Source organism: Enterobacter sp. 120016, from assembly GCF_018383635.1.
GTDB lineage: Bacteria > Pseudomonadota > Gammaproteobacteria > Enterobacterales > Enterobacteriaceae > Enterobacter > Enterobacter asburiae_D.
In genome coordinates this window covers 1-57,671 of the sequence record NZ_JAHAWC010000015.1, presented here as the reverse complement: position 1 = coordinate 57,671, position 57,671 = coordinate 1, and the positions used below count along the sequence as shown (strand labels likewise).

The 57,671-nt window shown below is 50.2% G+C and carries 54 protein-coding genes and 1 tRNA gene (1 of these 55 running past the window's edge); 21 read left to right on the top strand and 34 right to left on the bottom strand.

Features of this window, described 5'->3' with window-relative positions; translation table 11 throughout:
* On the top strand, window positions 1-307 hold the 3' portion of the coding sequence (locus KIF87_RS18435) for a diguanylate cyclase (protein WP_213330013.1). It extends 1,478 nt beyond the left edge of the window; only the last 307 of its 1,785 coding nucleotides appear in the window; the start codon falls outside the window, past its left edge; it ends in the stop codon at window positions 305-307.
* 12 nt (window positions 308-319) lie between these two features.
* Here the strand turns inward: KIF87_RS18435 and KIF87_RS18430 are convergent, their stop codons facing one another.
* Both KIF87_RS18430 and KIF87_RS18425 read right to left on the bottom strand, forming a co-directional pair.
* Window positions 320-724, bottom strand: coding sequence for a helix-turn-helix domain-containing protein (locus KIF87_RS18430; RefSeq protein ID WP_029739732.1), 405 nt, complete (start codon window positions 722-724; stop codon window positions 320-322).
* A gap of 124 nt (window positions 725-848) precedes the next feature.
* Window positions 849-1,493, bottom strand: a complete 645-nt coding sequence (locus KIF87_RS18425) for a TetR/AcrR family transcriptional regulator (RefSeq protein ID WP_213330011.1) — start codon at window positions 1,491-1,493, stop codon at window positions 849-851.
* 179 nt (window positions 1,494-1,672) lie between these two features.
* Between KIF87_RS18425 and KIF87_RS18420 the strand changes: the two genes are divergently transcribed.
* From KIF87_RS18420 to catA, 7 genes are all read left to right on the top strand, one after another.
* Entirely contained in the window at window positions 1,673-3,169 is a 1,497-nt protein-coding gene (locus tag KIF87_RS18420) for an efflux transporter outer membrane subunit (protein ID WP_213330009.1), read from the top strand.
* A 49-nt stretch (window positions 3,170-3,218) separates the two neighbouring features.
* On the top strand, window positions 3,219-4,361 hold the full coding sequence (locus KIF87_RS18415; RefSeq protein ID WP_213330007.1) for an HlyD family secretion protein: 1,143 nt from the start codon (window positions 3,219-3,221) through the stop codon (window positions 4,359-4,361).
* A 13-nt stretch (window positions 4,362-4,374) separates the two neighbouring features.
* Complete coding sequence (locus KIF87_RS18410; RefSeq protein ID WP_249665962.1) at window positions 4,375-5,919, top strand: DHA2 family efflux MFS transporter permease subunit; 1,545 nt, start codon at window positions 4,375-4,377, stop codon at window positions 5,917-5,919.
* Window positions 5,920-5,968: 49 nt separating this feature from the next.
* Complete coding sequence (locus KIF87_RS18405) at window positions 5,969-6,265, top strand: hypothetical protein (protein ID WP_213330005.1); 297 nt, start codon at window positions 5,969-5,971, stop codon at window positions 6,263-6,265.
* A gap of 699 nt (window positions 6,266-6,964) precedes the next feature.
* Window positions 6,965-7,459: a putative pterin-binding protein gene (locus KIF87_RS18400; RefSeq protein WP_213330003.1), complete on the top strand. Its 495-nt coding sequence runs from the start codon at window positions 6,965-6,967 to the stop codon at window positions 7,457-7,459.
* A gap of 17 nt (window positions 7,460-7,476) precedes the next feature.
* Window positions 7,477-9,408, top strand: a complete 1,932-nt coding sequence (locus tag KIF87_RS18395) for a putative bifunctional diguanylate cyclase/phosphodiesterase (protein WP_213330001.1) — start codon at window positions 7,477-7,479, stop codon at window positions 9,406-9,408.
* Between the two features lie 63 nt (window positions 9,409-9,471).
* Window positions 9,472-10,149, top strand: a complete 678-nt coding sequence (gene catA / locus KIF87_RS18390; protein WP_213330000.1) for a type A chloramphenicol O-acetyltransferase — start codon at window positions 9,472-9,474, stop codon at window positions 10,147-10,149.
* A gap of 247 nt (window positions 10,150-10,396) precedes the next feature.
* Here catA and KIF87_RS18385 read toward each other — a convergent pair whose 3' ends face one another.
* The 7 genes from KIF87_RS18385 to KIF87_RS18355 all read right to left on the bottom strand — a co-directional run bounded on the left by KIF87_RS18385 (window position 10,397) and on the right by KIF87_RS18355 (window position 15,801).
* Window positions 10,397-10,765 carry a TA system toxin CbtA family protein gene (locus KIF87_RS18385; RefSeq protein ID WP_025800135.1) on the bottom strand — a complete coding sequence of 123 codons (369 nt, stop codon included), beginning with the start codon at window positions 10,763-10,765 and terminating at the stop codon, window positions 10,397-10,399.
* 20 nt (window positions 10,766-10,785) lie between these two features.
* Window positions 10,786-11,112 (bottom strand): type IV toxin-antitoxin system YeeU family antitoxin, encoded by a 327-nt coding sequence (locus KIF87_RS18380; protein ID WP_213329998.1) that lies wholly within the window; start codon window positions 11,110-11,112, stop codon window positions 10,786-10,788.
* A 12-nt stretch (window positions 11,113-11,124) separates the two neighbouring features.
* Entirely contained in the window at window positions 11,125-11,595 is a 471-nt protein-coding gene (gene radC / locus KIF87_RS18375) for a RadC family protein (RefSeq protein ID WP_213329996.1), read from the bottom strand.
* Between the two features lie 70 nt (window positions 11,596-11,665).
* A complete protein-coding gene (locus tag KIF87_RS18370) occupies window positions 11,666-12,487 on the bottom strand; it encodes a DUF932 domain-containing protein (protein ID WP_213329994.1) in 822 nt (273 codons plus the stop codon).
* 606 nt (window positions 12,488-13,093) lie between these two features.
* Window positions 13,094-13,933: a hypothetical protein gene (locus KIF87_RS18365; protein WP_213329992.1), complete on the bottom strand. Its 840-nt coding sequence runs from the start codon at window positions 13,931-13,933 to the stop codon at window positions 13,094-13,096.
* A 113-nt stretch (window positions 13,934-14,046) separates the two neighbouring features.
* Window positions 14,047-14,481: a hypothetical protein gene (locus KIF87_RS18360; protein WP_213329990.1), complete on the bottom strand. Its 435-nt coding sequence runs from the start codon at window positions 14,479-14,481 to the stop codon at window positions 14,047-14,049.
* A gap of 357 nt (window positions 14,482-14,838) precedes the next feature.
* The gene (locus KIF87_RS18355) at window positions 14,839-15,801 is read right to left on the bottom strand and encodes a hypothetical protein (RefSeq protein WP_213329988.1); all 963 of its coding nucleotides are present in this window, start codon (window positions 15,799-15,801) and stop codon (window positions 14,839-14,841) included.
* 458 nt (window positions 15,802-16,259) lie between these two features.
* Here KIF87_RS18355 and KIF87_RS18350 point away from each other — a divergent pair, with 458 nt between their 5' ends.
* The 7 genes from KIF87_RS18350 (at window position 16,260) to arsA (KIF87_RS18320) (ending at window position 22,274) form a co-directional block, all read left to right on the top strand.
* Entirely contained in the window at window positions 16,260-16,463 is a 204-nt protein-coding gene (locus tag KIF87_RS18350) for a helix-turn-helix transcriptional regulator (RefSeq protein ID WP_213329986.1), read from the top strand.
* A gap of 349 nt (window positions 16,464-16,812) precedes the next feature.
* Entirely contained in the window at window positions 16,813-17,844 is a 1,032-nt protein-coding gene (locus KIF87_RS18345) for a YagK/YfjJ domain-containing protein (RefSeq protein WP_213329984.1), read from the top strand.
* 622 nt (window positions 17,845-18,466) lie between these two features.
* Complete coding sequence (locus KIF87_RS18340) at window positions 18,467-18,790, top strand: ArsR/SmtB family transcription factor (RefSeq protein WP_213329982.1); 324 nt, start codon at window positions 18,467-18,469, stop codon at window positions 18,788-18,790.
* Between the two features lies 1 nt (window position 18,791).
* On the top strand, window positions 18,792-19,505 hold the full coding sequence (gene arsH, locus KIF87_RS18335) for an arsenical resistance protein ArsH (protein ID WP_213329981.1): 714 nt from the start codon (window positions 18,792-18,794) through the stop codon (window positions 19,503-19,505).
* Window positions 19,506-19,513: 8 nt separating this feature from the next.
* Entirely contained in the window at window positions 19,514-20,053 is a 540-nt protein-coding gene (locus KIF87_RS18330; RefSeq protein WP_213329979.1) for a sigma-70 family RNA polymerase sigma factor, read from the top strand.
* Window positions 20,054-20,133: 80 nt separating this feature from the next.
* Entirely contained in the window at window positions 20,134-20,496 is a 363-nt protein-coding gene (locus tag KIF87_RS18325; RefSeq protein WP_213329977.1) for an arsenic metallochaperone ArsD family protein, read from the top strand.
* 20 nt (window positions 20,497-20,516) lie between these two features.
* Window positions 20,517-22,274, top strand: a complete 1,758-nt coding sequence (gene arsA, locus KIF87_RS18320) for an arsenical pump-driving ATPase (RefSeq protein WP_283771139.1) — start codon at window positions 20,517-20,519, stop codon at window positions 22,272-22,274.
* A 32-nt stretch (window positions 22,275-22,306) separates the two neighbouring features.
* Here the strand turns inward: arsA (KIF87_RS18320) and arsC are convergent, their stop codons facing one another.
* Genes arsC through arsR form a run of 5 tightly spaced genes read right to left on the bottom strand, consistent with a single transcriptional unit; the run spans window position 22,307 to window position 26,605 of the window.
* Window positions 22,307-22,732, bottom strand: coding sequence for a glutaredoxin-dependent arsenate reductase (gene arsC / locus KIF87_RS18315; RefSeq protein ID WP_213329973.1), 426 nt, complete (start codon window positions 22,730-22,732; stop codon window positions 22,307-22,309).
* A 12-nt stretch (window positions 22,733-22,744) separates the two neighbouring features.
* The gene (arsB, locus tag KIF87_RS18310) at window positions 22,745-24,034 is read right to left on the bottom strand and encodes an arsenite efflux transporter membrane subunit ArsB (RefSeq protein WP_174259807.1); all 1,290 of its coding nucleotides are present in this window, start codon (window positions 24,032-24,034) and stop codon (window positions 22,745-22,747) included.
* A gap of 47 nt (window positions 24,035-24,081) precedes the next feature.
* Complete coding sequence (arsA, locus tag KIF87_RS18305) at window positions 24,082-25,833, bottom strand: arsenite efflux transporter ATPase subunit ArsA (protein ID WP_174259808.1); 1,752 nt, start codon at window positions 25,831-25,833, stop codon at window positions 24,082-24,084.
* A 17-nt stretch (window positions 25,834-25,850) separates the two neighbouring features.
* Window positions 25,851-26,213: an arsenite efflux transporter metallochaperone ArsD gene (gene arsD, locus KIF87_RS18300; protein WP_174259809.1), complete on the bottom strand. Its 363-nt coding sequence runs from the start codon at window positions 26,211-26,213 to the stop codon at window positions 25,851-25,853.
* Window positions 26,214-26,260: 47 nt separating this feature from the next.
* The gene (arsR, locus tag KIF87_RS18295; RefSeq protein WP_174259810.1) at window positions 26,261-26,605 is read right to left on the bottom strand and encodes an As(III)-sensing metalloregulatory transcriptional repressor ArsR; all 345 of its coding nucleotides are present in this window, start codon (window positions 26,603-26,605) and stop codon (window positions 26,261-26,263) included.
* Between the two features lie 202 nt (window positions 26,606-26,807).
* On the opposite strand from arsR, the gene KIF87_RS18290 reads away from it, so the two are divergent.
* Window positions 26,808-29,516, top strand: a complete 2,709-nt coding sequence (locus KIF87_RS18290; RefSeq protein ID WP_174259811.1) for a TrlF family AAA-like ATPase — start codon at window positions 26,808-26,810, stop codon at window positions 29,514-29,516.
* Between the two features lie 281 nt (window positions 29,517-29,797).
* Here the strand turns inward: KIF87_RS18290 and KIF87_RS18285 are convergent, their stop codons facing one another.
* The 7 genes from KIF87_RS18285 to proB form a co-directional block, all read right to left on the bottom strand.
* Window positions 29,798-32,938 carry a DEAD/DEAH box helicase gene (locus tag KIF87_RS18285; protein WP_174259812.1) on the bottom strand — a complete coding sequence of 1,047 codons (3,141 nt, stop codon included), beginning with the start codon at window positions 32,936-32,938 and terminating at the stop codon, window positions 29,798-29,800.
* Window positions 32,935-33,744, bottom strand: a complete 810-nt coding sequence (locus KIF87_RS18280) for a Hachiman antiphage defense system protein HamA (protein ID WP_174259813.1) — start codon at window positions 33,742-33,744, stop codon at window positions 32,935-32,937. The genes KIF87_RS18285 and KIF87_RS18280 overlap by 4 nt, the downstream gene beginning before the upstream one ends.
* A gap of 319 nt (window positions 33,745-34,063) precedes the next feature.
* Entirely contained in the window at window positions 34,064-34,621 is a 558-nt protein-coding gene (locus KIF87_RS18275) for a hypothetical protein (RefSeq protein ID WP_071994603.1), read from the bottom strand.
* 303 nt (window positions 34,622-34,924) lie between these two features.
* Complete coding sequence (locus tag KIF87_RS18270; protein WP_174259814.1) at window positions 34,925-36,121, bottom strand: tyrosine-type recombinase/integrase; 1,197 nt, start codon at window positions 36,119-36,121, stop codon at window positions 34,925-34,927.
* 163 nt (window positions 36,122-36,284) lie between these two features.
* Window positions 36,285-36,360 (bottom strand) — tRNA-Thr (locus KIF87_RS18265).
* A 111-nt stretch (window positions 36,361-36,471) separates the two neighbouring features.
* Window positions 36,472-37,725, bottom strand: a complete 1,254-nt coding sequence (gene proA / locus KIF87_RS18260) for a glutamate-5-semialdehyde dehydrogenase (RefSeq protein ID WP_213329971.1) — start codon at window positions 37,723-37,725, stop codon at window positions 36,472-36,474.
* A gap of 11 nt (window positions 37,726-37,736) precedes the next feature.
* Window positions 37,737-38,840: a glutamate 5-kinase gene (proB, locus tag KIF87_RS18255; RefSeq protein WP_008501877.1), complete on the bottom strand. Its 1,104-nt coding sequence runs from the start codon at window positions 38,838-38,840 to the stop codon at window positions 37,737-37,739.
* 305 nt (window positions 38,841-39,145) lie between these two features.
* Between proB and phoE the strand changes: the two genes are divergently transcribed.
* The gene (phoE, locus tag KIF87_RS18250; protein WP_032646978.1) at window positions 39,146-40,198 is read left to right on the top strand and encodes a phosphoporin PhoE; all 1,053 of its coding nucleotides are present in this window, start codon (window positions 39,146-39,148) and stop codon (window positions 40,196-40,198) included.
* Window positions 40,199-40,356: 158 nt separating this feature from the next.
* Here phoE and crl read toward each other — a convergent pair whose 3' ends face one another.
* From crl to gpt, 3 genes are all read right to left on the bottom strand, one after another.
* On the bottom strand, window positions 40,357-40,758 hold the full coding sequence (crl, locus tag KIF87_RS18245; RefSeq protein ID WP_023334619.1) for a sigma factor-binding protein Crl: 402 nt from the start codon (window positions 40,756-40,758) through the stop codon (window positions 40,357-40,359).
* A 57-nt stretch (window positions 40,759-40,815) separates the two neighbouring features.
* Window positions 40,816-42,060: an esterase FrsA gene (frsA, locus tag KIF87_RS18240; protein WP_063145509.1), complete on the bottom strand. Its 1,245-nt coding sequence runs from the start codon at window positions 42,058-42,060 to the stop codon at window positions 40,816-40,818.
* Between the two features lie 104 nt (window positions 42,061-42,164).
* The gene (gene gpt / locus KIF87_RS18235; RefSeq protein WP_010427903.1) at window positions 42,165-42,623 is read right to left on the bottom strand and encodes a xanthine phosphoribosyltransferase; all 459 of its coding nucleotides are present in this window, start codon (window positions 42,621-42,623) and stop codon (window positions 42,165-42,167) included.
* Between the two features lie 260 nt (window positions 42,624-42,883).
* On the opposite strand from gpt, the gene pepD reads away from it, so the two are divergent.
* Window positions 42,884-44,341: a cytosol nonspecific dipeptidase gene (gene pepD / locus KIF87_RS18230; RefSeq protein ID WP_121425635.1), complete on the top strand. Its 1,458-nt coding sequence runs from the start codon at window positions 42,884-42,886 to the stop codon at window positions 44,339-44,341.
* A 55-nt stretch (window positions 44,342-44,396) separates the two neighbouring features.
* On the opposite strand, the gene dinB is transcribed toward pepD, so the two are convergent.
* From dinB to KIF87_RS18190, 8 genes are all read right to left on the bottom strand, one after another.
* Complete coding sequence (gene dinB, locus KIF87_RS18225; RefSeq protein WP_121425636.1) at window positions 44,397-45,455, bottom strand: DNA polymerase IV; 1,059 nt, start codon at window positions 45,453-45,455, stop codon at window positions 44,397-44,399.
* 108 nt (window positions 45,456-45,563) lie between these two features.
* Window positions 45,564-45,767, bottom strand: coding sequence for a (Na+)-NQR maturation NqrM (gene nqrM, locus KIF87_RS18220; RefSeq protein ID WP_213329969.1), 204 nt, complete (start codon window positions 45,765-45,767; stop codon window positions 45,564-45,566).
* The gene (nqrF, locus tag KIF87_RS18215) at window positions 45,767-46,990 is read right to left on the bottom strand and encodes an NADH:ubiquinone reductase (Na(+)-transporting) subunit F (protein ID WP_213329967.1); all 1,224 of its coding nucleotides are present in this window, start codon (window positions 46,988-46,990) and stop codon (window positions 45,767-45,769) included. Before nqrF ends, nqrM begins: the two co-directional genes overlap by 1 nt.
* Window positions 46,991-47,000: 10 nt before the next feature.
* Window positions 47,001-47,597 carry an NADH:ubiquinone reductase (Na(+)-transporting) subunit E gene (gene nqrE, locus KIF87_RS18210; RefSeq protein WP_023334613.1) on the bottom strand — a complete coding sequence of 199 codons (597 nt, stop codon included), beginning with the start codon at window positions 47,595-47,597 and terminating at the stop codon, window positions 47,001-47,003.
* 6 nt (window positions 47,598-47,603) lie between these two features.
* Entirely contained in the window at window positions 47,604-48,242 is a 639-nt protein-coding gene (locus tag KIF87_RS18205) for an NADH:ubiquinone reductase (Na(+)-transporting) subunit D (RefSeq protein WP_213329965.1), read from the bottom strand.
* Complete coding sequence (locus KIF87_RS18200) at window positions 48,235-49,029, bottom strand: Na(+)-translocating NADH-quinone reductase subunit C (RefSeq protein ID WP_213329963.1); 795 nt, start codon at window positions 49,027-49,029, stop codon at window positions 48,235-48,237. The genes KIF87_RS18205 and KIF87_RS18200 overlap by 8 nt, the downstream gene beginning before the upstream one ends.
* On the bottom strand, window positions 49,022-50,257 hold the full coding sequence (locus KIF87_RS18195; RefSeq protein WP_213329961.1) for an NADH:ubiquinone reductase (Na(+)-transporting) subunit B: 1,236 nt from the start codon (window positions 50,255-50,257) through the stop codon (window positions 49,022-49,024). Before KIF87_RS18195 ends, KIF87_RS18200 begins: the two co-directional genes overlap by 8 nt.
* Before the next feature lie 3 nt (window positions 50,258-50,260).
* Window positions 50,261-51,604 (bottom strand): Na(+)-translocating NADH-quinone reductase subunit A, encoded by a 1,344-nt coding sequence (locus KIF87_RS18190; protein ID WP_213329959.1) that lies wholly within the window; start codon window positions 51,602-51,604, stop codon window positions 50,261-50,263.
* 298 nt (window positions 51,605-51,902) lie between these two features.
* Between KIF87_RS18190 and dpaA the strand changes: the two genes are divergently transcribed.
* Window positions 51,903-52,643, top strand: coding sequence for a peptidoglycan meso-diaminopimelic acid protein amidase (gene dpaA / locus KIF87_RS18185; RefSeq protein WP_213329957.1), 741 nt, complete (start codon window positions 51,903-51,905; stop codon window positions 52,641-52,643).
* Here dpaA and KIF87_RS18180 read toward each other — a convergent pair.
* Window positions 52,614-53,381 carry a class II glutamine amidotransferase gene (locus tag KIF87_RS18180; RefSeq protein WP_010427885.1) on the bottom strand — a complete coding sequence of 256 codons (768 nt, stop codon included), beginning with the start codon at window positions 53,379-53,381 and terminating at the stop codon, window positions 52,614-52,616. The two genes, dpaA and KIF87_RS18180, sit on opposite strands and share 30 nt — an antisense overlap.
* A 46-nt stretch (window positions 53,382-53,427) precedes the next feature.
* On the bottom strand, window positions 53,428-54,006 hold the full coding sequence (gene lpcA, locus KIF87_RS18175; protein WP_010427884.1) for a D-sedoheptulose 7-phosphate isomerase: 579 nt from the start codon (window positions 54,004-54,006) through the stop codon (window positions 53,428-53,430).
* Window positions 54,007-54,245: 239 nt separating this feature from the next.
* Here lpcA and fadE point away from each other — a divergent pair, with 239 nt between their 5' ends.
* Window positions 54,246-56,690: an acyl-CoA dehydrogenase FadE gene (gene fadE, locus KIF87_RS18170; protein ID WP_213329955.1), complete on the top strand. Its 2,445-nt coding sequence runs from the start codon at window positions 54,246-54,248 to the stop codon at window positions 56,688-56,690.
* Between the two features lie 108 nt (window positions 56,691-56,798).
* Window positions 56,799-57,569: an amidohydrolase gene (locus KIF87_RS18165; RefSeq protein ID WP_213329954.1), complete on the top strand. Its 771-nt coding sequence runs from the start codon at window positions 56,799-56,801 to the stop codon at window positions 57,567-57,569.
* Window positions 57,570-57,671 lie beyond the last annotated feature (102 nt).

Below are 57,671 nucleotides of genomic sequence, written 5' to 3'. Positions count from 1 at the left end.
GCGGGCCGCCCATGACAACGGACTGGCATTCCGCTACGGGGGCGAGGAGTTTCTGGTGCTGCTTTCCGGTGCCGATGAAGCAGGCGCGTACGCCTGCGCCCAGAAGATTTACAACGGCGTGCATGAGCTGTCGCTTCGCTACGGGCTGACCGAGATTGGGCCGGTGGACGTGTCGATTGGCATTGCCAGCTACCCGCAACATGCCCAGACTGACAACCTGCTGCGCGCCGCGGATGTGGCCCTGTACCGGGCGAAAGAGCTGGGCCGCGCGCGGATTGTGAGTTTTGGGATGCTGGAGGCGGGTTAGCGGATTATCGCTTTACTCGCGCGTTACCTCAGTAATCAACATCGACAATCCATTCATGTAGTGACTTTTTTTAGCCTGCTCGCGGTATTTGGTTGGGGAGAGTCCATATTGATTCGAAAACGCTCTGCTGAACGTTGACGGCTCCTCGTAGCCTAACATCGTGAATATATCTGAAACCGAGAGCTGCGTATGTCTGAGCATATGCGCGGCTTTTTCAAGCTTCCGGCTTCGAATATAGAGACCTATACTTATGCCACACTCCTGGCGAAAGTTCCGCTGAATGTAAGCCAATGAATAACCGGATTTCCGTGCCACATCTAAAACGGTAATAGGCCGGTATAAATTCGAATCAATCCAGTGAGTAAGGGACTTAATTACAGCTTCACGATCTTTTAAGAGAGTAAACTTTATACACATAAGTATCCACGAAATTTTATTTACAAGAAGGCCGCTGGCAAAGTCATCCAATGACGATTGAAAATAAATATTTCCCAAAAGAAAATTCACCCTAATAATAGGGTGAAGGAACGCTTACTGTATTTTAGAAAGATGTCTTTGCAACATCCTCAATTTTTTCAGGACCATACAGTTTCATAAACGCATTAACGGAGGCCTGCGCTTTCATGACGATTTCACTTTCTTCAGGCTGATCCTTTCTTGCTTTTAAAAGCAAAGGCTCCAGTATGTCGGCCTGGAGAAGAGAGCGAAAATACTCAGCCGCCAGCACAGGATCATCTTTTCTTAAAATGTTTTGATTCATTAAATCGGTAAAAAGCGCCGAAACGTTTGAACGCAGTTTTTGCATTCGCGCATAATATAATTCTCCGATACCCGACCTTCCGGCCTCGGAAATCATTAATCTTTGCAGATCCACAATATCCGGAGAGCAAATATAACGTAAAAAGGCAACGGCAAATTGCTCGATAACCAGCTGTGGTGATTTTCTGAAAAGGCGCACCTGCCCTGCAGTTTCAATAGTCATGCTTTTTATATACTGTTCAGTTTCTGAAGACATGCATTCTACAAATAGCTCTTCTTTCGAAGAAAAGTGACTGTAAATTGTCGATTTTGAGCCACCAACAATCGCGTTAATCTCCGAGATAGACGTGGCATCAAATCCCTTTTGTCGAAACAGCCCGGATGCGACCTCCAGGATCTGTTGCCGTTTAAGCGCTCTTTTATCCATATGTTTCCTCGTTAGTTTAGGTGTCTGGCCGGAGCCAACACTTATTGTTCTCTGATTTCGGAATCACGTCTGGTAGTAGGGTTCGTAATCGTACTGACGAGTACATTTTCATTTGACGGCGCTCAGAAGTCAAGATATAAAGTGTACCGTACCGTACGGTACTGTATTTGGACTTCTCTATGAACAGCATGACGAGCGTACTGATGAAAGGTTTTCAGGAGACACTCCCGAGGTGTCGTATTTCCGGTTTAACCCGGTCCAGCATAGTGATGGGCTGTGTTGTCATTTCCGCCATCAGTATGAGCGGATGCGCCATAATCCCCGATCTTGGCACCCCACCGTCTATGAAGACGGTCTCACAACTTAAAAGCGATCAAAGCTTCCCTCATCAGAACGGCCAGTGGCCGAAAGATTACTGGTGGAAGAAATACGGTGACGAGCAGCTCAACGGGCTGATTGATGACGCGCTTAAAAATTCCCCCACGCTTAACATCGCCGAAGCTCGCGTGAAACAAGCGCAGGCGATGACGCAAAGTGCGAGCGGTTCGCTTTTCCCGGAGGTCACCGCAAACGCCAGCTTTATGCGGGACAAAATGAGTTACAACTATGTGACGCCTGAAAGCGCAACGCCTCAAAACTGGAACAGCTACGGGCGCACCACGCTTGATATGAGCTGGGAAATTGATTTTTGGGGTAAAAACCGCGCCGCGCTCGCGGCTGCAACGTCAGGTGAAATGGCGGCTGTAGCGGAAGAAGCACAAACAAGACTGGTGCTCTCTTCTTCTATTGTTACCGTTTACGCGGAGCTGGCGCATTTATACACCGTACGCGAAACGCTTAACGATACCCTCACTATACGAACCAGTACGCTCGCGTTGTTCCAGCAACGACATGACGCAGGGCTTGAAGATTTATCCAGCCTTCAACAGGTTGAGACGCGTCAACTCAACGCAAAAGCAAATCTGGTGGCAATAGATGAAGCTATTGCGATCAAAAAACATGAGCTCGCTGCGCTGATCGGTGATGGACCTGATAGATCGCTGGCGATAACCGCGCCTAAGGCAACGCTTTTAGCGCATGAGGAACTTCCTCCCAATATTGCGCTGGATCTGATTGGTCGACGTCCTGATATTGTCGCAGCACGTTTACGCGCAGAGGCTGCAGCAGAGCAAATCAAACAGAAAAAAGCCGGTTTTTACCCCAGCGTTAATCTGGTTGCCTTTGCCGGGTTCCAGTCACTGGGAATTAATAACCTTACCCGGAGTGGCTCAGCAATTGGTAGTTTTGGCCCGGCCATATCGCTGCCAATATTTAATACGCAAAAGCTACAGGGTGATTTGAAATACGCCAGCGGTGAATATGACATTGCGGTGCAGGTTTACAACGACACGTTAACGAATGCACTTCGGGAAGTGAGCGATGCGCTCACCAGCAGAACCTCACTGAAAGACGAGATGCTTTATTCTCAGGGTGCAGTCACGTCGGCAGAAAAAGCATATTCGCTCACCAAACAAAGATATGAAGGAAAGGTTGCTGACTATCTCGACGTCTTGTCCTCGGAAGATGAGCTGGTCGCGGCCCGCAGAAAATTGGCCGATGTAAATTCCCGTGCCTTTACGATTGACGTCGCATTAGCGCGTGCATTGGGCGGCGGATATACCTCGAGCAAACAGTGATTTTTTAACACCAGGTTAATAACTAAATAGTGGAAAGAAAGGAAATAAAATGAGTCATTCTGCAGCTATTGAAAATCAAAATATTGAATCATCCGATATCAAAAATAAAAAAAGAAAACGTTTATTCTCTTACCTTGCATTAAGCATCGCGCTGGCTGGCGCAGGCTCGTTCGTCTATTGGGAATTAGTGGGTTCCCGATATGTTGAAACCGATAACGCCTATACCGATGTTGAGTCCGCTCAGCTCTCTTCCGCGATCACCGGTACGGTCAGTGCCATCCTGGTCACGGATTCTCAGGTGGTAAAAAAAGGCGATGTTCTGATCCAGCTGGATCCTACTGACGCAGAGTTAGCCCTTAATCAGGCGGAAGCAAACCTGAACCTGTCCATCCGGCGGGTAAATGGATATAAGGCCACCGACACAAAACTCGGCGCAGAAGTTGTCGCGAATGAAAAAGAGCAAAAACGCCTGCTGGCCCAGGTTGATGCCGCAAACGCTGACTTCCAGCGCGCGACGGTTGACCTCAAGCGACGCGAGGCGTTAATGCAGACGGGCGCGATTTCAGGCGACGAACTGACGCGTATTCAAAACGTTTATGCTTCCGCACTGGCAAACCTGAATGCCGCTAAAGCCGCCGTGGCGCAAGCTGATGCCGCGAGACAGGCGGCGGTGGGTGCAAGACAGGCGAATGCCGTGATGATTGAGGATGCAAATACCGAGACCAACCCTGAAGTTGCTCTCGCCAGAGCGAAGCGCGATCAGGCCAGACTGGATCTGGAAAGAACCGTTATCCGTTCGCCAGTCGATGGCGTGGTTGCTCGTCGCCAGGTCGAGCTTGGACAGCGTGTCCAGCCTTCCACGCCGTTATTGTCCGTGGTGCCGGTGCAGCAAATTCACGTCAATGCCAACTTCAAGGAAGTTCAGCTCCAGCACGTGAAAGTGGGACAGAAGGTGGAACTGTTGAGCGATCTGTATGGCGACAACGTCCCATTCCATGGAACCGTAGAAGGCTTTGATGGCGGCACCGGCGCAGCGTTTTCAATTATTCCTGCGCAGAACGCAACGGGTAACTGGATTAAGGTTGTTCAGCGTTTGCCCGTGCGCATCAAACTCAATGCTGATGAGCTTGCTGCACATCCGTTGCGGGTTGGTCTGTCCATGAAAGCGACAGTTAACTTAAAAAGTGAATAACGGAAACCAGGCCATGTCTACATTAGTTATCGATAATGAGCCGCCTTCGCTGAAAGGCGGTATGTTATGGATTGGTGCCCTGGTACTTGCAATGGCTAACTTTTTGGCTGTGCTCAACATGACCATTGCAAACGTCACTCAACCCAACATGGCTGGCGCCCTGGGCGCAGGAACCAGCCAGGGAACCTGGATCATCACGGCCTATGCCGTGGCTGAAGCCATTACGGTACCGCTATCAGGATGGTTAACCACACGGTTCGGCGGCGTGCGCGTTTTCTGCGTTTCCGTGTTCATGTTTGGCGTTTTCTCGTTGCTTTGTGGCCTTTCCACCTCGCTGGGAATGCTGCTGCTGATGAGGGTTTTTCAGGGCATGGCGGGAGGCCCCCTGATGGCCTTATCACAAACGCTACTGCTGCGTATTTTCCCGAAAGAAAAATCCATGCAGGCGACGGGATTATGGGCGATGACAACATTGCTGGCGCCCGTAATAGGCCCGGTTCTGGGCGGATGGATTTGCGATCATTACAGCTGGTCGTGGGTGTTTATCATCAACGTTCCGATGGCCATCGCTTTCGCATTGGTCGCGTGGTCAGTACTGAAAATCTTCGAAGATACGCTGGTTAATAACTCTATTGATATCGTTGGGTTTATTTTATTGGTTATCTGGGTTGGTGCCCTGCAGATCATGCTGGATGAAGGGAAAGACCTTGACTGGTTTGCCTCAGAAGAAATTTGGGTACTGGCAATTGTGGCCTGTATCGGCTTTTTAAGTTTCTGCATCTGGGAGCTGACCGCCGAGCATCCGATTGTCGATATCAAAGTTTTTCGCCATCGCGGTTTTTCGGCCAGCATGTTTGTTCTCGCACTCGCGTTTGGATGTTTTTTTGGTCTGAATGTCCTCACGCCGTTGTGGCTACAATATAACTTAGGGTATACAACAACATGGGCAGGGATTGTGGTTGCCTGGGGCGGACTGCTGCAGGTGGTATTTTCTCCGGTTGCCGCTAACCTCTCCAACAAAATCGATCCGCGCATTCTTATTTTCTTTGGCTGCGCCTGGCTGGGTCTCGATACCTTCTGGCGATCCTATGCGACGACCGATATGGACTACTGGTCCATCTGTGTTCCTTTGTTATTCATGGGCGTTGGCATGCCGTTGTACTACGTCCCGATTACGGGGCTTGCAATGGGCTCTGTAGATGAAACGGAAATGGCTTCAGCAGCGGGCTTAATGAACTTTGTTCGAACGTTATCGGGTGCGTTTGCTACATCGCTCGTGACGACGTCATGGCAGGACCAGCGCTATATAGCACATGACAAACTGGCGTCCGTCGTCGACCCAACTGGCGATCTTTCGCATTACATCAGTTCAGCGCCTCAGCAAGGTGGGCAATTTGTGCGCGAGCTTTTTGACAAGATGGTTAACAGCCAGAGCATGATGCTTTCGACCAATAATTTGATGATGTCGATTGGCGTGATATTTTTTATCGCTGCATTTGCGATTGCATTAGCACCGAAACCTTCGCGCGTAGTCGATGCCGCTTCTGTAGGACACTAATATTTATTCAGCACAAGGACGTGAGTATCATAAAAACAGAGAAAATCTGATGGACAGTAAATCATACACGCCGGGCAGCCGGGATATTCTGTATAAGAAAATATTCCTTTCAATTTCCGAAATGAAATATCTTGAAAGAGAAATTAAAAAGTTCAGCTGGTTAGAACGCACTTTGTTAAGGAAAAAAGAGTTCTCTACAATGCAATATCACAAAAATAAATGTGACAGCAACTTCTTTAGATTTATCAACAGCGGAAAGGACAACCAGAATACGTTAGTTCATATCCTTGAACAATTACCTGAAAATCATCCTGACAGAACATGGCTGACGGGCTTCCTGCTTTGAACATACCAGGCGAGTGATATAATTAGCGAGATACCGGAAAATAGCAGGTTGAAGAAAAGAAAAAAGTGGACGCTTCCCAGTGGAAGAAGCGTCCAAAAATCAGGCAATTATTCAGACACAGATTGAAACCGTAAACTGACGATCTCATCGATAATATCTCACACCCCCTTCTCTTCATTATTTACATTTTCTGCCATCGCATAAGAAAAAAACTCAGTCCGCAGGCAGTCACCTTTTTAGCGCGTTTGATGGCCTGGGCAAAACGGCAGGATAGTATTCGTCCATTCAGGCACAGCGTAGTCTATGTCTCCTCGCCCAAGATGAGCAAATTTTGTACAGATCGACAGCACTGTTCGCGTCACTTCCGCCTGGGCTATACCCACGAACGGCTTGCACTGAGCGTTTGCACGCTCGTCGTTTTCATCATCGGTAAAATCAGTGGTATGAGATAATAACAATCAATAAAAGCGATCGTTTTTTAAACACAAGAGAGGTTATGCAAGCAGCTTTAGCTTTTCTCAAAAATTTGAGCGTCCTTAGACTGCCAAACACCCTGGCATCACAACGACCCAACATACTGATTTCATTGAATTTACATCAATAAAAACTATAAAAGGCCTTGCTGCTCAACAAAATATATAAACTAGTGTGATATCTAAATTATAATTCTTATACTTCTGTTAAAAAGTGGAGGCCAAAATGCGATTAACCCTACTGCTGTTATGCTGTCTGGTACAAAGTGTAACCTGGGCTGGCGATCTGCCAAAACCAGTTGGTAAACCCATTTTAACGATTTACGGTAATATAGAAAATACGAATGAAAATGGAAAAGCAGTGTTTGATCTCGCCAGCCTTGAAAAACTGGGCATGGTGAGTTTCGAGACTACATCCCCCTGGTATAATGGACGTACTAAGTTTGAGGGTGTTCCAATGAACAAACTCATGGATTATGTGGGTGCGAAGGGTACTAACATTAATGTTATTGCGCTCAATGATTACTCTACCGTGATCCCTCTCAGTGACTTCAAAAAATACAACGCCATACTTGCCTTAAAGGTCAATGGCGAATATATGCGCATCCGCGATAAAGGTCCATCATTCATTGTATACCCCTATGACAGTCTTCCTGAGTTGAATAATCAGATTTATTACTCGCGATCAGCATGGCAGGTTAGCAAAATGAAGATTGAGTAGCCGTTCAGGAGAACATAATGAACAGGATACTGGTTGGTATCATTTTTTCTCTTTTTATCACGACAGGATATATTGCATTTCTTGTTTACGATCGTCAGCAGGAACTGCAAAAACTGACTCAATACACTGAGTCCTGGTCCGTGGCACAACTGGTATCAGAGTATTACCGTTTTGAATCATGGCTTGGTCTATACGCAACCGATACCGATGACGTTACGATAGACCAGGTTCGCATGCGTCTCGAAATTATGCTCAGTCAGGGCGATTTAATGAAGGGGGGCGATTTAGGTCGATATATTAACAGCGATAAAACGCATCAGGAGCTCGCTTTACGCTTAGAGCAAATACTGACCTATCTGGATAGCCATCTTGAAAACATGAGCCATCCTGAGTTACAGGCATACCTGACAAATATGCATGCTCTCGATGCACCGCTGAGCCAGCTCTCTGCAACAGCATTAACAAAAGATATTAACACGGTTAATGAATCCAACCATAAAATACAGATTCTTTACTATATTTATTCCGCGCTTTCATTACTCCTGGTGATATTAAGCTTTATTCTTGGCTTCTTAATGATCTACCAGAATAAAAACATTCTCAAAGCACACATGCAGGTTAAAAGCCTTGCTGACGAGCTTCAGATATCAAAAGAAAAGCTGCAAATTCAGAACTCGAAGCTGGAGTATGATGTTTATCATGACTCCCTCACCGGCATGAAAAACCGTCTTTTCTTCTGGGACGATCTCAACAAAATTAATCTCCAGGCCGATAAAAACCACATCCCCGTCACGGTGATGTTATTTGATTTAGACCGGTTCAAAGAGGTCAACGATACCTATGGCCATGATGCCGGAGATTTGCTGTTGAATCAGGTATCCAGACGACTCACCTCAATGAGCAGCGCCACGGATACATTTTATCGTTTGGGCGGAGACGAGTTCGCCCTTCTGTCCAGTGGCCTCACCGAAACAGCAGCCGTTTCGCGCGCCAAAGAAATCAGCGAACATATCAGCCAGCCCTATACGATTAATAACCAGCTGATAAAAATCGCCACCTGTGTGGGTATCGTGTTATCTGATAATGAACGGCGCTCTGATTATCTTTATAAATTTGCCGATCTGGCGCTCTACGAAGCCAAAAAAGAGGGTTCACAGCAGATAAAAGTCTTCCGTCAGTGGATGCTGCAAAAGTTGCAGGAAAGCAGAACCCTTGAACATGATATGGCACTGGCGATCGATAACCATGAATTCGTTGTTTATTACCAGCCTATTGTCGATTCATTCAGCAATGAAATTTACGGCTATGAAGCGCTTATTCGCTGGATACACCCGGTGAAGGGGATACTGTCACCTGATTACTTTATTTCTGTCGCTGAAAAAACGGGGATGATCAATCAGATCGGCAAAAATGTGCTTGAGCTTGCCTGCCGGGAAGCGGTTTCCTGGGCCGTTCCGGCAAGGATCTCAGTGAACGTCTCACCCGTTCAGCTGGGCACGAAATCATTTACGACGATGGTACAGTCCATCCTGAAGGAGACAGGACTTCCGGCCAGCCGACTTGAGTTAGAGGTTACGGAATCTTCGCTCTTCAGTGACAGCAATACGCCGCTCACTATTCTCAAAAAGCTCAGAACGCTGGGTGTAAAAATTTCTATCGATGATTTCGGAACGGGTTATTCGTCGCTCTCACGACTGAGTGAACTGAATTTTGATAAAATTAAAATCGACAAATCCTTTGTGAATCCGATATCCACGCAGGATGACGCCCTTAATATCGTTAAATTGATTACCGGTATGGCGAAGAGCCTCAATATGCGGGTCATTGCGGAAGGTGTTGAAACCGAAGCGCAGCTTGAGCGTCTTCAGGCGCTTGGCTGCGATCTCGTACAGGGATATCTGTTCGGAAAACCACAGGCTGAGATTGACAGGAAGATTAGATACGGTTGAAATGGTTGCGCGGATTTTGCTGGCCCAAAACCCTTTAGGCGATTGATAATCAAAGGTTATAAAATGAAAAAAACAGTCCCGGACTACACGCCTGTTGATTTATCTCGTTGGGCCAGGAAGGAGCATTTTGAGGTATTCCAGTCATTTGCCGAGTGTACAATTAACCAAACGGTTCTGATCGACATTACCGCGCTGCGAAAACATATCAAAGAGGTCGGCTGGAAGTTTTATCCGACGATTATTTTCCTCCTTTCTAAAATCATGAACCGGCATTCGGAATTCCGTATGGCCATGAAGGACAATGAGCTTGTCGTATGGAATGAAATCCATCCAAGCTATACCATTTTCCATCCTGAAACGGAGACGTTTTCGTCACTGTGGAGCCACTTCGACGGCAATATTCAGCACTTCCAGAATACGTATGCAGAAGATGTTGCACGCTATGGTAATAACCTTTCTTACTGGCCGAAGGAAGAGTCCCGAGAAAATATCTTTTTCGTCTCGTCTATTCCCTGGGTAACGTTTACGAACTTTACGATGAACATTGCGCACATGAAGAACTTCTTTTCCCCTATGTTCACGTTTGGAAAATACTACGAGCAGGACGGGAAAGTGTTGTTGCCTATGGCGGTGCAGGTGCATCACTCGGTGTGCGATGGTTTCCATGTGGCAAGGATGTTTAATGAGCTGCAGGAGATTTGTGATGGTTTGTCGGGGCTGTCAGGGGAGTGTAATGGCTGATGCACAAGGGACAAATGTTGTTTATTTGATTGTCGGAAGACTGCTTTAAAATATGGTGCGATAATAGGAACATAACAAACCACCAATATCCTTTGATAAATATAAATATTTTCTTGTTTCATCTTTATAAATGCCCCCTTTTGTGCCCCCACCTTGTTTTTCATACGACTCGATGAGCCTTTCATCGAGTCGTTAATCTCATCAAATTCTTCACGTATCGTGGAAACCTTCTCAGATCTCCATCTCCTCACAGCCGTGATCGGCTAAGAACAATATTACTTACCTCCCTGTAAGAACACCGGCTCATCAGCCCGCACGCTTTCCTGGCATGAAGAATGTCTGTCGCAGTCAAATATGGTGCTTGTACCTGTGAGGAAAATCCACAGCGATCGATACGGACTAACTCATATTTCTCCACCAGAAAGTTAACGGCATTAGCCAGAGTGATACCGGCATCGATATGTTCCTGTATGACGGCTTCATCACTAAAAGGTGTGTCGTGTAGCGTCAGACCATAGTGCTGTTCAAGCAGGCGAGTAAGTAACATTTGCCAGACAGTTACGGGCGGCAGACATTGCTTCGCCGCCTGTGGGATGATTACAGGTAGAGTATTCATGTTTGCTCTTTCAAAATTAGTTAGCGTTGAGTGGGATAGACGACGATGTAAACGTAGCCGCAACTGCCAAGGGTATCGGCTTCGCAGGTGAAACCGTTGTGGTACAGGGTGACGCAATGGGCATGGCGGGAATTCAGCTCGCCAGTGGTCAACATTGATTCCATCTGACTGATAAAGTGCGGAAATGCTTCCTCCAGTTTAAAACATTCGGTATCGCTGGACATTCCCATCAACCCAGCCCTGTCTGCCAGGTAATGTAGCCGGTTGCCTTCCTGAACTAATCTGGCACCAAACCGTGGAACAATATCGCTTTTTAGCCCCCATTCATGGGCTGGTATAAATGACATGAAAACCTCCCTTTAAAGCAAACCAAGCTCAGCAAATGACACAACCTCGTTTCCCACTACAAGATGATCCAGCACACGAACTTCCACCAGAGCCAGGGCTTTCATAATCCTCTGAGTAATATGTTTGTCCTGCTGACTGATTTCTGTCGTGCCGGACGGATGGTTGTGCGCCAGAATGACCGCAGCGGCGTTATGTTTCAGGGCTGACTTCACCACCTCGCGAGGATGTACTTCGGTATGGCTAATCGTGCCAGTAAACAGCGTTTCTCGCTCCAACAGGCAATGCTGATTGTCGAGATACATCACGATGAAAACTTCCCGCTCCATGTGAGCCATTTGTAGCTGAAGCCAGGTCTTAGTGAAGCAGGTGGAAGTAAAAGACTCATTCGGCTGGCGCTGATACTTTTCCAATAGTCGTAACGCCCGACGGATAACGCGTTGCTCATTTGGCAGGAATACCGGGGATAAATTGAGTGTGGACATAATTGCTCCTTAAATCAAAAAGCCCCGCCGGTTTAGTGGCAGGGCGTGAAGATAGGGTTGATAAAAAGCTTCATGAGGCAAGTTGCAGCATATTCTCGGCCATCACCCAAAGGGCACGGTTAAGTTTCACATCTCCGTCGATGCCTTTAACGGCGCGTGTATGGGAGCGTTGACCCCTGGTCGTTCGACCGGACAGCCCACCTTTAATCAGGTTTTCCTGAATACGCTGGTAAGTAGTCCACAAGTCATTACTTTCATCCTGCCAGCGGCGTGGAGAGAGTATCTGCATTTCCGTCACCGGCTGATGCTCTTCACCAAAGCGATAGGTTAATGCCGCTTTCGCCATTGCCTGCTGTGCAGGTGGCGGTAATATCAGCGATTGCATGGCATCACGCTTCTCTTCCACTTGATCAAATATCCCCAGTACTTCGTAAGCCCCTTCTATGACTTTCTCCACCACATTGCCTTTATGCGGCACGCGCACCTCTCCGAAAGACTCACCGCAAATCAGCCCATTCTGGCAAACCGATCTGAATAACCCGGGCAACATTTGGTATGAGCTTGAACCGTCATGGCTGTTAAGCAGGATGATTTCTGGCACCTGTTTGCCAGTGATCTGGCCTTCGCGACGCAGGCGCAGCATGTGTTTGGTGTGCTCTCGCTTGCTCTGGTCCCGCACGCGTGTCTGGCAGGCAAAGAACGGTTGGAAGCCTTCGCGTTGCAAGTTATCGAGAAGGGTAATTGTCGGAATGTAGGTATAGCGATCGCTACGGGATTCATGCTTTTCTTCGCTGAAGACGCTTGGCACATAATGCGCCAGTTCGTCGCGGGTTAACGGGCGGTCGCGGCGAACAAGATTGACCGCACCAAAGCGGCTGGCTAAACGAGTCATAGTTAATTCCTTTATAAATGGGCATAAAAGCCACTTCCGTGAAGTGGCTATGGAGGGCATTCAAGGAGTAGCGAGTGGCTGCTCTTGCTGTGGCGACAGTTCACTGTCAGGTAATGTCGGCGGGATTAGCTCGTCGGACTGGTAATGTTGTAATCGACGTAGAATGAAAGGTTTACCGTACTGGAAGCATCGAATGCACCATTCGTACTTCACGACTCGCCTTATGACGGGAGGCAGGTGTTCATACGCTTTGCCGCATACCGATAAAACCAAGGCATCATCATTAATCCTGCCCTCTGCTATTGAAGCCAGCCCTTTGATAACGCAACACTTCAGCTTTTGTCGGGAATCAACTTTCAGGCAAGAATGGCGAGTTTTTTTATGAGTCTTATCAGGCTAAAGGTCATCAGGCTGGCTCCCATGGTCTGGCATACGACCGACTTACTTCTTAGTAGAGTGAGTCCCGCGACGCTGAAAACAACGGGCCAGGTCAGATCCAGAGGTGCATTATCTGGCGCTGTATCGTCCGGGAATTTGTGGCTTTTCATAGGTCTGTCCATAAAACGTCCGGTACCGCAGGAAGCGCATACCGGACCAGGTGAGTAATCAGGGGAGATCGACGGAGGCTATTTCCTCAGAAGCGTTTGTGGGGCCACTGTAAACACCGACGTATTCATTTAGAGGAAAGATAATTACTGCATTTTTCTTCGGGTCGAAAGAGCAACCATTTAATCCTGCAATTGCGGCAGTTTTCCCGGAGCTTGTGTTTCTGACAATCAGTTTATTGTCAGCACAACTGCTGGCTTTGACGTAATTCACCACATAACCATCCTGCTCTGCGACGATTTCTCCAGTTGCTGCTTTTGGCTGAGAGTTACTTTCTTTCTGCCCACTTACGCGTTTACTGCTGTAAGGAATATATTGCGCAGCATCATTCCGCAGGGTCGGTGGATCATTGTTCAGGCCAAGATATACAGGACAACCGGAGGCACCCACCTCACAGCTCTTTTCGACGATGCCGCGTGACGGCCAGCCTTTTGTGCCGATGTAGGCAGCACCGGTTTCATCAAGGCAGTAAGTTTCCTCCCAGGTGTAATTTTTATTCTGACCCGGCATTGTGCGGGTAGTGATGAGGCAGGTCAGAGCCTTAACCGGCTTACCGTCGTAGCGGATAAAGTTCTGTTCAAGCGGTGAAGCTGCATATAGCAAAGGAGATATGTTCGCAGCAGCAGCCTTGCTTTGTGCCTCAGCGCTAAAACCAACTTTGTTGTTGAGTTTTACGCTGACTGCTGCATCGTTCATTTCGCGAAGCATTTCACCCCCGTTATCTGTCAGAAAGAACGTGTATCGCTCTGGGTGAATATTACCGGGAATGGTGATGGCAAAACTTAGAGCAGGAAACGAAAGCACTGAGATTATAAATAAGCGTGAAATGAACTCTGTCATAGTGACACCCTGAGGACGTTTGTTGTTGGCTCTGCTGGGCGTATCCGAACTCCAGCAACAAGTGGTTAAAACAGCAAACTGTGCTGTTTTGAAAAATAGGCGAAGAAAGGTGCTTAACGGCTGATGCAGTCTTGCCAGGTTACCTCTTTCAGCGCTTCCTGAAGACCTGCGGTTTTGAACGGTTTTGACAATGGTTTACTGGCTTCAGTGACTTCCAGCACGCCTTCATCACCGGTGTTTTTGAGCGCCATAAATGCAGTTTCGCCTAATCGATAATGGGTTGAGTTGATGTTCAGCCCCGGCTCTTTCAGTCCAGCACCAGAAGATACGAGAAAATTTCTGTCTGGCTTGCTGTAGGTGACGCCCAGGTGACCTTCGTTGCAAGTGAAGGTAATGCGCTCACCAACATCATTGTCGGCGTTTATAGAAAATTCCATTCCGCTGGTATTACCAAACCAGTTACCCCACTGCTGTTCCTGAATGGCCGCGTGCGAAGTCGCGGTGAACAAGGTTGCACTGAGAAAGAGTGCAGAAGTGACCTTCAACATAGAGATTCCTTACTGTTGTTTTACAAACGAAAAGTGGCCCTTTGCTGCACAAAAGGCCACCTGATCGTATGCATTTGGAGAGGGATGAGATAATCGTTATTACAGATCAGTTTCCAGGAATTGATCGTTATTACCTATATAAAAATCGATCAACAAATGGAAATTGATAGTTTAAAGCTATCACTAGTAAGACATCGATCGGTGTGGCAGATCAATCAATTGCAGCAACCGAATGACATTCACCTGACTGATTCATGTGGGTGATATAGGCTTGAAATTATCTGTAATAAGGCGAGATTATCCGGGCTGACATAAAATCAACCCAGGATAGTTGAATGATACAAGGAGGTTTGTGACTTATTTATCTTTACTCTGAGAACGATATGCACCTTCGATAAGATAACTTACCATGTCAGCAATGCTTTTATTATATTTTCTGGACATAAAGTCCAGTTTCTCTTTCACATCCTTTGGCAGTCGAGTATTCAGCACCCTGGTGTCTTTACTGCTGTCTCTGAATTTTTTCTGACTCCATGCTTTTTTAAACTCAGACATGAAGTATTTCTTTGCAATGCCATCATCAGGTGCAGTGTCCCATACGCAGTACAGTGCCAGTTCGGTTTCTTTCTTTGATGCAGGAGCCAGACTTTTGTGATCAAATAATGGATGAGGATAGTTTTTTATATAGCGCCAGGCCCATGACATATTTTCATCCGACCTGTCTTTTATAAACCCAAACGGGTCCTTCTCACTGTATATTTCCGACCATCTGGACTTTAATTGAATGATAATCTGCGATTTCATTTTTGCGGGAGAAAAGCCCTGAGAAAAAAGCTGGGCATCCACATGCCTGTCAAGTTTCCACTGGTCAAAATACTGAACAATAGAATCCACCCGGCTTTTATGAGATGTATTAATACTGAGCGGCAGGATACTTCCCGGGGGAGTGACTGGATATGGGAATGATATATCCGGAACATTTGAAGAACTGGATGCGGAGGGCATATGAACGGTCATTTCCCTTGGGGAAAGAAAAAATGACCAGAACCAGTAAGCAGCCCGTTCATCTACATCCAGCCATTTAAAGTCTTCAATCCTCACCAGCGAGTAATCACATTTTATTTTCATATTTTCAATAAACCTGGCCCGCTCAACAGATGATGCCAGATGATTGCGCAGGGATTGATTAATGGACTCGCAGACTTCATCAGGATTATAGTCAAATGAATGAACAGGGATTTTATTATCAGCCATGTGACGGATATAAAAATGACACCTTCTGATGTCTCTCTCTGAAACACTGTCACCAGGTACCTTCATACAATATGGTCCTTCATCGCCATGGATTACTACGTAATCATTACGCACTAAAAACGCAGCATTATACATGATAAAGAACCAATTCTTACACGATAACTGTGCTGTTTTTACGTTGAAAGAATAGATTACACACCCTGAATTCATGGGCATAGCCTCATATCACGTGACATTTTACGTACCAATCATCAACTTCAATGTTACCTCAATCCTTTCTTCATAGCTCACTGATGTGGGTGGGAGTGGTATCTCCCCCCTGTTCATGGAGATGAACAGCACTCGCAATACAAGCCAGGCTGTGTGAGAGAAAAGGCCAGCAGCCATATTCTGTGTGTAATGAATGTGCGTATGGATGTATTGCAGAAAACGGATTAAATAAAAAGTAAAGTCATACATACGAAGCCTATGACATGAAAGGATGCCATCCGGCGCCCTCCTGAAACTTTCTCCGGAGACATGTCATGAGCACGATTAATATTTACGAAGATAAATTTGTCAGCATGCAGTTCATTACTGAACTGACCAGCCTGTCCGATAAGTGGTTTTATAAAATGGTACAGGAAGGGAAATTCCCAAAGCCTGTTAAATTTGGCCGTAGCTCCCGCTGGATTGAACGTGAAGTAAAAGAATGGTTAGAAGCCCGTATTAATAATTCAAGAGCATAAAAGACACTCAAGATAGTGATGAAAGAGGTCACTAACTTTACATCCTGCTTTTATGCTCTCATGCCTTATGGCATATAGTCTTGATGTGATTTGCAAAGTCGGTTTATTTATTATTATATTTAATCCATATTCAATCATCAATTAACATATTCAATCACCAATCAATATCACTCCATACAACACGATAAATCACACTCATTAATAGCGTCATACAGTTAGACTTTGTTATCACACAGACACTATTTCTGACATTACTATCCATACTGAATATCAGCTATAGACACTCATTCAATAACCACACTGATAGATTGCCAGTCAGCCATTACTGACTGGCTTCAGGATGCACATTATGGACTTACCCGAATCATTCCTGTTATCTCATGCTGAGTATCATATTGAGAATAACACTCCCCACATCATCATCTCTGATGACAATGAGTTCAGATTCAAGTTAGAACAGCTGGATAGCTGCCTTAAAGATATCAGCAGAAGACGTAAATTACCCTTCACTATCCTGTATAACCGCTCCGGTTATAAAGAGAGTGCAGAATCAGCCATCATTCTTGATGCCATCCGTTATCTCAATATGCTGCCGCAAGATGCAATGAAACAACGAATAGCTAATCCACGCATTTCGACATTCCAGCGTTTATTTAATAACGCTGATTTATATGCCCGTATCCATAACGGGAAAATAGTGGGAGCAGATTCCGTTAACACGGCAGAGATGCTGAACAAACTGGTGCAGGACTACCGGCATGCAGTCAGTCAGGCAGGGTTTAAACAGACATTCAGAAAGTACCATCGGGTTGCAGTGAAGAACCTGAAGGGAGTGATGAATTACATCAGGCACCTGCAGGAGCATCATTCCCGACTGCTGGTGTTGCGGATAGATTTGTCATGGGCAAATGAGCATAAGGCTGACATCACAGCTGATGATGCCCGTAAGCATCGTCAGCAGCTGTTTCGTCACATGCAAAAGAATCCATTGTTTCGTCATGTGCTCGGGACAGTGTGGAAACTGGAATATGGCCCACAACGTAAATTTCATTATCACATGCTGTTTATCTTAAATGGCAACAAAGCACAACAGGATGGCGTGATTGCTCATGCTTTCGGGGAATGCTGGAAAAACACCATCACCAAAGGCAAAGGCACTTACTACAACTGCAATGCGCACAAAGATCGTTATACGAACTGTTGCCTTGGCAAACTGGAGCGTGGTGACAACAGTAAGGATAAAGGGTTACTTCAGGCGTTGAGCTACATCACCAAAATTGATGCCTGTGCCCGTCTGGTCCTGCCTGGGAATGCCAGAACCTTTGGCCGTGGAGAAGTACGATCACTGAAAAAAAGGAAGAAAACAAAAAGAAGCGGGTAAATCTTGCCCGCTGTACCAGATGGTAATGCTTCCCTCTCCCCATCTATCCACAAAGCCAGCTAACCATGCTGGCTTTTTTTATTTGTTCCGGAGTTCATCATGAATTACTTCGTTTTAGCCACTCACGCCGTCACCATAGATGGTGAATGGGTTACACCAGACTCTGTTCAACAGGTTGATTTTGATTCATTGCATTGCATTTACTGCAAACTGCAGATCGGTGTTCAGTTTGACCCTCTGACAGCGACCAAAACGTTTGTGCATCTGCCGGGGCATATCAACAATGTCGCGCGACTCAATAAATGTCGATTCAACAAGCACCAGACAGTGCAAGAGCAAACCTCATCACAAACTATACCGCCTCCACAAAAGCGCCTTTCACCTATTAACACGGCTATACGGCAATGGAGATGTTGCTGGTGTCATGTCTGCTGGCAGGGAGAGAAGGTATGCCCAAAATGTTGCGACTGGATTTATGTGTTAGACGCTTAAGAGACAATATCAGCCAGTAGAGCTCTCAACGTATATCTGAGCGTACCTACACCTACCATTCCCCCTCTTTTACCTGGAAAGGAAATCTGCTATATTTCTAAAATTCCGGAAATATAGAAATGAGACACAGATGGAGCTTTCAAAAGTAGCAAACACCCTGAAAGAGCTGGGTCATCCCACGCGCCTTAGCGTTTACAGAGAGCTGGTTAAAGCCGGGCATGAGGGGCTACCGGTTGGCGAACTGCAGAAGCGGCTCGGCATCCCCGCGTCTACGTTGAGCCATCATCTCTCATCGCTGATGTCAGTCTCTCTGGTTCGCCAGGAACGCCAGGGTAGAACGCTCTATTGCCATGCTCGATATGAGAGCCTTGAGGCTCTCATTACCTTCCTGACAGAAGAATGCTGCTCAGGGACTGACGACTGCCTCACCCTGCCCCAGAAGACGGAGAAGTAAAATGACAGGCGATCTGAAGAATGTTGATTCGGGTTTGTTTGACGCCTCAATCACAGAGGCAAGATTCGGCGTTCCTGCCGTTCCCCATCCGCCGCGAATCCTCATGCTATACGGCTCTGTACGTGAACGCTCTTACAGCCGATTGGCAACGGAAGAAGCGGCAAGATTGCTGACAGCCATGGGTGCAGAGGTGCGGATCTTCAATCCTTCTGGCCTGCCGCTTCCTGATGATGCGCCTGACTCGCATCCTAAAGTTATGGAACTGCGCGAGCTGGTTCGTTGGTCCGAAGGCATGGTGTGGTGCTCACCTGAACGCCATGGTGCGATGACCGGCATCATGAAGGCCCAGATTGACTGGATACCACTTTCTGAAGGCGCCGTTCGTCCTTCTCAGGGTAAGACACTGGCCGTTATGCAGGTCTGCGGTGGCTCTCAGTCTTTCAATGCCGTCAACCAGATGCGTATTCTTGGCCGCTGGATGCGGATGATCACCATCCCAAATCAATCCTCTGTGGCAAAAGCCTGGCAGGAGTTTGATGAAGATGGACGAATGAAACCGTCGTCTTATTACGACCGCATCGTGGATGTAATGGAAGAACTGGTGAAATTTACTCTGCTGACCCGAGGTAACTCAGCCTATCTCGTTGATCGCTACAGCGAACGAAAAGAGTCTGCAGAAGAACTTTCCCGGCGGGTTAATCAGAGCAAAATTTGAGGGCTGGTATGAGTGATGTAACGGCATTCAACAACTGCATGAGCGTGTTCTGGCGGCAACATGAAGTCGAACTCTCTCGCTTTTTGACATCGAAGACAGGTGATAGCGAAAAAGCAGCAGACCTTCTGCAGGAGCTATTCCTGCGTGCCCGCGCTCATTCAGACAGTTTCTGCGAGATGGAGAATCCGCGAGCCTGGCTGTATCGGGCGGCGAGGAATCTGCTGATTGATGAGTACCGCACCACCAGGGAGTTTGTTGAGCTGGAAGAAGATGCCCCATTAACAGACGCATCCCCTGATGCAATCTCAACGCTGGGTATTTGCCTGCCTGAAACATTACAGGCTTTACCCGAAGATGAGCGGTGGTTGATTGAAGAGTCCGACCTTAACCAGCGTCCCCAGCAGTCCCTGGCCGATGAACTGGGAATCACGCTTACGGCGTTTAAATCCCGTCTGCTTCGGGCCAGAAAACACCTGAAAGAGACGATGACAGAACTTTGTCAGATTGAGGCGGATGACAATTCACCCGTCTGCTGCCACAAAAAATGAATTAATCGCGCATCTTTTTCCCACCACCTTCGTTTACCTCAGTGTAAAGCCAATCGACTAAACACTGAGGTAAACAGTCCATGTCAAAAATTGAGATCTTTGAAGCAGCAGGCTGCTGCGCAACCAGTAGCGTTGTAGTTAGCGACGAAGCCGTCAAATGGAATGCCAACGCCGAATGGGCGAAAAAGAATGGCGTTGATATTCAGCGCTACAGCCTTGCGAAGAACCCGCAGCAGTTCCTGAATACCCCTGTCATCAAAGAGTTCCTGAACACATCAGGAATGGAGTCCCTCCCCGTCACCTTGCTCGATGGGAAGCTCGTGATGGCAGGCAAACTCCCGACGCGTGAAGATATCGCCCGTTGGTCAGGTATTCCGCTTACTCAGGACTGGAGTGAAGACAGCACGCAACCACGCTGCTGCAGCATTCCACGTATGCCTTAATTCCAGAGGAGCTATTACTGATGAATATGCCATTTTTAAAAGACATTCCCCCGTTCATCTTCTTCACTGGCAAAGGTGGCGTGGGTAAAACATCTCTGGCCTGTGCTACTGCGGTATGGCTGGCCGATCAGGGTAAGAGAACGCTTCTGGTGAGTACCGATCCGGCTTCCAATGTCGGCCAGGTCTTTAGCCAGACTATCGGCCACCGAATCACAGATATCAGCACCGTAGAAAATCTTGCTGCGATGGAAGTTGATCCGATGGCTGCAGCGCAAGCCTATCGTGACCGTGTGCTTGACCCTGTTCGCGGGCTGATGCCAGCCGAGGTGGTCAGCAGTATTGAAGAACAGCTTTCAGGTTCATGCACCACGGAAATCGCGGCATTTGATGAGTTTACTGGTCTTCTTACCGACCATGAGCTGCGGGAAAAGTATGACCATATCGTATTTGATACCGCGCCAACCGGTCACACCATCCGCATGCTTGAATTGCCGGGAGCCTGGAGCGGTTATCTGGAAGCGAACCCCGATGCCGCCGCTAACCTCGGGCCGCTGGTGGGGCTGGAGAAACAGCAGCACCAGTACTCCGATGCGGTTAAAGCGCTGTCTGATGCTGCACTCACGCGCTTAGTGCTAGTAGCTCGTGCCCAGGCCTCAACACTGAAAGAGGTATCACATACGCACGATGAGCTGTCTGCTATCGGTTTGCAGCATCAGCACCTTGCCATCAATGGTGTGCTGCCGCCGTTTGCGGGTGAGAATGATCCACTGGCGCAAAGTATTCTGGCTCGGGAAGAAAAAGCATTACAGGCAATGCCTGATAATCTGGCTAATCTTCCCCGCTCGCAACTGTATCTGAAGCCATTTAATCTGGTCGGTCTGGAAGCTCTGCGTGAATTATTTACAGAGAGTAAAGCCGCACCGGCTCTCCCTGATACCACGCTGAATGCTCTGGATTTACCGAAACTTGCTTCACTGGTTGATGAACTGAGCCAGACTGGCAAAGGGCTGGTCATGACGATGGGTAAAGGCGGGGTGGGTAAAACGACCGTTGCGGCATCGGTGGCGGTATCCCTGGCTAAGCGCGGTCACAAAGTTCACCTGACTACATCCGATCCGGCAGCACATCTGTCTTACACGCTGGATGGCTCGCTGCCCAATCTTCAGGTCAGCCGTATTGACCCGAAGGTGGAGACAGAGCGTTATCGCCGTTTTGTACTGGAAAATCAGGGTAGAGGATTAGACGCTGAGGGACTGGCGGTGCTGGAGGAAGATCTCCGCTCACCCTGTACTGAAGAGATCGCCGTCTTCCAGGCATTCTCGCGGATCATCAAAGAGGCAGACGACCATTTTATCATTATGGACACCGCGCCAACGGGTCACACGCTTCTGCTACTGGATGCGACTGGAGCCTACCACCGGGAAATGGTGCGCCAGATGGGGCAAACACATGACCATGTGATGACGCCAATGATGCAATTGCAGGACCCGGAGAAGACGAAGGTGATTATCGTGACGCTTGCCGAAACGACACCTGTACTGGAAGCCGCTAACCTGCAGCAGGATCTGCGTCGCGCTGGCATCGAGCCGTGGGCATGGGTCGTTAATAACAGCCTGGCCGCTGCTGAATCGTCTTCGCCTTTCCTGAAGACCAGGGCGAACCGCGAGCTGCCTCTCATTTCTGATGTGGAAGAGCAGTATGCAAAGCGTATTGCATTAACAGCGCTACAGAGCGAAGAGCCGGTTGGTATTGACCTGCTGGAAGAAATGGCGAAGTAATAATGAAGGGGGGCATTTGCCCCCCTTCATCTTTATTTCAGCCTTTTACCTGCATCATCAACGACTTTTTCACCATCTTCCTTGGTGAAAGCCGCTTTCTGGGCATCTGGAAGGATATCCAGAACCACCTCTGAAGGACGGCAAAGTTTAGTTCCCAGTGGCGTCACGACAATCGGACGGTTAATCAAAATCGGATGTTGCAGCATAAAGTCAATGAGCTGGCTGTCAGTAAATTTATCTTCTGCAAGCCCCAGTTCCTCATACGGCTCGACGTTCTTACGCAGCAAAGCACGAACGGAAATGCCCATATCCGCAATGAGTTTGACCAGTTCATCGCGTGAAGGTGGAGTCTCAAGGTAAAGAATAACGGTCGGCTCGATACCGCTGTTGCGGATCATCTCCAGCGTATTACGCGACGTGCCGCAGGCTGGGTTGTGATAAATGGTGATGTTGCTCATATCAGTATCTCATTACAAAGTGAAAGAGAGACGTAGCGCCAGCGCGGCCAGCGTTACAAACAGCACAGGCAGAGTCATGACGATCCCGGTGCGGAAATAGTATCCCCAGGTGATGGTCATGTTCTTCTGTGAAAGGACATGCAGCCAGAGCAGCGTTGCCAGGCTACCAATCGGTGTAATTTTCGGTCCCAGATCGCAGCCAATCACGTTGGCATAAATCATCGCCTCTTTGATAACGCCTGTTGCGGTGCTGCCATCAATAGAGAGAGCGCCAACCAGCACGGTAGGCATGTTATTCATGATGGAAGACAGGAAAGCCGTCAGGAAGCCGGTACCAAACGTCGCGGTCCAAAGTCCTTTATCTGCCAGCACGTTCAGCACACTGGAGAGATATTCTGTTAGACCGGCATTACGCAGACCATAGACCACCAGATACATCCCCAGCGAGAATATGACGATCTGCCATGGCGCACCACGCAGCACTTTGCCAGTGTTAATGGCATGGCCTCGTTTCGCCACCGCAAACAGGATTACAGCGCCAACAGCCGCAATCGCGCTAACGGGAATACCGAGCGGCTCAAGAACGAAAAAGCCAACCAGAAGAAGGATCAACACTATCCAGCCAGTTCTGAAGGTTGCCAGATCTTTAATCGCTTTTGCCGGTGCTTTCAGGAGAGCCAGGTCGTAAGTCGGCGGAATATCTTTGCGGAAGAACAGATGCAGCATCACCAGCGTGGCGATAATGGCTGCGATATCCACCGGTACCATTACCGACGCATACTCAGTGAAACCCAGCCCAAAGAAGTCTGCAGAAACGATGTTAACCAGGTTGGACACGATAAGCGGCAGACTGGCCGTATCGGCAATAAACCCGGCGGCCATGACAAATGCCAGCGTAGTACCTTTACTAAAACCTAATGCAAGCAGCATGGCGATGACAATTGGAGTCAGAATCAATGCCGCGCCATCGTTGGCAAACAGTGCCGCCACCGCTGCGCCAAGCAAGACGATATAGGTAAACAGCAAACGCCCGCGACCGTTACCCCAACGTGAAACGTGCAACGCCGCCCATTCGAAAAAGCCGGATTCATCGAGCAGAAGGCTGATAATAATCACGGCAATAAAGGTTGCCGTTGCATTCCAGACGATATTCCACACAACAGGGATATCACCAAAATGGACTACGCCAGAGATCAACGCCAGTACCGCGCCCAGCGTCGCACTCCAGCCAATCCCTAATCCCTTCGGTTGCCAGATAACCAAAACGATGGTCAGGACAAAAATAGCGCCTGCCAGTAACATAATTCCTCCAGACAGGACGGCTCTGCCGCCCTGTATATACAAAAAAATTAAACGGCCAGCTCTCTAAGTTTCTCGATGCCAGTGGGTTCAGCAGCCATTACCGGTACTAACGCAATGCGGCTTGCATGCTGGTTCTTCACAGCCTCGATTTGAGGAAGTTCTTGTAGGGCGCGCTGGCAAAGTAGTAGTGAATGCGTCTGTGCAATCGAAAGGCTGTTATTGATAATCCAGCCCCAGGGATGAATCCCCGCACGTTCAAGATCGGACTGCAGGTTTGCCGCTTCCAGTACAGGTGTGGTTTCAGGCAGAGTGACCAGCAGGACTTTGGTACGTTCCGGGTCCTGAAGCTGCATCATCGGAGTGGTAAAATGACCTTTATCCCCCATCTTCCTGGCAATCTCACGGTGATAAGCCCCGGTAGCATCAAGCAGTAATAACGTATGCCCGGTAGGTGCCGTATCCATGACCACAAACCGTTTGCCTGCTTCACGAATTACGCGTGAGAACGCCTGGAACACCGCAATCTCTTCTGTGCAAGGAGAACGTAAATCCTCTTCGAGCAGCCGTTTCCCGGCCTCATCCAGATCCCTGCCTTTCGTCTCAAGAACATGCTGACGATAGCGTTCAGTTTCATCGTGAGGGTTGATTCGGCTGACCTGCAGATTTCTGAGACTGCCATTAAGCGTTGTACTCAGGTGTGCAGCAGGATCTGAGGTTGTGAGATGCACATCAAAACCCTTATCCGCCAGACTGACGGCGATAGCCGCAGCCATTGTGGTTTTACCCACCCCGCCTTTGCCCATCAGCATAATCAAACCGTGTTCACTACGGGCGATATCATCAACCATGGCAGACAGCGACACATTCTCTGGCTTGTTCTGCATGCTCTGTACAGGAAGCGATGCTGATTCGGCATATTCGTTTAGCAGGCTTTTCAGCGCGGAGACACCAACCATGTTCAGCGGTTGAAGGAATAGTGTATCTGTCGGCAAGCCAGATAACCCAGCAGGAAGATTTGCCAGCGCCTCTTGTTCCCGTTGCCATATTGCAGCGGCCAGGGCGTCATGTTCAGCTTCGGCTTTAGGCAGCACACCATTAATAACCAGGTACTGGTTTTTCAGGCCAATTGCGGCGAGTTCTTCATGGGTGCGGGCGACTTCCTGCAGCGTAGATTTTTGCAGTCGTGCAACCAGAACCAGGCGGGTACTTTCAGGATCGGATAACGCCTCTACCGCATGAGCATACTGCTCACGCTGCTTTTCCAGCCCGGCCATTGGGCCAAGACAGGAAGCACCATCTGGATTACTTTCAATGAAGCTACTCCAGGCTCCGGGAAGCTGGAGAAGGCGAATCGTGTGGCCCGTCGGCGCTGTATCAAAAATGATGTGATCGAAGCGGGTCAGCAGAGAAGCGTCGGTCAGTAAGCCAGTAAACTCGTCGAACGCAGCAATCTCTGTCGTACAAGCTCCTGAAAGCTGTTCACTGATGCTGTTAACAACGTCATCAGGCAAAAGACCTTTAATTGGGTCAACGATTCTGGCACGGTATTGCTGGGCGGCGTCCTGCGGGTCAATCTCCAGAGCCGAAAGACCAGGCACAGCAGTCACGGGCTGGATAGTGTTACCGATAGTCTGATCGAATACCTGACCGACGTTAGAAGCCGGGTCGGTACTGACAAGCAGAACACGCTTTCCCAGTTCAGCCAGACGTATAGCTGTTGCACAGGAAATTGACGTTTTGCCTACACCTCCCTTACCGGTGAAAAACAGGTAAGACGGGATATTCTGTAAGAATTTCATATGTCCTCCTGACATACTCAACAACAGGAAGTTTTACCACCACAGCAACTGGTGGAAGCTAAACCCACCTTTTCCAGCGGTATACCAAACCAGCGAGCTAGTTCAGCGCGTTTTGGGTATCGCCCGGCCATCACCGTTTCACCATCCAGTAACAGCAGCGGAAGCCCTTCAGCTCCAGAAGCTTCAAGGAAAGCTTTCGCTTTTTCGTTCTCAACGAAGCTCATCGGCTGTTGCGCCAGGTTAAAACGTTCGATCTGGACCCCACGCCCTTTCAGCCATTGCTCATCAGCAGAAAAATCGACCAGAACCTGATCGACATCTGAACCACAAACGCCGGTACTGCAGCACATCGCCGGATCAAACACCGTTAACGTTTTCATCTTTAACACCTCACATTCGTAAAAACATATATGTACAGGCAAATTTTTTAGATACAAACAGCCTTACCGCTGCCAGAGCAGTTGGCTGATGCCAGCTTACGGGCGATGGCCTGTACGTCGTCCTGTTGGCTTAACCAGGCCTGCTCAATCACCTGAGCAGCCCAGGAAGGAATATGCGGAGATAAGCGGTAATGAACCCATTTCCCCTGCTTGCGATCCAGCAATAGGCCACTTTCCCGAAGCATTGCCAGATGACGGGAGATCTTGGGCTGTGACTGTTCTAGCGCAGTGCAAAGGTCGCACACGCACAGCTCTCCCATCTCTCTGAGCAGCAGTACGATCCCTAGACGGGTTTCATCGGAGAGGTTTTTGAAGAGTTGTAGGGGGTTCATAGGAATTTCTCCTCTGATGGAAATGTGCATTATTACGCGGAAAAAGGAAACTATCAACATCACATGCATTTTTTCATATATGAAAGAAAAAACACAAATTTTTTAAAATTTAATAGTAAAAAATTTGAATAGGAAATATGATTTAACATCATGTTTTAAAAGAATAAATATTTCCAGCTTAATAACTTAGTAGGACTTTGATATGAACACTAATGTAGGAAGCTATTGGTATAAATTTGATTTTCATACACACACTCCTGCCTCATCAGATTACAAAGTGCCAGGAGAAACAGCAAAAGAGTGGCTCATTGCCTTGATGGATAGAGAAGTTGACTGCGTTGCAGTAACTGACCATGTTAGTGGGACATGGATTGATATCTTGAAGCAAGAGCTAAAAGCGCTTGAAACATCCTATCAAGAATATCGCCCATTAATTTTATTCCCAGGATGTGAAATAACCGTAAGCACTGGGCAATCTCGGGTTCATATATTATCAATTTTTGACCCATCTTGTGACACAGCAAAAATAAATGGTGTGCTTGGCATGTGTGGGATTACGGAAGGACATGGAGATGCAGAATCAACATGCGCTACCGAATCTGTTGATAAAGTAATTGAGCTGATAAGCAAGCAAAATGGAATTGCTATTCCTGCGCATATTGATGGTCCTAAAGGGTTATTAAGGGGAATAAAAAATAACAACCCAGAAATAAGTACCTGGGCCAAAAAGATTGCTGCAGCAGAATTTGTCGATTTAAACTTCCTTGACAGCGTAGATGTAGAACTACAAAAGACATTTCAAGATATAGGTAGACTTAAAGGTTCAGATGCTCATGAAAAATCCAGGCTAGGAGCTAATACCTCTTGGATAAAGATGGGAAAACCAACAATTGATGGTTTAAGGCTTGCATTATACGATAATAAATTCTGCGTAAGTAACGAAATTGACGATCCGAATTCCCTACCAAACCTGTCAATTAACAACCTAACAATTAAAAAGATGACCCACTGTGGAATTATCCCAGGAAAACCTGTTGAGATAAAACTTCACCCTCTCTTCAATGCCATAATTGGTGGACGTGGCGCTGGCAAATCAACATTTGTTGAATCACTACGAATTGCGATGGGTAGATCTGAAGAGTTAGTCGGCTTACAATCTATAAAAAGTGATCTAGATTCTTTTATTGATGGAGTTACTAGAGATGATACCGAAATCAGCGTGGGAATAAAGAGACGAGATGATTTATTTAATGTGATATGGACAAAAAACAATGACATTGAAATAAAGAAATTTGAAAATGAAGAGTGGCAAGATGCTCCGGGGAAACCAGAGGAAAGATTCAATATAAGCATTTATAGCCAAAAGCAAATCAATGCCTTAGCATCTAATCCTGAAAGTTTACTAAACATAGTTGATCGAACACCACAAGTAGATATTTCCAGCTGGAAACAGAAATTAGCTTCCCAACAAGCTACATCAATTGATTTAGCGAAAAGCATTAGGAAAATTGAGCTGAGTGCTCTTGAAAAACCCTCTATTCAAGCACAAATTGATGACTTAAATTCTGATATAACCAGCTTTGAAAAGGGTGGCCATAAAGATGTTTTTAATAGCTACCAAACACTATCAAAAAAACAAACAAAAATAGAAGATAGTTTCCAAATCGAAAGTTTGAGCAATGCATTACAATCAATTATCGATTTTAACACAGTTCCTCTTGATTTATCTAATTTAGGACATGAGTTAGAAAATGAAAATGAAGTAAGTGAAATTCATAAAAACTTCACTTCTGAAATTGATAAAGTCATATCTGATATCAAATCATCAAAATCAAAGATTGACAGCATTGTACAGCAAGCCGTACAAGCACTCGACAACTCTGAATGGAAAAAAAATAGTAAAAAAATCATTGAACGGTATAAGGAAGTTGTTCAAGATTACGAAAGCAAAGGACATGAACTGAACCCTCAAGAATATGAACAATGGATAGAAAAAAGAAATAACACACAAAAACAGCTAGATGAAATTGTAGAAGGAGAAAATAAACTTAAGTCTTACAATACAGATTATAATCGTTCGATTTCCTTGAGTTACATATTACGTAGACGCCTACAAAAAAAACGAGAGAAATTCATCCGCTCAGTAATTGGCGGCAATAAATATGTTAAAATGTCAATCATTCCATTTGGAGATAAAAACAATATTGAAAATGATTTCCGTTCCATTCTAGGTTATAGCAATGGGTTCAATTCATCCATTTATCAAGATGATCGTGAAGATAGTTTACTTTATAAAGTAATAAATAATGGTGACGATTTAAAGAAAACGATAAGATATATCTCAGAAATAAAAGACACTATATTCAAAATTGCAGCAAGTGAAGATATAACTATACATAAAGTTGATGGCAGATTTAAAACCTCGCTATGTGAAAAAATAAAATCCCAGCCAGAAATATTAGAAAGAATCATTAATTGGCTACCACAAGACCGTTTACTGGTAGAATATGCAAGAGATGTTGAAAAAGGGAAGTTCGCCTCAATTGACAGAGGTTCTGCGGGACAGAAAGCTGCTGCAATTCTCGCCTTTCTGTTAAGTCATGGAGATAACCCAATAATAGTAGATCAGCCAGAAGATGATTTAGATAATGCTCTCATCAATAAGTTAATAGTATCTCAAATACATAACAACAAAAGAAGAAGACAAATTATAATCATCACCCACAACCCAAACATAGTTGTAAATGGAGATGCTGAATACATAAATGTTATGCATTTCAACGGCGGTCAGGTGCAATTATTATCTGCAGGTGGTTTATGTGACACTGATGTCAGACTTAATGTTTGTGAGATAATGGAAGGTGGTAAAGAGGCTTTTAACTTAAGATATAACCGCTTACTTAAAATGTAAAAACAACCTAATTGTAGCAACGGATTGCTACAATTAGGCTCAAAAAAAATATAGCCCTGAGTGTTTTAGATTAAATTTCCATAGTAAGCAAGTGTTATCTATATCACTGCATAACCTATCTAAGTGCTGGTGTGTTATACGTTTCGAGGATTAGTTTTTATCGACGTGAGCGAGCTGTAACTCAATCAAGACGGTGTTAAATACCTATTCATGAAAAATGGTACTCATCGTGTTGTGGACCCCATGCCGCGTAATGCACCTTGCTACGAGTCCACCAGACATCAGTATGAACTTAAAACGTAATTGAAATAAGCAGGGGTTCCTTTGACAACTTGCTCAATAGCGCTTAGATGATTTTGCCTAGCCTCATCAAATGAGCTGCCCCCATAGCCATCCTGGAGGAGAGCATCGCGAATAGTTTGAGAAATAAAACGGTCAGCAAATCCCGCCTCAAATATACTCATGGATAGCGCGTCAGGGAGGCCATTTTTTAGGCTCTTCTGAAAATGAGCGAGCGATGCCCCTTGCTCTCCGATTATTTCCTCTGGACTAAAAAGGAATTGTGCAAGAGCTGCAAGAATGAGCGAACAATCAAATGCCAGTGTGCTCTCCAAGAACTTAAGAATATCGTCGTCACTCACTTTCTGTTTACGCTTACCGGCTTTCTTTTTAACCTGCATCTGAGACACTTTACTGAAGATCTCTCCGTAACTCATTCCGCACATCCACGAAAGTGCGATCTCGAACCCTGCACCTGCAGGCTCGACACTACGGAAAAAACGATTGTCGCAGAGCTCGGTCAGTAGTGGCCAGACGGCATTGAGCCATCCATTAGAGGAATCCAGCGCTAGCAGCATTGCTCTATGTTCGCCTGACCATACTTCAATAAATTTAGTCTGCTTTGCGCCCAGCAATGTCTTGCCGAAGAATGCCTGCTTTAAGGGTGAGCTCTCAACCGACTCAATACGTCTGGCAACCAATCTGAAGTATTCTTCAAGTTTCTCAGCCTCTTCGGCAGAGGCAAGCGAGTACGCCAATGTCTCGCGTGCAAGTTCCCCGGCCCTCTGTTCAAAGGCGGTTGCATCCATCGCAGCACAGTTTGCCATTAGATAGCTTTCAAGTGTATGCGTCATCTTTTTCCGTTCTGCCAAGGAGCTCAACAGCGCTTTTACTAGAGCATCTTTTTGCGACTTACTGAGACGAGGGTCTGAATCCGCCACCAGATTAGCCCAGCCTTCCCACTCAACCTCCTTATCCATAAAATCCAGCAAATCGCCCCCAGCAAAGGGCAATTCTTGGTTACGGGGGAGTGCAAAAGGTTTTAACAATAAAAGGAGTGAACTGGTAACGCCTTCAGCGCGGTCAGGAGAGAGAAGCTCCACAGCGCTTTGAAATTTCCATCCTTCCTGCCAATTTTTCCTTCTGTCCCAAACTGTTGAATCAGCGAAGATTACAACCCCCTCAGTATGCATCCCTGCACGACCGGCACGCCCAATAAGATTCTGGAAGTCGCGAACTTTGACACGTCCTACCCCCTGATATACTCCCTGCACGATAAGATAGCGAATAGGCAAGTTTACACCTTGAGCAAGCGTAGATGTGCATGCAATAAAGTTAATCAGTCCTTTCTGCATAGCATGTTCTAGTGCTAAGCGTATACCCTGAGGTGTATTACTGTGATGCGTGTATATACCCAGCTTTGCAGCTTTTAAAAGAAAGGAATTGCTACCGAAATTACCCTCAATAATAGTTTTCAGTGCCATGACTTCTTCAGGATTAGCGTAGGTTGAAGGCCATAACGTGTTATATCCTGCATCCGCAATCTGGACAGCCCTTTTTGCTATACCATTTGCAATCAACTTTGTCCCACAGAAAATAGCTACGGATCCCTTACTAATAACGCGTAGACCCAAATAGAGCGATACGTCGCTCGATTTCGTCCGGGTCGGAAATATCGAGCTGTCTGCTTTAATTCCCGATAGCTGTGCCGCTTCGATTATTCTCGGAACAAAGTAGTCCTCTTTGTCATATCCATTTTCATGAAACATTAACTGTCCAAGCGACTCTGTCCAGCTTGCAAAGGCAACAGACCGGCTCGTAGGTAATAGCGTTGCGCCGTCAATAACCTGTGCCTTATCCTCACCCATCAGCCAGCTAGCAATGGCCTGTGGATTTTGCATCACAGCTGAAATAAGCAGAGTTTGTGCTGTATCAGGCAGCAATCCCTTGATTTCGGTGAGCAACAATTCATAGGTTATACCTCTCACGCCAGTATCAAACTGGTGCCCCTCGTCGTAAACGACAAGACCAATGTGTTTCAAAGCCTGAGAGGACTGACGCAGCACATAGAGAAACTTTTCGGGTGTGAGGACTAATACGTTCGATGTTGAGGGCGGGGCACTTCCCAGAAGGTCAGCAATTTGTTCAACGAAGTCAATCTGCAAGGCATCCGTCAGTTCATTGACTTTAATGTCATCGCCGGCCAAATCTTGCCGAAGTGATAAGGCAATTTCATGGCAGAGTGCCCGAAAGGGTGCAACCACAACCGCAAGCTTCGTGCGCCCAGACATGAATGCACTGCGCAGAACTAACTCAATCGACCTAGTTTTCCCGGCACTTGTAGGCATCTGAATCAAGCCCGAGTCACCTCTGAATATCCCTCTTTCCCCTAAAAGAATCTGAGAAGGCCAGAGTTCTTTAGGAAAGCGTTCCCTCTGAATGACCGGCCGCCAATGATCCACTGATAAACCTGAATATTGGGAGAGGGTTACCCAAGCAGATGCTGCAAGCCTCATACGACAAATCGATATGGCGACATCTGCATAAAGCACTTCCTCGGGAGTGCCCATTTTATAAGCCTCATTTCTGAGGAGTTTCATTAGTACATCAATCTCTTGTAGCTGGGTACCTTGGGCAAAATGGTTAGCAACAGCACGCGAAAACGATGTTAGCAGCGGTCCATAACGTTTGTCGTCTAAAAGCCAGTAACTCCTCCAGTCCGCTTTGAGCAACCATTGAAGCAAATGCTCAACATTGTTGTCTTCTTCTTTAGGTTCAATTCGACGGGCAAGGACTAAGCTACTTCCCGGGCGTCGAGCCACATAATAGGCGGCAGAGGCTAATAGTAATGTTGTGCTTTCGAGGCCTTGTGCAAATCCTGAATCCAGAACTGCGTCAAAAAAGCTGGCGCAGAAATTCAGCTCCGCTTGCGGCTCAGGGGGAAGAGAAACTAATGGCCGTGACAGCTCAGCCAGCACCCCGGTAACGTCGCCCAAGGTTGCTACGGTCATAATAAACAGCTGCAAAGGATCTGAACCTTCAGGCATTCTGAGATGCAGAGACTCATCCAGACCAAATTCGTACATCTTACCTTTCGAGCGTGTTATGCCAAAGAGGCGTTTGCTATTGAATCCAGCCTTCATTTGCAGGCCCTCTCGTAAAGTTCATGAACCAGTTTCATCTGAAGATCGGATCTCACAACCATCAGATAAAGTGCTGCCTCATTTGAGTGCGTGTTGGCCAGTGTCTTGGCAAGCTCTTCTTCATTGAAAGCTGTGTTGCAAAGAACAGCAACCGCACCTGAGTAATATGTATAAGGGTTATCTGCAGGATTCTGAAACCGTGCGATTCGGCTCACTTCCAGTGTCTTTCCTTCACGAAGGTACCTACGTTTAGTGGCGTTTAACGTGAAAGCTTGCCTTATGTGTTGATCGTTAGAACCATCGTCAACAGCATTTTGGAGCTGGCCACCATATGCACCACCTGAAAGAGACGCTTTAACTTCAAAGGCATAAAGGGCATCCCCTCGATTGGGAGTAGCAATATCCAACTGATGGAAGCCTAGTATATCAACGCCTTTGACGGACTCATTGTTGCTGGCTTTGTCAGCGTATTTTCCTCGGGGCACCCACAGATTGAGCGTGAACTCCAAGTAGTCGGAAATGAGAAATTCAGCGAAATCACCAGAACGAATTGATGGCCCGGGAGCCTTGACTTTGTCGGGGAAAATATGTGCATTTAGATACTGTTCTATCGTCATTCCTGTCCCGCACAAGAGCTCAGGAAGCTCCTGGTCTGTACAGTATTGCCGACGAAAATGCAGTGCCCAACTGTCAAGAATCGCCGGATCAGTTGGGGGCGAGAACTCCCAAACATTTATGGTCCGGCCTTCAACGGTTATCAAACCTGCTGACCTTAAATGTAAACCTTTTAAATGGTCGGGTAGCATAACAGCTCCTTTTGTTGGGCATTCACCTTAAAACAAGATCGGCAATCCATTACTACTGTAACAATGCTGTCAAAACATTAGATTAAACGTGGGATAGTAACCTCGTAAACAATTACTGGTTTGCAGTGGGGTAATTTACGGCATACTTGCCACCGCAATTAGTAGTTTTGGGGCTGACATTTATGACGGACGTCCTCGAGTCTGAGTTAAGGTATCTTATTCTGTTTATACGCACCCCGCGAAATCCTAGCCTGCCTCCTCTTAATCAGCTCAAACACATGCTAAAATGTCAGCCATTAACACAGGTCTGACCAGATACCTATTCACCACCCGTTGAATGCCACTGGAGCGATGATTCAATAATACGCCGATACATGGTGTCGATCTGACGCGGTGCACGACGAATGTATTGCTCCGCCCTATCTCTTTGTTCTCCAGATAGTTGTTCTAAATACTTCACAATTTTTTCGGCTGTTGGAAGGATTTCTTTACCGTTGAATTTTGGAGGGAGACCGGTCCATACCACATGGTCCACGTTATTGGTATCAGCCCATTCAGACAATCCTGGGATCAGTTTTGGAGAAGGCTGACCAGCAGACCACCTGCAAACATGCTTTTCAATATTTTTTATTGGGATACCTTCACGGCAACGCAAAGCCTCAATACTAGAGGTAAGATCCACTGATTCCATTATCGCCCACAGGGAAGGCACTAATCGATCAGTTTCGACTAGCACAAGCGTAATCCGTCCATCTAGCGACTGTCTGGCGAATTCAACGGATATAAGTGGGCCATCCTCAGACCATTTCCCCTGAACAGGTAAACCTCTTGGCTCCCAAATTAAGGAACCCCATCCAAGACAAGCGATACGAGCCATTATGCCTCCATTAGCATGGTCAGTTTAAAGGTAAAACTCACATATCTTACCGTGCCCCATTGGCACTACATTCAATCGACTTTCTGAATCCCTCACAGAGCGTTATAGCCTGCGTTTGTATCTATCGTTTGAACTTACATAACTAAGCAGATCTTCAGAAGTAAATGTAACTTTTCTCCAGAAAGCAGAAATGAAACTCAGCAAAAAAAGAAATTTTCTGGTATGGAACTCCTCCGTTTTGGAGGAGACCTGCTTGTATTTTCACTTTATCTAACGAATAAGTAGCTAAGTTTGTAGGTGAAATTATGATGCTATGATTAGATTAAATTTACCAATGTTATCAATGTAATCCGCATACCACTGCATCATCTCCCTCCGCCCTTCCAGATACAACGCATGGTTGTACGTCCCACGAATCGCATTCTTATCGACATGCGCAAGCTGGGTTTCAATCCATGCCGTATTGAACCCTTCCTCGTGCAAAATCGTACTCATCGTGTGACGGAAACCATGCCCCGTTACCCTCCCCGTATATCCAATCCGCTTAAACACCTGATTAATACTCGCTTCACTCATCGTCTTCCGGGGATCATTACGTCCCGGGAACACCAGTGGATATTGCCCTGACATCACTTTGAGTTGCTGTACGATTTCCAGCGCTTGGGTAGAGAGGGGGACAAGGTGAGGCCGTTTCATCTTCATACGCTCTGCAGGGATTTCCCATACCGCTTTCTCAAGATCAAATTCACTCCAGAAAGCACCTCGGAGCTCGCCAGTACGAACTCCTGTAAGGATCAGCAGACGAGCGGCAAGAACAACTAACGGGCTTCCTGTGTAGCCTGCGAGAGCTTTAAAGAATTCTGGTAACTCCTCAACAGTAAGGAAGGGATAATGCTTCGATTCATGCCCTGACATTGCGCTGGTAAGATCCGCTGCAGGATTGTATTCCGCACGACCGGTAACGATGGCGTAACGAAAGACTTCACTGCAACGCTGGCGAACCTTCTTGGCCTTCTCTGTCGCGCCACGGCTTTCCATTCGACGTAGCACATTCAGCAGAACCAAAGGCTTGATGTCATTCACCGGCAGTTGGCCAATATAAGGGAAAATATCTTTATTGAAGGCTTCGATAATGTCGGAGGCATAACCTTCTGACCACCGGCTCACCTTCGTTCCGTGCCATTCAAGTGCCACAGCCTGAAACGTATTATTGAGCTGCACATCGCGAACCAACTTTTCTTCTTTCTTGGCAAACGATGGATCGATACCTTCGGCCAGCTTTTTCTTGGCTTCATCACGTAGTGCCCTCGCTTGTGCAAGGGACACTGCCGGATAGACACCAAAAGCCATACGTTTCTCTTTTCCATTGAAGCGATATTTCATCCGCCAGTATCGAGAACCAGAAGGAACAACTTCAAGATACAAGCCTGCACCATCTGCTAGCTTGTAAGCTTTCTCTCTGGGTTTAGCAGCATCTACCTGTCGTGCATTAAGTTTCATTGGGGGCATCTCCCTGGACCGAACACAGAATGCCCCCACTTATGCCCCCAACTGCGACTTGATTTCGGTTGAGTCCAGTTGATAACAGGAGATAAGATACGGGCCAGAAACCGCAGTATACGGGCTTTTAGTTGATTTCGGTAGACCTGGGAAGAGTTTGAAATGGTGCCGATAATAGGAGTCGAACCTACGACCTTCGCATTACGAATGCGCTGCTCTACCAACTGAGCTATATCGGCCCTGAGAGGCCGGTTACGAGTGTAACCACGGGGCAAAAGGTTAGATCTATCCGGGTGATGCGTCAATGCCCTTTTGAATCAAACGGCTACTTTTGCATCACCCGTGATTATTTACGCACGAATCGTATCGTCACCGAAGCCGATCCACTTGTACGTGGTCAGCGCTTCCAGCCCCATCGGACCGCGCGCGTGCAGTTTCTGCGTGCTAACCGCCACCTCAGCGCCGAGGCCGAACTGGCCGCCGTCGGTAAAGCGGGTGGAGGCATTCACATAGACCGCAGAGGAATCCACTTCGTTCACGAAGCGATCGGCATTGCGCAGGGTGCGCGTCAGGATCGCGTCAGAATGCTGCGTGCCGTGTTCACGGATGTGCGCAATGGCGTCGTCGAGATCGGCAACGATTTTCACGTTCAGATCCAGTGACAGGAACTCATCGTCGTACTGCTCCGCTTTTACGGGAACAACGTTAGCCGGGCCTTCCTGAAGCAGTGCGAGCGCGTTGGCGTCAGCATGCAGCGTCACGCCGCTCTCTGCCATCTGTTTGCTCAGGGCCGGCAGGAAGATGTTCGCAATATCCTGATGCACCAGCAGCGTTTCTACGGTGTTACAGGTGCTTGGACGCTGGGTTTTCGCGTTAACGATAATCTTCAGCGCTGGTTCAATCTCAGCGCTGTCGTCGACAACGATATGACACACGCCGATACCGCCGGTGATCACCGGAATCGTCGACTGCTCGCGGCACAGCTTGTGCAGGCCCGCGCCGCCGCGTGGGATCAGCATGTCGATGTATTTGTCCATGCGCAGCATTTCGTTGACCAGCGCGCGGTCTGGGCTCTCAATCGCCTGTACGGCACCCGCCGGTAAGCCACACTCTTCCAGCGCCTGCTGAATGACTTTCACCGTCGCGGCGTTGGTTCGCCATGTCTCTTTCCCACCGCGCAGAATAGCGGCGTTACCGGTTTTCAGGCACAGGGAGGCGACATCCACCGTCACGTTTGGACGAGCTTCATAAATAACGCCGATAACGCCGAGCGGCACGCGGCGGCGCTCCAGGCGTAAACCGCTGTCGAGCAGCCCGCCGTCGATGACCTGCCCTACCGGGTCAGCCAGATTGCAGACCTGACGCACATCGTCGGCGATGCCTTTCAGGCGTGCCGGATTCAGCGCCAGACGGTCAAGCATCGCTTCGCTCAAACCATTTCGACGCGCTTCCAGTAAATCCTGCTCGTTAGCGAGCAAAATCTCCTGGGACTGTGATTCCAGATAATCAGCGATTTTTTCCAGCACGCGGTTTTTCTCGCGGCTGGAAAGGAGCGCCAGTTTGTAAGAGGCAGCCTTCGCGGCTGCGCCCATTTGTTCCAGCATGTTCTGGCTCCTTAACGAATAATCATGTCATCGCGATGCACGGCAACCGGACCATATTCATAGCCCAGAATGGCGTCGATCTGCTGCGAGTGGTGACCCGCGATGCGGCGCAGGGCATCGCTGTTATAACGGCTTACGCCGTGGGCGATGTCGCGGCCTTCGAGGTTACGGATACGGATCACTTCACCACGGGAGAAGTTGCCTGTCACGCTTTTAATTCCTTTAGGAAGTAATGAACTTCCTCGTTCCAGAATCGCGGCGGTTGCCCCTTCATCGACGACGAGTTCGCCAGCAGGAGGCGCGCCAAATATCCAGCGCTTGCGGTTTTCCAGCGGGGATTCCTGGGCGTGGAAGCGGGTACCGACGGAGATGCCTTCCATCACGTCACCAATCACGCCTGGGCGGCTGCCCGCCGCAATGATGGTGTCGATACCGGCGCGGCACGCGACGTCAGCGGCCTGCAGCTTGGTCCCCATACCGCCCGTTCCGAGGCCTGAAACGCTGTCACCGGCGATGGCGCGCAGCGCATCGTCGATACCGTGAACGTCGGTAATCAGCTCGGCTTCCGGATTGGAGCGCGGATCGGCGGTGAACAGCCCCTGCTGATCGGTCAGAAGGAGTAATTTATCGGCACCGGCCAGAATCGCGGCCAGCGCCGAGAGGTTATCGTTATCACCCACTTTGATTTCAGCGGTAGCAACGGCGTCGTTCTCGTTAATGACCGGAACAATATTGTTGTCCAGCAGCGCGCGCAGGGTATCGCGGGCGTTCAGGAAGCGCTCTCTGTCTTCCATATCCGCACGCGTCAGCAGCATCTGCCCGACGTGGATGCCATAGATAGAGAACAGCTGTTCCCAGAGTTGAATGAGTCGGCTTTGCCCCACGGCGGCCAGCAGCTGCTTGGAAGCGATCGTCGCGGGGAGTTCGGGGTAACCCAGGTGTTCACGCCCGGCGGCAATCGCCCCGGAGGTCACAATCACAATACGATGCCCTGCGGCATGTAGCTGAGCGCACTGACGTACAAGCTCAACAATGTGGGCGCGATTTAGGCGGCGCGATCCGCCTGTTAAAACACTGGTACCGAGTTTTACCACCAGCGTCTGGCTGTCACTCATGATTCTCTGCCGTTCAACGATAAGGGAAAGTAATGTCGAACGAACGTTTTAACAGGAGTCAGCCCCGTTGCCAACTGCCTTAGCACATCGTGAAACACTTTGTTGCGCGGGATCAGGAAGCCTAGCGGGAAAGTTTGACACTTTTATTACCGAAATAATAAATCACAGTTTTTTAAAATTATTCTTAGTTTGTCATAAAAGTTTCATTCCAGAACGATAAAACCCTTCCTGTTTTTTCACGGGACTTAAGCATGAGCTTAGCGTCTAGCGAATTTTTTTAGCGCGTTTATAAGACAGGATCGAAAATGAAAAAGAGCACTCTGGCATTAATGGTTATGGGCGTAGTGGCTTCTGCATCCGTTCACGCAGCTGAAGTTTATAATAAAGATGGTAATAAACTGGACGTGTACGGCAAAGTGAAAGCCATGCACTACATCAGTGATGATGCCACCAAAGATGGCGATCAGACTTACGTTCGTTTCGGTTTTAAAGGCGAAACTCAGATTAACGATCAGCTGACGGGCTATGGCCGTTGGGAATCTGAATTTGCAGGTAACAAAGCTGAGAGCGACTCCTCTCAGAAGACACGTCTGGCGTTCGCTGGTCTGAAGCTGAAAAACTTTGGTTCACTGGATTACGGTCGTAACCTGGGTGCCCTGTATGACGTCGAAGCATGGACCGATATGTTCCCTGAGTTCGGCGGAGACTCTTCCGCGCAAACCGATAACTTCATGACCAAGCGTGCCACTGGCCTTGCGACCTACCGCAACACCGACTTCTTCGGCGCGGTTGACGGTCTGGACATGACGCTGCAGTACCAGGGGAAAAACGAAAACCGTGACGCCAAGAAACAGAACGGTGACGGTTTTGGTACCTCTCTGACCTATGACTTCGGCGGCAGCGATTTCGCCGTCAGCGGTGCCTACACCAACTCTGACCGCACCAATGCTCAGAACCTGCTGGCGCGTGGCCAGGGCCAGAAAGCAGAAGCCTGGGCAACCGGTCTGAAATATGATGCAAACGATATTTATCTTGCCGCAATGTATTCTGAAACCCGCAATATGACGCCAATTTCCGGCGGGTTTGCTAATAAAGCGCAGAACTTTGAAGTTGTCGCACAATATCAGTTCGACTTTGGTCTGCGCCCGTCCCTGGGTTATGTCCAGTCTAAAGGCAAAGATATCGAAGGTATTGGTGACGAAGATCTGGTGAAATATATTGACGTTGGCGCGACCTATTACTTCAACAAAAATATGTCCACCTTTGTTGATTATAAAATCAACCAGATTGACGACAAAAATAAACTGGGCGTGAGCAGCGATGACATCGTTGCCGTGGGTATGACCTACCAGTTCTGATGATGCGGAATAAAAAACCGGCTTGATGCCGGTTTTTTTTGTCGGGGATTAATGCGGTCTGGTGCCCTCACCCCGGCCCTCTCCCACGGGGAGAGGGAGAAAACCATCAGTTTTGTAGGCCGGGTAAGGCGAAGCCGCCACCCGGCGCTGTGACACCATCAGGCAGTCAACTTCACCGCTTCGCTGGAAAAGTCATCCGCGGGTTCGAACTTGAGATCCAGAGTAGCCAGCAGTGCGCGAGCCTTATCGTGGAACTCTTTTAGCGTATATTCCAGGCGGTCAATCACTTCCTGATCTTTAATAGAGGTGGCCTGCCAGTTGCCGTCTTTATTAAACAGGCCAAACTGGTAGCTATACGTAAAACGTTTTTCCTCTGCTTCCATTTCCATCCACCAGCCCCAGAATTCACGTTTTTCGGGTGCAGGCTTCACGTTGACGCATACAGCCAGGCAGTCGAAAAAAAAGCGATTCTCTTCACACTGCTCTTCTCGAATATACGGGCCGAGAGCCATAAACTTCTTAATCAGTCTACTTTTCGGGTGTCCACTCGGTAACGTCATTGCGATCTCCTTTTGTGAAGCCACTGTTTTACCAAACCAGCGAAATTTAGCAATCTATTAACACAATCTCTGAGCGATCCAGCGCGTAATCTCTTTCAGCGCTTTGTCGAAATTCTGATAGACCGGGCTGAACGGCACTTCAAGCAATTTGCCATCCGCAGATGACGACGTGATTAAGCGCGACTCTTCTTCCGGACTGAACGGATCGTTTTTCCAGAACCCCGACAGCATCGGCGTTGGGCAGCGACGTCCCAGCAACCCTTGCGTTTTTAACGAGTAGCGATTGAGTTCAATACGCAGCGCTTCGTCTGACGCATCATGCATGCCAAGACGGCTGGCCAGCACATCAAGGTACATTTCAGGAACGCTCCCCTGACGCGCAGGATCGCTGAGCAGGGCGTGAACGACCGGACCAAGGCAGGCGACGGCTTTCAGACGAGAAGATTCAAGGTAAGCCAGACGCACCGCGACGTTCGCGCCAAAACGGAAGCCGAATGCCGCCACGCGGGTGTGGTCAACCCACGGAATGTTCTCCAGCGCTTTTAGCGCATGCTGGTGCAGCAGGCTGGAATCCTGCGTCAGTTTCCATTTGGATGAGAAACCGATTGAAGGCATATCAAGCGTCAGCATCGCGATCCCTTTTGGTGCGAAGTAGCGCTCAAAGAGGCTGTAATAATCGATTTGCAGGGAATCCAGCCCACCGCACATCAGTACGGTCGGGAACGGGCCGTCGCCTTCCGGCATATGCAGGAACCCGGTGACGGGTGCACCGCCTGGAATGCTGAACTCAAGCTCGCGCATTTGGCCCGGCAAACGCTGCGCCGCCTCTTCATAAGCACGGTTCGCCAGCGCTTGGGCCTGCTCCGCCAGCTCATCACCTTTCAGATGTGGATACGCGGCAATGGCGTAGAGATTGGCCGCATGCAGCCAGTGCTTGCCGCTGCGCGTGGCGTCCTCTTCCTGGCTGGCTTTTTGCTGCCAGAGCATCGCCTGTTTCGACCACTCATAGATCCAGTTGCCGCCACGGTAGCCCACCACCGTATCGTAAAGCTCGCTGTCGGTCCGTTCAGATTCGCTCATCACGATACGTGCCTGCACATCTAGGATTTCACGGGGATCAATACCGCGCCAGATCCACATCAGGCGGTTAATCATGCGATACCAGTGAGGCACGTTTTTGCCGTCTAACGCGGACTGGACGGCAGGCTGGGTACCCGGATTAAAGCGACGCACCAGCGTCGACGTTTCAGGGTGTTTGAAACGGGGTTTGAAGAGAGTCTCGGTGAGATTCGCCTGCGTCATTGCGTTGCCTCCATGAATACGTCATATGAAGACTATTGTAACGCGTGGCAGGCCAAAAAGAACAACGCCCGACATAGCCGGGCGTGTAAAGTTACGTACTGGTATTAACGGCCTGAAATAGGCGGTACGAAGACCACGCCCATATCCCATGGCTGTTCAATCCAGGTATCCTGCGGGATATCAATCACGTAATCGTCAACCAGTGGACGGCCAGCAGGTTTCGCGAAGATAGTGACGAAATGTGCTTTCGGATACATTTCGCGGATAGCGACCGCAGTACCGCCGGTATCCACCAGGTCATCAATAACGATGAAGCCTTCACCGTCGCCTTCCGCACGTTTCAGCACGGTCAGCTCGCGCTGGTTGTCATGGTCATAGCTGGAGATGCAAACGGTATCGACATGACGAATACCCAGCTCACGTGCCAGCAGCGCCCCCGGTACCAGACCGCCACGGCTGACGGCAATAATGCCTTTCCACTGTTCGGAAGGCATCAGACGCGCAGCCAGTTTGCGTGCGTGAATCTGCAACATGTCCCAGGTGACGACGTATTTTTCGCTCATGTGAAGTGTCCCAGCCTGTTTTTATACGGCTTAAAAAGTGTTCGAGGGGGAAATAGGTTGCGCGAGATTATAGAGATCTGACGCACTAAAAACCAGTGTTTAGCGCCCTCTGCCTGAGTTTTTACATGCTTTATGCTACCAGCCAGCAGAGAAAGTGGTATTCTCAGTTTCATCTCGCAAGCCTGACTTGTGGTAACTATTAACCTGCTAACCCTGTGGCCTGCAACCCTGTTTGCAGCGCCTCGACAAGGAGACTTATCGTGTCTGAACTGTCTCAATTATCTCCGCAGCCGCTGTGGGATATTTTTGCAAAAATCTGCTCCATTCCACACCCTTCCTACCATGAAGAACAGCTTGCCGAACATATTATGGGCTGGGCGAAGGAAAAAGGTCTGCATGCTGAACGCGACCAGGTTGGCAACATTCTGATCCGTAAACCTGCTACCGCAGGCATGGAAAACCGCAAACCGGTTGTGCTGCAGGCGCACCTGGACATGGTGCCACAGAAGAATAACGACACCGTTCACGACTTCACCAAAGACCCGATTCAACCGTACATCGACGGTGACTGGGTGAAAGCACGCGGCACTACCCTGGGCGCGGATAACGGCATCGGTATGGCCTCTGCGCTGGCGGTGCTGGCCGACGACAGCGTTGAGCACGGTCCACTGGAAGTGCTGCTGACCATGACCGAAGAAGCGGGCATGGACGGCGCGTTCGGTCTGCAGGCGAACTGGCTGCAGGCGGACATCCTGATCAACACCGATTCTGAAGAAGAAGGTGAGATCTACATGGGCTGCGCGGGCGGGATTGATTTCATCTCTACCCTGCCGCTGTCGCGCGAAGCGATCCCTGCAGGCTTCCAGACCTTCAAGCTGACGCTGAAAGGGCTGAAAGGCGGCCACTCCGGCGGCGATATTCACCTGGGTCTGGGTAACGCCAACAAGCTGCTGGCGCGCTTCCTGGCAGGCCATGCGGCCGAGCTGGATCTGCGTCTGGTAGACTTCAACGGCGGTACCCTGCGCAACGCGATCCCGCGTGAAGCGTTCACCACCGTAGCAGTACCGGCGGCAAAAGCGGACGAGCTGAAAAAACTCTCCAGCGTATACCTGGATATCCTGAAAAACGAACTGTCGGCGAAAGAGAAAAACCTGACCGTGGTGCTGGAATCCGTATCTACGGATAAAGCCGCGCTGACCGCGCAGTCTCGTGACACCTTCGTTCAGCTGCTGAACGCGACGCCAAACGGCGTGATCCGCAACTCTGACGTGGCGAAAGGCGTGGTGGAAACCTCACTGAACGTGGGCGTGGTGACCATGAGCGACGACAGCGCGGAAATCATCTGCCTGATCCGATCGCTTATCGACAGCGGTAAAGAGTACGTGGTGAGCATGCTGGAATCTCTGGGCACGCTGGCGGGCGCGAAAACGTCTGCAAAAGGCAGCTACCCGGGCTGGCAGCCGGATGCAAGTTCTCCGGTGATGGCGCTGGTGCGCGAAACCTATCAGCGTCTGTTCAACAGCACCCCGAACATCCAGGTGATCCACGCAGGTCTGGAATGTGGTCTGTTTAAGAAACCGTATCCGGATATGGATATGGTGTCCATCGGGCCAACCATTACCGGTCCGCACTCTCCGGATGAGCAGGTTCATATCGAAAGCGTCGGTCACTACTGGACGCTGCTGACCGAACTGCTGAAAGCGATCCCCGTTAAGTAATTAGCCGTTTGATGCCCGGTGGCGCTTCGCTTACCGGGCCTACGATTAAAGCACTCTACAGCCCTAATACCAGCTGCCGCTCTAACTGCGGATCCAGCAGCGTGACGTGTAATCCCACCAGCCTTACTCCTCGCCCGCCCCGGCGCTCTTCCCATGCCTTTTTCGCCGTCGCGATAAGATCGTCTTTATTCAGACGCGGCCAGACGTGTTCCTGCGTGGTCTGCTGGAAGTCGTTGAATTTTAATTTGATACCCTGACGGGCAATCAGCAGGTCCGGCTTCACCTTGATTAAGCGTCTTTCCAGCTCGGGGTAAAGCTGTTCCGTGATAATGGTTTCGCATTCGGACCAGTCATGAATATCTTCAATGAGGGTGCGCTCAACGCCGACGGATTTACGTAGCCGTTCGCTGTTCACATCGCGATCGTCAATCCCCTGGCTGCGCTCCCACAGCACGCGGCCAAACTTCCCGAAGCGCTTAAGCAGCATGGCGAGATCGCTTCGCTGCACGTCTTCGCAGGTCCGTAACCCCATGCTTTCCAGCTTAGCGGCAGAAACTTTTCCTACTCCGGGGATTTTGCCGAGCGGCAGCGTTTTCAAAAACGCAGGCACCTCTTCCGGCGTGATGACGTACTGACCGTTGGGCTTATTTAAATCGGAGGCAATTTTGGCGAGGAATTTAACTGGCGCGACGCCCGCAGACGCCGTCAGATTCAGCTCGTTGAAAATCGTCTGGCGGATCTCCTGAGCCATCAGCGTGGCGGAGCCGTGGCAGTGCACGCTGTCGGTGACATCCAGATAGGCTTCGTCCAGCGACAGCGGCTCTATCAGAGAGGTATAGCGGGAGAAGATTTCCCGAATATGAAGGGAAGCCTCTTTATAGGCTTCAAACCGGCCGGGCAGAAGCGTGAGATGAGGGCAAAGCTTTAAGGCCATCGCCGTCGGCATCGCGCTGCGCACGCCAAATTTGCGCGCAGGATAGTTGGCGGTGCTGATGACACCACGCTGAACGCGGCTGCCGCCAATGGCGATGGGAATATCCCGCAGCGCCGGGTTGTCACGCATCTCCACTGCGGCAAAAAAGCAGTCCATATCGACATGGATTATTTTGCGCATAGTAAGCCCTCACTCATTACTGGATAAGTATACAGTAAACAAATGAGGATTGAGAAGCAGATGTGAGAACGCCGGGTAGAGGCTTTGCCTTACCCGACCTGCAAAAACTTAAATAATGCGCTGCTGCTCGCGGGCCATTCTTTTTTTCCGCGCATCGCACGGCTCCGGGCAGTCGCAGACCTTTTCCATCCCAATGGAGGAAATCCCCCCGCAGCTGCCCTGAATGCTTTTCCGCTTAACGATCCAGCCTAACGACATGCCGAAAATAACAAGCATAAACACCACAAAGGTTGCCAGAAACGTCAGCATCATCAGCCTCCAAAATCATCGAGCATGATGTTCTCATCTTCAACGCCGAGATCTTTCAGCATCTTAATCACGGCGGCGTTCATCATCGGCGGACCACACATATAGAACTCGCAATCCTCGGGGGCCGGGTGCTGCTTGAGGTAGTTTTCATACAGCACGTTGTGGATGAACCCCGTGTAGCCCCTCCAGTTATCTTCCGGCTGCGGATCGGAAAGCGCAACGTGGAAGCTAAAATTCGGGTTTTCACGCGCCAGCTGTTCAAACTCATCATCATAGAACATCTCGCGCAGCGAGCGCGCCCCGTACCAGAAGCTGATCTTACGCTGGCTCCCCAACCGCTTGAGCTGGTCAAAGATGTGCGAGCGCATCGGGGCCATACCGGCACCGCCGCCGATAAAGACCATTTCCGCATCGGTATCTTTCGCGAAGAACTCCCCAAACGGACCGGAGATGGTCACCTTATCTCCCGGCTTCAGAGACCAGATGTATGACGACATCACGCCCGGCGGCGCGTCCGGCACATTCGGTGGCGGCGTGGCGATACGCACGTTGAGCATGATAATGCCCTTCTCTTCCGGGTAGTTGGCCATCGAGTAGGCGCGCAGCGTCGGCTCTTTTACCTCTGATACAAAGCGGAAGAGATTGAATTTGTCCCAGTCGGCGCGGTATTCATCCGGCACGTCGAAGTCCGCATAGGCCACGGTATGCTCAGGACACTCAATCTGAATGTATCCCCCGGCGCGGAACGGAACATCTTCCCCTTCCGGCACCCGCAGCTTCAGCTCTTTAATAAAGGTGGCTTTGTTATCATTAGAGATAACCTCGCACTCCCATTTCTTAACGCCGAAGATCTCTTCCGGCAGCTCAATCTTCATGTTCTGGCGCACGGCAACCTGACAGGCCAGACGGCAGCCCTCTTTTGCCTCGCGTTTCGTGATGTGCGCCAGCTCGGTGGGAAGGATATCGCCACCGCCCTCTTTTACCGTCACGCGGCACTGCCCGCAGGAGCCGCCGCCGCCGCAGGCCGAGGAGACAAAAATGCCGTTACCGGAGAGCGTGTTGAGCAGCTTGTCCCCCGCTGGCGTGCGGACCTGGTTCTGCGGGTCGTCGTTAATATCAATCACCACGTCGCCGGAATTCACCAGCTTCGCGCGCGCCGCCAGAATTAATCCTGACAGCACCAGTACAATCAGCGTGAACATCACCACGCCAAGGATAATTTCCATCTGTTAGCCCTTATAGCTGCACACCGGAGAAGGACATAAAGCCCAGCGCCATCAGCCCGGTGGTGATAAAGGTGATCCCTAAGCCACGCAGACCCGCAGGCACGTTGGCATATTTCATTTTCTCGCGGATCCCCGCCATGGTGACAATCGCCAGCATCCAGCCGATGCCGGAACCAAAACCGTACACCACGGATTCACTGAAGTTGTAATCACGCTGAACCATAAACGAGACGCCGCCAAAGATGGCGCAGTTCACCGCGATCAGCGGCAGGAAGATCCCCAGCGCGTTGTACAGCGACGGGAAATACTTATCGAGGATCATCTCGAGGATTTGCACCAGCGCGGCAATCACCCCGATAAAGGTGATGAAGTTCAGGAAGCTGAGATCGACCCCTTCCACCAGCGCACCGTCCCGCAGCACAAAGTTGTACACCAGATTGTTAATCGGTACAGACAAGCCGAGCACCACGGTAACCGCCACGCCCAGGCCAAATGCCGTGGAGACCTTTTTAGACACGGCAAGGAACGTACACATGCCGAGGAAAAACGCGAGCGCCATGTTTTCAACAAACACCGCGCGCACAAACAAACTCAGGTAATGAGCCATTGTCGGTTACTCCTTTTCCTGCTGTTCTGGTCTCAACGTACGAATCAGCCAGATCAACAAACCGATAATGAAAAATGCGCTAGGGGCCAGCAGGAACAGGCCATTTGGCAGATACCAGCCGCCGTTCTGCACCGTGTCCAGCACCGTGATGCCAAACAGCTTGCCGCTGCCAATCAGCTCTCGCAGGAACCCCACGGTCAGCAGGATCGCGCCGTAGCCCAGGCCGTTGCCGATACCGTCCATAAAGCTCGCCAGCGGCGGCATTTTCATGGCGTAGGCTTCCGCACGCCCCATGACGATACAGTTGGTGATGATCAGACCAACGAACACCGAGAGCTGTTTGGAGGTTTCATAGGCGAAGGCGCGCAGCAGCTGATCGACCACGATCACCAGCGAGGCGATGATCGCCATCTGCACGATGATCCTCACGCTGTTGGGAATGTGGTGGCGGATCATCGAGATAAACATGCTGGAGAACGCCGTGACCAGCGTGACTGCCAGCGTCATTACCACAGCCGTTTCCAGCTTGGTCGTCACCGCCAGGGCCGAACAGACGCCCAGCACCTGCAGCGTGATCGGGTTATTGGCGAGCAGCGGGCCAATGAGCACCTTTTTGACTTCTTTCAGTTCACCGGCATCAGCCATTGTTCAGCGCTCCTTCACGTACGTTTTTCAGGAAGGGACCAAAGCCCAGCTCGCCCATCCAGAAATCAAAACTGTGCTGCACGCCTTTTGAGGTGAGCGTGGCGCCGGAGAGCCCGTCTACGGCATAGTCGTCACCGGGACGTGCCGCCCCTTTCATCACCTTCAGCGCAGGCAGACCGTTATCATCGAGCACTTTCTTGCCGACAAACTGTGCCCGCCAGTTAGGGTTCTCAACTTCGCCACCCAGCCCCGGGGTTTCGCCCTGGTCATAATACGTAATGCCTTTGACCGTGCGGCCATCGGTATCCAGTGCCACAAAGGCATACATCATTGACCACAGCCCGTTACCGTAAACAGGCAGTACCATTTCCTGAATGCGTTTTTGGGGATCGCGAACCAGATAGATTTCAGCAAGGTTGCTACGACGCTTAATCCCGGCGGGATCTTGCGATGCCTCCAGCGTCACGCTCATCTGCGGATCTTTCAGCGCCAGCGCCTGGTTGAATGTTGCCGGGTCTTTATCCAGCAGTTCACCCGTTTTTAAATCCACCAAGCGCGCCGAAATACGTTCAGCAAAGACGGCCGAAACGTCGTCTGCGCTCATTCCTTCCTGCATCAGCCCGGCCACGGCCAGGATGTTGCGCTGTTTATCCAGCGCGCGTTGCTCCTGCTGCCGGGGTTTTAACCCCACGGCAGAACCAGCGACGACGATGGAACAGACCAGACAGAGCACCAGCACCACCAGCAGCGTTTTGCCGATGCTGTCGTTATTTTTAACCTCAGCCACGCGCATTCCTCCGTTTGATATTGGCCCGCACCACCAGGTAATCGAAGAGCGGCGCAAACAGGTTGGCAAACAGAATGGCCAACATCATCCCTTCCGGATACGCCGGGTTGACCACGCGGATCAGGACGCACATCGCGCCAATGAGCACGCCATAGCTCCATTTACCTTTGTCAGTAAACGAGGCCGAGACGGGGTCCGTCGCCATGAACATCATGCCGAACGCGAAGCCACCCAGCACCAGATGCCAGTACCAGGGCATGGAGAACATCGGATTGGTGCTCGAACCGATAACGTTGAACAGGGTGGCGGTCAGCACCATGCCGATCATCACGCCCGCAACAATCCGCCAGGAGGCCACGCGACCGAAAAGAATGATCGCCCCGCCAAGCAAAATCATCAGCGTAGAGACTTCCCCGATGGAGCCCGGAATGTTGCCAATGAAGGCATCAAACCAGGTGACAGGCTGACCCGTCGCGTTGTTAACCAGCGTTTCGCCGCCGTGTGCCGCCCACTGTGAAAGCGGCGTTGCGCCGGAAAAACCGTCTGCCGCCGTCCAGACCAGGTCGCCCGAGATCTGTGCCGGATACGCAAAGAACAGGAACGCACGTCCCGCCAGCGCCGGGTTGAGGAAGTTCCGCCCGGTGCCGCCGAAGATCTCTTTGGCAATCACCACGCCGAAGCTGATGCCCAGCGCCGCCTGCCAGAGCGGCAGCGTCGGGGGAACAATCAGGGCAAACAGAATAGAGGTCACGAAGAAGCCTTCGTTGATCTCATGTTTACGGATGATGGCAAACAGCACTTCCCAGAAGCCGCCCACGATAAAGACCGTGATGTAAATTGGCAGGAAGAAAACCGCGCCCAGCGTCATCATGCTCAACCAGCCCGCGTCTGCAGCGAAGCTCACCCCTAACGACTGGGCCAGACGGTAGTGCCAGTCGGACTTGATGACCTGCGCCAGCTGCTGTGCATCGTACATATGGTGCAGCGCCGGAATAGTCTGCAGGCCGACGTTGTACATTCCCCAGAACATCGCCGGGAAGACCGCAAACCACACCAGGATCATCATCCGCTTAAGGTCTATGGCGTCACGAACGTGCGCCGCCCCTTTCGTCACCAGACCCGGCGTGTAAAAAATGGTCGCCGTTGCTTCATACAGCGGGTAGTACTTTTTGAGCTTCCCTTCGGTAAAGTGCGGCTCAATTTTTTCAAAGAGGTGTTTTAAGCCCATCGGTTATCCTTCCTGCTCAATGCGGGTTAACACCTCGCGCAATACCGGTCCATATTCGTATTTGCCCGGACAGACATAGGTACAGAGCGCCAGATCTTCTTCATCCAGCTCCAGACAGCCCAGCGCCTGCGCGCTGTCGGTATCACCGGCGAGCAGATCGCGCAGCAGCATGGTCGGCAGAATATCCAGGGGCATAACGCGCTCGTAGTTACCAATCGGGACCATGGCGCGCTCACCGCCGTGCGTACTGGTCGAGAAGCTAAACAGCTTATTACGCAGGAAATGACCCAGCGTGGTCCGTGTGACGGAGTATTTTTCCGCACCGGGCAGAACCCAGCCGAACAGCTCTTTCTCACGCCCCTCCTGCACAATGCTCACCTGCAAATGGAAACGCCCCAGGTACGCGTGCGCATTGGCAGCACGGCGTCCGCTGAGGACCGAACCGGAAATCAGGCGGTTTTCACCCTCTTTCGTTTCCCCCACCAGCAGTTCAGTGATGTCTGCGCCCAGCAGCGTTTTTACCAGGCGCGGGTTTGCGGCCTGCGGTCCGCCGACGGCGACGATCCGTTCAGCGCAGAGTTCACCCGTAGTAAAAAGCTTACCGATGGCGATAACGTCCTGATAATTCAGATGCCAGACCCGCTTCGTCATACTCACCGGCTCAAGGAAATGGATGTGCGTCCCGACCAGACCCGCCGGATGTGGGCCAGCAAACTCATTAAACGTGACCTGCCCCTGCGGATGCCCGCCAAGCTTGCCGCCGCTGGCCTGGCAAACGTGGACTTTCCCGGACGTGAGGCGGGTTAAAACGGTCAGTCCGGCATCGAAGGCTTTCCGCTGTGCCAGGATAACCGGCTGCGGGTCCACGCTAAGCGGGTTGGTGTCGATTGCAGTGACGAAAATCGCGGCCGGTTCCGTGCCCGGAACAGGGGATTTGCTGAAGGGACGTGTACGAAGCGCGGTCCATAAACCGGAGGCCAGCAGTTGAGCCTGAACGGCGTCGCGGTTCAGCGACGCGAGCTCTGCGGCGTCGTAATGGGCAAACTCTCGCTGTTCATCGCCTTCGATGCGGATAACCACCGACTGTAGAACGCGCCGTTCGCCGCGGTTGATCGCCACAACGGTGCCGCTCGCGGGTGCCGTGAACATCACGCCGGGATTTTTTTTGTCCTCGAAGAGCGTCTGCCCTTTGATAACGCGATCGCCTTCCTGTACCAGCATTGAAGGACGCATTCCCAGGTAGTCGTCGCCCAAAATGGCGACATGACGGACGATTGCGCCTGTCGAAACGTGCTGCGCTGGCACGCCTGCAATCGGCAGATTAAGTCCTTTTTTGATTTTAAACATGTGGTTAGCAGGTTTCCATGAACAACAATCCAGTGGGCGCGAAGTGTAGCATTTTCCCCTTCTCGCGGGCAGGGAATCCGCCGTCGCGCGCGCCAAATTGCGAGCTAATGCGCAAAGTTCCTGGAGCCATCGCAATTTTGATGGTTTATAAAGTAAAACTAATTTGTAAACTCACCGCCCGGCTCTTGCGAAAATCTATGGCGGTGCTAATGTGAGCGCTCCTAACAGAATAATCTGATTTCGGGTCTCTTTTGCCGTCCTGGCAAGTTGGTCATGGTTTTATCAAGGAACTAGTAGTATGCGTAAAATCGCATTGTTCATTGCGATGCTTCTGATTCCGTGCATGTCGTTTGCCGGACTGCTCAGCAGTAATAGCTCAACGACGCCGGTCAGCAAGGAATATAAACAGCAGTTAATGGGATCGCCGGTTTATATTCAAATCTTCAAGGAAGAACGCACTCTCGATCTGTTTGTGAAAATGGGCGAGACATATCAGCTGCTTGATAGTTACAAAATTTGTAACTACTCCGGCGGGCTGGGGCCAAAACAACGCCAGGGCGATTTCAAAAGTCCGGAAGGGTTCTACAACGTTCAGCGCAGCCAGCTCAAGCCTGACAGCCGCTTCTATAAAGCCATTAACATCGGCTTCCCGAATGCCTATGACCGTGCACACGGTTATGAAGGTAAATATCTGATGATCCACGGTGCCTGCGTGTCTATCGGCTGTTATGCGATGACCGACTCCGGCATTGATGAGATTTTCCAGTTCGTGACGGGCGCGCTGGTCTTTGGGCAGCCTAACGTACAGGTCAGCATCTATCCGTTCCGCATGACGGACGCCAACATGACGCGCCACAAGTACTCATTCTATGCGGATTTCTGGAAACAGCTGAAGCCGGGTTACGACTACTTTGAGCAGACCCACAAGCCACCTGTGGTCTCTATCGTAGATGGCCGTTACGTGGTCAGCAAACCGCTGAGCCACGAAGTCGTCCATCCACAGCTGGCGTCAAATTACACGGTCCCCGAGACAAAATAGCACCCACTCGCCTGGCATAATCTTTTGCCAGGTTTCGTTGCCCGTCAGCGGCTGCGTTGCGATAACAGTGACCACATCGTTCGGTGTGGTCTCCTTCTGAAAGTCAATCTCCACATCCTGATCCAGCAGCGTCGCAACGCCAAACGGTGCGCGGCGGGTGATCCAGAACAGATTCGTCGAGCAGAACGCCATCACATAGCGGCCGTCAGAGAGCAGCATGTTGAACACGCCTTTTTCACGCAGTTCAGACGCCAGCGTCGCGATATATTTGAATACGGCGGCCATGTTGCCGGGCGTGCGGGGATAGCGCTCCGTCAGCTTGTGCAGTAGCCAGCAGAACGCTTTTTCGCTGTCCGTTTCGCCGACCGGGCGGAAATTGCCCGTCTCCAGCGACTTATAGCCCGTAAGCTGCCCGTTATGCGCGTAGGTCCAGTTACGGCCCCACAGTTCACGGGTAAACGGATGGGTATTTTCCAGCGCCACTTCGCCGCGGTTTGCCTGACGGATGTGGGCGATCACCGAGCGGGACTTGATGGGGTAGTCCTGCACCAGTTTGGCAATCGGTGAGTTAAAGCTGGGCTGTGGATCTTTGAACGTGCGACACCCTTTGCCTTCGTAGAAGGTGATGCCCCAGCCGTCTTTATGCGGCCCGGTTCCTCCACCGCGCTGAACCAGCCCGGTGAAACTAAAGCAGATATCGGTTGGCACATTGGCGCTCATCCCGAGCAGTTCGCACATACGTCACCTCCACAACAGCGGGGGCAAGAGTGCCCCCAGCGAAGTCTTACTTAACCATCTCTTTTTCGATCAGCTGGATCAGGATGTGGATCACTTTGATGTGAATTTCCTGAATACGGTCAGCATAACCGAAGTGCGGAACGCGAATTTCGACATCCGCTGTACCGTCCATCTTACCGCCATCTTTGCCGGTCAGGGTGATGACTTTCATCCCTTTTTCACGCGCGGCGGCGATCGCTTTGATCACGTTGCCGGAGTTGCCGGAGGTAGAAATCCCCAGCAGCACGTCGCCTTCGCGGCCTACCGCTTCAACGTAGCGGGAGAAGATGTGGTCGTAACCGAAGTCGTTGCCTACGCAGGAGATGTGACTCACGTCGGAAATCGCAATCGCCGGGTAGCCCGGGCGGTTTTCGCGATAGCGTCCGGTCAGCTCTTCTGCGAAGTGCATAGCGTCACAGTGGGAACCGCCGTTACCGCAGGAGAGCACTTTGCCACCGGCTTTAAAGCTGTCGGCCAGCAGGACCGCTGCGCGCTGAATAGCGTGAATATTGGCATCATCTTTCAGAAAGTTCGCCAGCGTTTCCGCCGCTTCGTTCAGTTCGTTACGAATAAGATCCTGGTACATGAGGATAATCCTTCAGTATTGATGAAATAACACAGTGGAGTGTACCGGATAGCGGGAAAAGCGAGAAGCTAAAGCCATGCGAATCGTCCGGCGTTTTGATTTTTTGTGCCGGCTAAAACACGAACAATGTGAACCAGGTTGTAATTATTTTGTAAACACATTGCTAAAGGAATTTACATCAACTACAACCATATCATCACAAGTGGTCAGACCTCCTACAAGCAAGGGAGCTTTTCTTTATGATGATTTTGAGCATTCTCGCAACCGTTGTTCTGCTCGGTGTGTTGTTCTATCACCGCGTAAGTTTATTCCTGAGCAGCCTGATTCTTCTGGCCTGGACGGCTGCACTTGGCGTCGCAGGTCTCTGGAATATCTGGCTTTTAGTCCCTCTTGCCATCATTCTTCTGCCGTTTAACTTTGCCCCGATGCGTAAATCAATGATCTCTGCGCCGGTGTTCAAAGGCTTCCGCAAAGTGATGCCGCCAATGTCGCGTACCGAGAAAGAAGCGATTGATGCGGGCACCACCTGGTGGGAAGGCGACCTGTTCCAGGGCAACCCGGACTGGAAAAAGCTGCATAACTATCCGCAGCCGCGCCTGACCGCTGAAGAACAGGCCTTTATTGACGGCCCGGTGGAAGAAGCGTGCCGTATGGCCAATGACTTTGCCATCACCCATGAAATGGCCGACCTGCCGCCAGAGCTGTGGGCGTATCTGAAAGAACATCGCTTCTTCGCGATGATCATCAAGAAAGAGTACGGCGGTCTGGAGTTCTCCGCTTACGCTCAGGCTCGCGTTCTGCAAAAGCTGGCGGGCGTTTCCGGGATCCTGGCGATTACCGTTGGCGTACCTAACTCCTTAGGCCCGGGCGAACTGCTGCAGCATTACGGTACCGAAGAGCAGAAAGATCACTACCTGCCGCGTCTGGCACGCGGTCAGGAAATCCCTTGCTTCGCGCTGACCAGCCCGGAAGCGGGCTCCGATGCGGGTGCGATCCCGGATACCGGCGTGGTTTGCATGGGTGAATGGCAGGGTGAACAGGTACTGGGCATGCGCCTGACCTGGAACAAGCGTTATATCACCCTGGCGCCAATCGCCACCGTGCTGGGTCTGGCCTTTAAGCTCTCTGACCCGGAAAAACTGCTGGGCGGTGAAGAAGATCTGGGCATTACCTGTGCGCTGATCCCAACCTCTACCCCAGGTGTTGAAATTGGTCGCCGTCACTTCCCGCTGAACGTGCCGTTCCAGAACGGTCCGACCCGCGGTCAGGACATCTTTGTGCCGATTGACTACATCATCGGCGGCCCGAAAATGGCCGGTCAGGGCTGGCGTATGCTGGTGGAATGTCTGTCCGTGGGCCGCGGCATTACCCTGCCGTCGAACTCAACCGGCGGTCTGAAGTCGGTCGCGATGGGGATTGGCGCTTACGCCCACATCCGCCGTCAGTTCAAAATCTCCATCGGCAAGATGGAAGGTATCGAAGAGCCGCTGGCGCGTATCGCGGGCAACGCCTACGTGATGGATGCCGCTGCTTCTCTGATTACCTACGGCATCATGCTGGGCGAAAAACCGGCCGTGCTGTCCGCGATTGTGAAGTACCACTGTACCCACCGCGCCCAGCAGTCGATCATTGACGCAATGGATATCGCAGGCGGTAAAGGCATTATGCTCGGCGAAGGCAACTTCCTGGCGCGCGGCTATCAGGGCGCACCGATTGCCATCACCGTGGAAGGGGCAAACATTCTGACCCGCAGCATGATGATCTTCGGTCAGGGCGCAATTCGCTGCCATCCATACGTGCTGGAAGAGATGGCCGCCGCGCAGAACAACGACGTGGATGCCTTCGATAAGCTGCTGTTCAAACATATCGGTCACGTGGGCAGCAACAAGGTGCGCAGCTTCTGGCTGGGCCTGACGCGCGGTCTTACCAGCGCGACGCCGACCGGCGATGCGACCAAACGTTACTACCAGCATCTGAACCGACTGAGCGCCAACCTGGCTCTGCTGTCAGATGTTTCCATGGCGGTGCTGGGCGGCAGCCTGAAGCGTCGCGAGCGTATCTCTGCTCGTCTGGGCGATGTGCTGAGCCAGATCTTCCTGGCCTCTGCGGTCCTGAAGCGCTACGACGACGAAGGCCGTCAGGAAGCGGATCTGCCGCTGGTGCACTGGGGCGTTCAGGATGCGATGTATCAGGCTGAGCAGGCGATTGACGACCTGCTGGCGAACTTCCCGAACCGCTTCGTGGCGGGCGCTCTGCGCGCGGTGATCTTCCCGACCGGTCGTCACCACCTGGCGCCGTCCGACAAGCTGGACCATAAGGTGGCGAAGATCCTGCAGGTACCGAGCGCAACCCGCTCCCGTATCGGTCGTGGTCAGTATCTGACGCCGACGCCGCATAACCCGGTGGGTCTGCTGGAAGAGGCGCTGCTGGACGTGATGGCTGCCGATCCGATTCACCAGAAGATCTGTAAACAGCTGGGCAAAAACCTGCCGTTTACCCGTCTGGACGAACTGGCAAAACAGGCGCTCGCCGGTGGCATTATCAATAAAGATGAAGCCGCGCTGCTGGTGAAAGCCGAAGAGAGCCGTCTGCGCAGTATTAACGTGGATGATTTCGAACCGGACGAGCTGGCGACGCAGCCGGTAAAGCTCCCGGAGAAGCACCGCAAGCCTGAAGCGGCGTAACGCGTTTCGCTTGTACAAACCCCGCCCTGAGCGGGGTTTTTTATTGCCACATTTTCTCGTAATGACGTGCTACAGTGTCAAAAAGCGGTCTTTTGAGGAGTCTGTATCGTGCCTGGTTTGAAGATTTCGATTTTGCAGCAACCTTTAGTGTGGATGGATGGCCCCGCCAACCTGCGCCACTTTGATCGTCAACTGGAAGAGATTACCGGGCGTGATGTGATTGTCCTGCCGGAGATGTTCACCACCGGCTTCGCCATGGAAGCGGCACAACAGTCAATGCCGCAGGATGAGGTGGTCGCCTGGATGCATGCCAAAGCGCAGCAGACCAACGCGCTGATTGCGGGTAGCGCTGCGCTGCAAACGGAGCGCGGGCCGGTGAACCGCTTCCTGCTGGTGGAGCCGGAAGGGAAAGTGCACTTCTACGATAAGCGCCACCTGTTCCGCATGGCGGATGAGCATCATCACTATGAAGCGGGTAACGAGCGCGTGGTGTTCGAGTGGCGCGGCTGGCGTATTTTGCCGCTGGTCTGCTACGACCTGCGCTTCCCGGTGTGGTCGCGCAACCGCAACGATTACGACCTGGCGCTGTATGTCGCCAACTGGCCTGCGCCGCGCTCCCTGCACTGGCAGTCGCTGCTGGTGGCGCGCGCGATTGAGAACCAGGCGTACGTGGTGGGCTGTAACCGCGTGGGAACGGACGGCAACGGACATCACTACCGCGGCGACAGCCGGGTGGTGAATCCGCAGGGCGAGATAATTGCCACCGCCGAGCCGCATCAGGCGACACGCATTGATGCGGAGCTGTCGTTGACGGCGCTGAAGGAATACCGGGAGAAGTTTCCGGCATGGCAGGATGCGGATCCGTTTAGCATTGGGTGAAACTTTCCCCTCACCCCGCCCCTCTCCCTGTACGGTCCGGGGACATAGTGAACACTTGTTCGGGGACATGGTAGACACTTACAACTAAGGCATAAGAACCCG

Excerpts from the sequence above, each read along its gene's own strand:
- KIF87_RS18280 (WP_174259813.1), bottom strand. The coding sequence starts at position 33,744 with ATGCTACCCGACCATTTAAAAGGTTTACATTTAAGGTCAGCAGGTTTG.
- KIF87_RS18380 (WP_213329998.1), bottom strand. The coding sequence starts at position 11,112 with ATGTCATTTATACCAGCCCATGAATGGGGGCTAAAAAGCGATATTGTT.
- dpaA (WP_213329957.1), top strand. The coding sequence starts at position 51,903 with ATGCGTAAAATCGCATTGTTCATTGCGATGCTTCTGATTCCGTGCATG.
- arsB (WP_174259807.1), bottom strand. The coding sequence starts at position 24,034 with ATGTTACTGGCAGGCGCTATTTTTGTCCTGACCATCGTTTTGGTTATC.
- KIF87_RS18275 (WP_071994603.1), bottom strand. The coding sequence starts at position 34,621 with ATGGCTCGTATCGCTTGTCTTGGATGGGGTTCCTTAATTTGGGAGCCA.
- KIF87_RS18195 (WP_213329961.1), bottom strand. The coding sequence starts at position 50,257 with ATGGGCTTAAAACACCTCTTTGAAAAAATTGAGCCGCACTTTACCGAA.
- KIF87_RS18345 (WP_213329984.1), top strand. The coding sequence starts at position 16,813 with ATGGACTTACCCGAATCATTCCTGTTATCTCATGCTGAGTATCATATT.
- KIF87_RS18410 (WP_249665962.1), top strand. The coding sequence starts at position 4,375 with ATGTCTACATTAGTTATCGATAATGAGCCGCCTTCGCTGAAAGGCGGT.
- fadE (WP_213329955.1), top strand. The coding sequence starts at position 54,246 with ATGATGATTTTGAGCATTCTCGCAACCGTTGTTCTGCTCGGTGTGTTG.
- arsH (WP_213329981.1), top strand. The coding sequence starts at position 18,792 with ATGACAGGCGATCTGAAGAATGTTGATTCGGGTTTGTTTGACGCCTCA.
- dinB (WP_121425636.1), bottom strand. The coding sequence starts at position 45,455 with ATGCGCAAAATAATCCATGTCGATATGGACTGCTTTTTTGCCGCAGTG.
- KIF87_RS18360 (WP_213329990.1), bottom strand. The coding sequence starts at position 14,481 with ATGTTGAAGGTCACTTCTGCACTCTTTCTCAGTGCAACCTTGTTCACC.
- arsD (WP_174259809.1), bottom strand. The coding sequence starts at position 26,213 with ATGAAAACGTTAACGGTGTTTGATCCGGCGATGTGCTGCAGTACCGGC.
- proA (WP_213329971.1), bottom strand. The coding sequence starts at position 37,725 with ATGCTGGAACAAATGGGCGCAGCCGCGAAGGCTGCCTCTTACAAACTG.
- KIF87_RS18370 (WP_213329994.1), bottom strand. The coding sequence starts at position 12,487 with ATGACTCGTTTAGCCAGCCGCTTTGGTGCGGTCAATCTTGTTCGCCGC.
- KIF87_RS18205 (WP_213329965.1), bottom strand. The coding sequence starts at position 48,242 with ATGGCTGATGCCGGTGAACTGAAAGAAGTCAAAAAGGTGCTCATTGGC.
- arsR (WP_174259810.1), bottom strand. The coding sequence starts at position 26,605 with ATGAACCCCCTACAACTCTTCAAAAACCTCTCCGATGAAACCCGTCTA.
- KIF87_RS18420 (WP_213330009.1), top strand. The coding sequence starts at position 1,673 with ATGAACAGCATGACGAGCGTACTGATGAAAGGTTTTCAGGAGACACTC.
- arsA (WP_174259808.1), bottom strand. The coding sequence starts at position 25,833 with ATGAAATTCTTACAGAATATCCCGTCTTACCTGTTTTTCACCGGTAAG.
- KIF87_RS18285 (WP_174259812.1), bottom strand. The coding sequence starts at position 32,938 with ATGAAGGCTGGATTCAATAGCAAACGCCTCTTTGGCATAACACGCTCG.
- KIF87_RS18270 (WP_174259814.1), bottom strand. The coding sequence starts at position 36,121 with ATGAAACTTAATGCACGACAGGTAGATGCTGCTAAACCCAGAGAGAAA.
- KIF87_RS18180 (WP_010427885.1), bottom strand. The coding sequence starts at position 53,381 with ATGTGCGAACTGCTCGGGATGAGCGCCAATGTGCCAACCGATATCTGC.
- nqrF (WP_213329967.1), bottom strand. The coding sequence starts at position 46,990 with ATGGAAATTATCCTTGGCGTGGTGATGTTCACGCTGATTGTACTGGTG.
- arsA (WP_283771139.1), top strand. The coding sequence starts at position 20,517 with ATGAATATGCCATTTTTAAAAGACATTCCCCCGTTCATCTTCTTCACT.
- gpt (WP_010427903.1), bottom strand. The coding sequence starts at position 42,623 with ATGAGCGAAAAATACGTCGTCACCTGGGACATGTTGCAGATTCACGCA.
- KIF87_RS18405 (WP_213330005.1), top strand. The coding sequence starts at position 5,969 with ATGGACAGTAAATCATACACGCCGGGCAGCCGGGATATTCTGTATAAG.
- KIF87_RS18395 (WP_213330001.1), top strand. The coding sequence starts at position 7,477 with ATGAACAGGATACTGGTTGGTATCATTTTTTCTCTTTTTATCACGACA.
- catA (WP_213330000.1), top strand. The coding sequence starts at position 9,472 with ATGAAAAAAACAGTCCCGGACTACACGCCTGTTGATTTATCTCGTTGG.
- crl (WP_023334619.1), bottom strand. The coding sequence starts at position 40,758 with ATGACGTTACCGAGTGGACACCCGAAAAGTAGACTGATTAAGAAGTTT.
- arsC (WP_213329973.1), bottom strand. The coding sequence starts at position 22,732 with ATGAGCAACATCACCATTTATCACAACCCAGCCTGCGGCACGTCGCGT.
- KIF87_RS18415 (WP_213330007.1), top strand. The coding sequence starts at position 3,219 with ATGAGTCATTCTGCAGCTATTGAAAATCAAAATATTGAATCATCCGAT.
- KIF87_RS18430 (WP_029739732.1), bottom strand. The coding sequence starts at position 724 with ATGTGTATAAAGTTTACTCTCTTAAAAGATCGTGAAGCTGTAATTAAG.
- KIF87_RS18350 (WP_213329986.1), top strand. The coding sequence starts at position 16,260 with ATGAGCACGATTAATATTTACGAAGATAAATTTGTCAGCATGCAGTTC.
- KIF87_RS18365 (WP_213329992.1), bottom strand. The coding sequence starts at position 13,933 with ATGACAGAGTTCATTTCACGCTTATTTATAATCTCAGTGCTTTCGTTT.
- radC (WP_213329996.1), bottom strand. The coding sequence starts at position 11,595 with ATGTCCACACTCAATTTATCCCCGGTATTCCTGCCAAATGAGCAACGC.
- KIF87_RS18400 (WP_213330003.1), top strand. The coding sequence starts at position 6,965 with ATGCGATTAACCCTACTGCTGTTATGCTGTCTGGTACAAAGTGTAACC.
- lpcA (WP_010427884.1), bottom strand. The coding sequence starts at position 54,006 with ATGTACCAGGATCTTATTCGTAACGAACTGAACGAAGCGGCGGAAACG.
- proB (WP_008501877.1), bottom strand. The coding sequence starts at position 38,840 with ATGAGTGACAGCCAGACGCTGGTGGTAAAACTCGGTACCAGTGTTTTA.
- phoE (WP_032646978.1), top strand. The coding sequence starts at position 39,146 with ATGAAAAAGAGCACTCTGGCATTAATGGTTATGGGCGTAGTGGCTTCT.
- KIF87_RS18385 (WP_025800135.1), bottom strand. The coding sequence starts at position 10,765 with ATGAATACTCTACCTGTAATCATCCCACAGGCGGCGAAGCAATGTCTG.
- nqrE (WP_023334613.1), bottom strand. The coding sequence starts at position 47,597 with ATGGCTCATTACCTGAGTTTGTTTGTGCGCGCGGTGTTTGTTGAAAAC.
- KIF87_RS18340 (WP_213329982.1), top strand. The coding sequence starts at position 18,467 with ATGGAGCTTTCAAAAGTAGCAAACACCCTGAAAGAGCTGGGTCATCCC.
- KIF87_RS18290 (WP_174259811.1), top strand. The coding sequence starts at position 26,808 with ATGAACACTAATGTAGGAAGCTATTGGTATAAATTTGATTTTCATACA.
- frsA (WP_063145509.1), bottom strand. The coding sequence starts at position 42,060 with ATGACGCAGGCGAATCTCACCGAGACTCTCTTCAAACCCCGTTTCAAA.
- nqrM (WP_213329969.1), bottom strand. The coding sequence starts at position 45,767 with ATGATGCTGACGTTTCTGGCAACCTTTGTGGTGTTTATGCTTGTTATT.
- KIF87_RS18355 (WP_213329988.1), bottom strand. The coding sequence starts at position 15,801 with ATGAAGGTACCTGGTGACAGTGTTTCAGAGAGAGACATCAGAAGGTGT.
- KIF87_RS18325 (WP_213329977.1), top strand. The coding sequence starts at position 20,134 with ATGTCAAAAATTGAGATCTTTGAAGCAGCAGGCTGCTGCGCAACCAGT.
- KIF87_RS18330 (WP_213329979.1), top strand. The coding sequence starts at position 19,514 with ATGAGTGATGTAACGGCATTCAACAACTGCATGAGCGTGTTCTGGCGG.
- KIF87_RS18425 (WP_213330011.1), bottom strand. The coding sequence starts at position 1,493 with ATGGATAAAAGAGCGCTTAAACGGCAACAGATCCTGGAGGTCGCATCC.
- KIF87_RS18190 (WP_213329959.1), bottom strand. The coding sequence starts at position 51,604 with ATGTTTAAAATCAAAAAAGGACTTAATCTGCCGATTGCAGGCGTGCCA.